General features: G+C 37.7%; 58 protein-coding genes and 1 tRNA gene (2 of these 59 cut by a window edge). 44 read left to right on the top strand and 15 right to left on the bottom strand.

From position 1 onward, the window contains the following. On the top strand, positions 1-463 hold the 3' end of the coding sequence (locus RM541_RS04105) for a S41 family peptidase (RefSeq protein WP_311498946.1). 1,169 nt of this gene lie to the left of the window's left edge; the window shows 463 of its 1,632 coding nt (coding positions 1,170-1,632); its start codon lies off the left edge, out of view; the stop codon is at positions 461-463. Here the strand turns inward: RM541_RS04105 and RM541_RS04100 are convergent. From RM541_RS04100 to RM541_RS04080, 5 genes are all read right to left on the bottom strand, one after another. Further along, the gene (locus tag RM541_RS04100; protein WP_311498945.1) at positions 460-906 is read right to left on the bottom strand and encodes a GNAT family N-acetyltransferase; all 447 of its coding nucleotides are present in this window, start codon (positions 904-906) and stop codon (positions 460-462) included. The two genes, RM541_RS04105 and RM541_RS04100, sit on opposite strands and share 4 nt — an antisense overlap. 12 nt (positions 907-918) lie before the next feature. Next, a complete protein-coding gene (locus tag RM541_RS04095; protein ID WP_311498944.1) occupies positions 919-1,827 on the bottom strand; it encodes a cation diffusion facilitator family transporter in 909 nt (302 codons plus the stop codon). Further along, on the bottom strand, positions 1,828-2,262 hold the full coding sequence (rpiB, locus tag RM541_RS04090; protein WP_311498943.1) for a ribose 5-phosphate isomerase B: 435 nt from the start codon (positions 2,260-2,262) through the stop codon (positions 1,828-1,830). Positions 2,263-2,777: 515 nt separating this feature from the next. Next, positions 2,778-3,020 carry a putative signal transducing protein gene (locus RM541_RS04085; RefSeq protein ID WP_311498942.1) on the bottom strand — a complete coding sequence of 81 codons (243 nt, stop codon included), beginning with the start codon at positions 3,018-3,020 and terminating at the stop codon, positions 2,778-2,780. Positions 3,021-3,052: 32 nt separating this feature from the next. Continuing rightward, complete coding sequence (locus tag RM541_RS04080) at positions 3,053-3,223, bottom strand: hypothetical protein (RefSeq protein WP_311495356.1); 171 nt, start codon at positions 3,221-3,223, stop codon at positions 3,053-3,055. Between the two features lie 229 nt (positions 3,224-3,452). On the opposite strand from RM541_RS04080, the gene rnr reads away from it, so the two are divergent. Genes rnr through RM541_RS04065 form a run of 3 tightly spaced genes read left to right on the top strand, consistent with a single transcriptional unit; the run spans position 3,453 to position 7,084 of the window. Beyond that, positions 3,453-5,654, top strand: coding sequence for a ribonuclease R (gene rnr / locus RM541_RS04075; protein WP_311498941.1), 2,202 nt, complete (start codon positions 3,453-3,455; stop codon positions 5,652-5,654). A gap of 6 nt (positions 5,655-5,660) precedes the next feature. After that, on the top strand, positions 5,661-6,329 hold the full coding sequence (locus RM541_RS04070; RefSeq protein WP_311498940.1) for a head GIN domain-containing protein: 669 nt from the start codon (positions 5,661-5,663) through the stop codon (positions 6,327-6,329). A gap of 29 nt (positions 6,330-6,358) precedes the next feature. Beyond that, positions 6,359-7,084 (top strand): LysE family translocator, encoded by a 726-nt coding sequence (locus RM541_RS04065; RefSeq protein ID WP_311498939.1) that lies wholly within the window; start codon positions 6,359-6,361, stop codon positions 7,082-7,084. A gap of 52 nt (positions 7,085-7,136) precedes the next feature. Here the strand turns inward: RM541_RS04065 and RM541_RS04060 are convergent. Both RM541_RS04060 and folB read right to left on the bottom strand, forming a co-directional pair. Continuing rightward, a tRNA-Cys gene (locus RM541_RS04060) sits at positions 7,137-7,210 on the bottom strand. Between the two features lie 49 nt (positions 7,211-7,259). Further along, complete coding sequence (gene folB, locus RM541_RS04055; RefSeq protein ID WP_311498938.1) at positions 7,260-7,616, bottom strand: dihydroneopterin aldolase; 357 nt, start codon at positions 7,614-7,616, stop codon at positions 7,260-7,262. Positions 7,617-7,773: 157 nt separating this feature from the next. Here folB and RM541_RS04050 point away from each other — a divergent pair, with 157 nt between their 5' ends. The 4 genes from RM541_RS04050 to RM541_RS04035 all read left to right on the top strand — a co-directional run bounded on the left by RM541_RS04050 (position 7,774) and on the right by RM541_RS04035 (position 10,599). Continuing rightward, positions 7,774-9,456, top strand: a complete 1,683-nt coding sequence (locus RM541_RS04050; protein ID WP_311498937.1) for a glutamine--tRNA ligase/YqeY domain fusion protein — start codon at positions 7,774-7,776, stop codon at positions 9,454-9,456. Between the two features lie 131 nt (positions 9,457-9,587). Further along, positions 9,588-10,004, top strand: a complete 417-nt coding sequence (locus RM541_RS04045; RefSeq protein ID WP_311495350.1) for a YtxH domain-containing protein — start codon at positions 9,588-9,590, stop codon at positions 10,002-10,004. A 7-nt stretch (positions 10,005-10,011) separates the two neighbouring features. Continuing rightward, the gene (locus RM541_RS04040; protein ID WP_311498936.1) at positions 10,012-10,356 is read left to right on the top strand and encodes a hypothetical protein; all 345 of its coding nucleotides are present in this window, start codon (positions 10,012-10,014) and stop codon (positions 10,354-10,356) included. 6 nt (positions 10,357-10,362) lie between these two features. Then, positions 10,363-10,599, top strand: coding sequence for a DUF6327 family protein (locus tag RM541_RS04035; protein WP_311498935.1), 237 nt, complete (start codon positions 10,363-10,365; stop codon positions 10,597-10,599). A gap of 97 nt (positions 10,600-10,696) precedes the next feature. On the opposite strand, the gene RM541_RS04030 is transcribed toward RM541_RS04035, so the two are convergent. Both RM541_RS04030 and gltX read right to left on the bottom strand, forming a co-directional pair. Continuing rightward, the gene (locus RM541_RS04030; RefSeq protein WP_311498934.1) at positions 10,697-11,689 is read right to left on the bottom strand and encodes an SPFH domain-containing protein; all 993 of its coding nucleotides are present in this window, start codon (positions 11,687-11,689) and stop codon (positions 10,697-10,699) included. A 149-nt stretch (positions 11,690-11,838) separates the two neighbouring features. Continuing rightward, positions 11,839-13,356 carry a glutamate--tRNA ligase gene (gene gltX / locus RM541_RS04025; RefSeq protein WP_311498933.1) on the bottom strand — a complete coding sequence of 506 codons (1,518 nt, stop codon included), beginning with the start codon at positions 13,354-13,356 and terminating at the stop codon, positions 11,839-11,841. 153 nt (positions 13,357-13,509) lie between these two features. Between gltX and RM541_RS04020 the strand changes: the two genes are divergently transcribed. The 5 genes from RM541_RS04020 (at position 13,510) to RM541_RS04000 (ending at position 20,724) form a co-directional block, all read left to right on the top strand. Further along, a complete protein-coding gene (locus RM541_RS04020; RefSeq protein ID WP_311498932.1) occupies positions 13,510-16,764 on the top strand; it encodes a DUF4175 family protein in 3,255 nt (1,084 codons plus the stop codon). Further along, the gene (gene ybeY / locus RM541_RS04015; RefSeq protein WP_311498971.1) at positions 16,757-17,176 is read left to right on the top strand and encodes an rRNA maturation RNase YbeY; all 420 of its coding nucleotides are present in this window, start codon (positions 16,757-16,759) and stop codon (positions 17,174-17,176) included. The genes RM541_RS04020 and ybeY overlap by 8 nt, the downstream gene beginning before the upstream one ends. A 20-nt stretch (positions 17,177-17,196) precedes the next feature. Next, the gene (mnmG, locus tag RM541_RS04010) at positions 17,197-19,068 is read left to right on the top strand and encodes a tRNA uridine-5-carboxymethylaminomethyl(34) synthesis enzyme MnmG (protein ID WP_311498931.1); all 1,872 of its coding nucleotides are present in this window, start codon (positions 17,197-17,199) and stop codon (positions 19,066-19,068) included. A gap of 62 nt (positions 19,069-19,130) precedes the next feature. Further along, the gene (locus RM541_RS04005; protein WP_311498930.1) at positions 19,131-19,973 is read left to right on the top strand and encodes a class I SAM-dependent methyltransferase; all 843 of its coding nucleotides are present in this window, start codon (positions 19,131-19,133) and stop codon (positions 19,971-19,973) included. 235 nt (positions 19,974-20,208) lie between these two features. Continuing rightward, positions 20,209-20,724, top strand: a complete 516-nt coding sequence (locus tag RM541_RS04000; protein ID WP_311498929.1) for an OmpH/Skp family outer membrane protein — start codon at positions 20,209-20,211, stop codon at positions 20,722-20,724. Between the two features lie 142 nt (positions 20,725-20,866). On the opposite strand, the gene RM541_RS03995 is transcribed toward RM541_RS04000, so the two are convergent. Continuing rightward, positions 20,867-22,021, bottom strand: a complete 1,155-nt coding sequence (locus RM541_RS03995) for a DNA polymerase III subunit (RefSeq protein ID WP_311498928.1) — start codon at positions 22,019-22,021, stop codon at positions 20,867-20,869. Between the two features lie 147 nt (positions 22,022-22,168). Here RM541_RS03995 and RM541_RS03990 point away from each other — a divergent pair, with 147 nt between their 5' ends. The 3 genes from RM541_RS03990 to RM541_RS03980 are packed head-to-tail and all read left to right on the top strand — an operon-like array spanning position 22,169 to position 25,979. Beyond that, positions 22,169-23,353 (top strand): phosphoglycerate kinase, encoded by a 1,185-nt coding sequence (locus RM541_RS03990; protein WP_311495340.1) that lies wholly within the window; start codon positions 22,169-22,171, stop codon positions 23,351-23,353. A 41-nt stretch (positions 23,354-23,394) separates the two neighbouring features. Next, a complete protein-coding gene (locus tag RM541_RS03985; RefSeq protein ID WP_432264658.1) occupies positions 23,395-24,978 on the top strand; it encodes a lytic transglycosylase domain-containing protein in 1,584 nt (527 codons plus the stop codon). A 23-nt stretch (positions 24,979-25,001) separates the two neighbouring features. Beyond that, positions 25,002-25,979, top strand: coding sequence for a DUF4837 family protein (locus tag RM541_RS03980; protein ID WP_311498927.1), 978 nt, complete (start codon positions 25,002-25,004; stop codon positions 25,977-25,979). A gap of 48 nt (positions 25,980-26,027) precedes the next feature. Here RM541_RS03980 and RM541_RS03975 read toward each other — a convergent pair whose 3' ends face one another. After that, on the bottom strand, positions 26,028-26,237 hold the full coding sequence (locus RM541_RS03975) for a twin-arginine translocase TatA/TatE family subunit (RefSeq protein WP_311495338.1): 210 nt from the start codon (positions 26,235-26,237) through the stop codon (positions 26,028-26,030). Positions 26,238-26,455: 218 nt separating this feature from the next. Here RM541_RS03975 and RM541_RS03970 point away from each other — a divergent pair, with 218 nt between their 5' ends. The 6 genes from RM541_RS03970 to RM541_RS03945 are packed head-to-tail and all read left to right on the top strand — an operon-like array spanning position 26,456 to position 32,756. Beyond that, positions 26,456-27,325 (top strand): M23 family metallopeptidase, encoded by an 870-nt coding sequence (locus RM541_RS03970; RefSeq protein ID WP_311498926.1) that lies wholly within the window; start codon positions 26,456-26,458, stop codon positions 27,323-27,325. Between the two features lie 2 nt (positions 27,326-27,327). Continuing rightward, on the top strand, positions 27,328-28,809 hold the full coding sequence (locus RM541_RS03965; RefSeq protein ID WP_311498925.1) for a GH3 auxin-responsive promoter family protein: 1,482 nt from the start codon (positions 27,328-27,330) through the stop codon (positions 28,807-28,809). Positions 28,810-28,834: 25 nt separating this feature from the next. Further along, the gene (locus RM541_RS03960) at positions 28,835-30,523 is read left to right on the top strand and encodes a DUF6909 family protein (protein ID WP_311498924.1); all 1,689 of its coding nucleotides are present in this window, start codon (positions 28,835-28,837) and stop codon (positions 30,521-30,523) included. 9 nt (positions 30,524-30,532) lie between these two features. Beyond that, positions 30,533-31,078, top strand: coding sequence for a dTDP-4-dehydrorhamnose 3,5-epimerase (rfbC, locus tag RM541_RS03955; protein ID WP_311498923.1), 546 nt, complete (start codon positions 30,533-30,535; stop codon positions 31,076-31,078). Further along, positions 31,075-31,941 carry a dTDP-4-dehydrorhamnose reductase gene (gene rfbD, locus RM541_RS03950; RefSeq protein ID WP_311498922.1) on the top strand — a complete coding sequence of 289 codons (867 nt, stop codon included), beginning with the start codon at positions 31,075-31,077 and terminating at the stop codon, positions 31,939-31,941. Before rfbC ends, rfbD begins: the two co-directional genes overlap by 4 nt. Further along, the gene (locus RM541_RS03945; protein ID WP_311498921.1) at positions 31,941-32,756 is read left to right on the top strand and encodes a glycosyltransferase family 2 protein; all 816 of its coding nucleotides are present in this window, start codon (positions 31,941-31,943) and stop codon (positions 32,754-32,756) included. The genes rfbD and RM541_RS03945 overlap by 1 nt, the downstream gene beginning before the upstream one ends. Here RM541_RS03945 and RM541_RS03940 read toward each other — a convergent pair. Continuing rightward, positions 32,749-34,059: a phenylacetate--CoA ligase family protein gene (locus tag RM541_RS03940; protein ID WP_311498920.1), complete on the bottom strand. Its 1,311-nt coding sequence runs from the start codon at positions 34,057-34,059 to the stop codon at positions 32,749-32,751. The two genes, RM541_RS03945 and RM541_RS03940, sit on opposite strands and share 8 nt — an antisense overlap. An 87-nt stretch (positions 34,060-34,146) precedes the next feature. On the opposite strand from RM541_RS03940, the gene purD reads away from it, so the two are divergent. Beyond that, positions 34,147-35,421, top strand: coding sequence for a phosphoribosylamine--glycine ligase (purD, locus tag RM541_RS03935; protein ID WP_311498919.1), 1,275 nt, complete (start codon positions 34,147-34,149; stop codon positions 35,419-35,421). Here the strand turns inward: purD and RM541_RS03930 are convergent. Next, positions 35,413-35,643: a DUF6341 family protein gene (locus RM541_RS03930; protein ID WP_311498918.1), complete on the bottom strand. Its 231-nt coding sequence runs from the start codon at positions 35,641-35,643 to the stop codon at positions 35,413-35,415. The genes purD and RM541_RS03930 overlap by 9 nt on opposite strands. 47 nt (positions 35,644-35,690) lie before the next feature. Here RM541_RS03930 and RM541_RS03925 point away from each other — a divergent pair, with 47 nt between their 5' ends. The 3 genes from RM541_RS03925 (at position 35,691) to RM541_RS03915 (ending at position 38,446) form a co-directional block, all read left to right on the top strand. Next, on the top strand, positions 35,691-36,614 hold the full coding sequence (locus RM541_RS03925) for a DUF6427 family protein (RefSeq protein ID WP_311498917.1): 924 nt from the start codon (positions 35,691-35,693) through the stop codon (positions 36,612-36,614). 134 nt (positions 36,615-36,748) lie between these two features. Continuing rightward, positions 36,749-37,357 carry a DUF4254 domain-containing protein gene (locus tag RM541_RS03920; protein WP_311498916.1) on the top strand — a complete coding sequence of 203 codons (609 nt, stop codon included), beginning with the start codon at positions 36,749-36,751 and terminating at the stop codon, positions 37,355-37,357. A 6-nt stretch (positions 37,358-37,363) separates the two neighbouring features. Beyond that, positions 37,364-38,446 (top strand): glycosyltransferase family 9 protein, encoded by a 1,083-nt coding sequence (locus tag RM541_RS03915; protein WP_311498915.1) that lies wholly within the window; start codon positions 37,364-37,366, stop codon positions 38,444-38,446. Between the two features lie 73 nt (positions 38,447-38,519). Here the strand turns inward: RM541_RS03915 and RM541_RS03910 are convergent, their stop codons facing one another. Beyond that, complete coding sequence (locus tag RM541_RS03910; protein WP_311498914.1) at positions 38,520-39,569, bottom strand: ferredoxin--NADP reductase; 1,050 nt, start codon at positions 39,567-39,569, stop codon at positions 38,520-38,522. A gap of 97 nt (positions 39,570-39,666) precedes the next feature. On the opposite strand from RM541_RS03910, the gene RM541_RS03905 reads away from it, so the two are divergent. The 18 genes from RM541_RS03905 (at position 39,667) to RM541_RS03820 (ending at position 57,319) form a co-directional block, all read left to right on the top strand. Then, positions 39,667-41,148, top strand: a complete 1,482-nt coding sequence (locus RM541_RS03905; protein WP_311498913.1) for a DUF5687 family protein — start codon at positions 39,667-39,669, stop codon at positions 41,146-41,148. A gap of 11 nt (positions 41,149-41,159) precedes the next feature. Continuing rightward, positions 41,160-41,891, top strand: a complete 732-nt coding sequence (locus RM541_RS03900; RefSeq protein ID WP_311498912.1) for an ABC transporter ATP-binding protein — start codon at positions 41,160-41,162, stop codon at positions 41,889-41,891. Positions 41,892-41,983: 92 nt separating this feature from the next. Further along, a complete protein-coding gene (gene porW, locus RM541_RS03895; protein WP_311498911.1) occupies positions 41,984-44,518 on the top strand; it encodes a type IX secretion system periplasmic lipoprotein PorW/SprE in 2,535 nt (844 codons plus the stop codon). Between the two features lie 7 nt (positions 44,519-44,525). Next, positions 44,526-44,753, top strand: coding sequence for an AtpZ/AtpI family protein (locus RM541_RS03890; RefSeq protein ID WP_311498910.1), 228 nt, complete (start codon positions 44,526-44,528; stop codon positions 44,751-44,753). Then, positions 44,753-45,136 carry a hypothetical protein gene (locus RM541_RS03885; RefSeq protein ID WP_311498909.1) on the top strand — a complete coding sequence of 128 codons (384 nt, stop codon included), beginning with the start codon at positions 44,753-44,755 and terminating at the stop codon, positions 45,134-45,136. The genes RM541_RS03890 and RM541_RS03885 overlap by 1 nt, the downstream gene beginning before the upstream one ends. A gap of 136 nt (positions 45,137-45,272) precedes the next feature. Further along, positions 45,273-46,361, top strand: coding sequence for a F0F1 ATP synthase subunit A (gene atpB / locus RM541_RS03880; RefSeq protein WP_311498908.1), 1,089 nt, complete (start codon positions 45,273-45,275; stop codon positions 46,359-46,361). Positions 46,362-46,387: 26 nt separating this feature from the next. After that, positions 46,388-46,609, top strand: coding sequence for an ATP synthase F0 subunit C (gene atpE / locus RM541_RS03875; RefSeq protein ID WP_311483444.1), 222 nt, complete (start codon positions 46,388-46,390; stop codon positions 46,607-46,609). An 84-nt stretch (positions 46,610-46,693) separates the two neighbouring features. Continuing rightward, complete coding sequence (locus RM541_RS03870) at positions 46,694-47,188, top strand: F0F1 ATP synthase subunit B (RefSeq protein ID WP_311498907.1); 495 nt, start codon at positions 46,694-46,696, stop codon at positions 47,186-47,188. 7 nt (positions 47,189-47,195) lie between these two features. After that, on the top strand, positions 47,196-47,750 hold the full coding sequence (atpH, locus tag RM541_RS03865; protein ID WP_311498906.1) for an ATP synthase F1 subunit delta: 555 nt from the start codon (positions 47,196-47,198) through the stop codon (positions 47,748-47,750). A gap of 41 nt (positions 47,751-47,791) precedes the next feature. After that, positions 47,792-49,378, top strand: coding sequence for a F0F1 ATP synthase subunit alpha (gene atpA / locus RM541_RS03860; protein ID WP_311498905.1), 1,587 nt, complete (start codon positions 47,792-47,794; stop codon positions 49,376-49,378). 85 nt (positions 49,379-49,463) lie between these two features. Continuing rightward, positions 49,464-50,324 carry an ATP synthase F1 subunit gamma gene (gene atpG, locus RM541_RS03855; protein ID WP_311498904.1) on the top strand — a complete coding sequence of 287 codons (861 nt, stop codon included), beginning with the start codon at positions 49,464-49,466 and terminating at the stop codon, positions 50,322-50,324. Between the two features lie 119 nt (positions 50,325-50,443). Further along, the gene (locus tag RM541_RS03850) at positions 50,444-50,887 is read left to right on the top strand and encodes a hypothetical protein (RefSeq protein ID WP_311498903.1); all 444 of its coding nucleotides are present in this window, start codon (positions 50,444-50,446) and stop codon (positions 50,885-50,887) included. A gap of 49 nt (positions 50,888-50,936) precedes the next feature. After that, complete coding sequence (locus tag RM541_RS03845; RefSeq protein WP_311498902.1) at positions 50,937-52,379, top strand: lipopolysaccharide biosynthesis protein; 1,443 nt, start codon at positions 50,937-50,939, stop codon at positions 52,377-52,379. After that, on the top strand, positions 52,376-52,810 hold the full coding sequence (gene dut, locus RM541_RS03840; protein WP_311498901.1) for a dUTP diphosphatase: 435 nt from the start codon (positions 52,376-52,378) through the stop codon (positions 52,808-52,810). Before RM541_RS03845 ends, dut begins: the two co-directional genes overlap by 4 nt. Before the next feature lie 72 nt (positions 52,811-52,882). After that, complete coding sequence (locus tag RM541_RS03835; protein WP_311498900.1) at positions 52,883-53,893, top strand: sugar phosphate nucleotidyltransferase; 1,011 nt, start codon at positions 52,883-52,885, stop codon at positions 53,891-53,893. A gap of 64 nt (positions 53,894-53,957) precedes the next feature. Beyond that, positions 53,958-55,328, top strand: a complete 1,371-nt coding sequence (locus tag RM541_RS03830) for a tetratricopeptide repeat protein (RefSeq protein ID WP_311498899.1) — start codon at positions 53,958-53,960, stop codon at positions 55,326-55,328. After that, entirely contained in the window at positions 55,329-56,102 is a 774-nt protein-coding gene (gene lolB1, locus RM541_RS03825; protein ID WP_311498898.1) for a lipoprotein insertase outer membrane protein LolB1, read from the top strand. It abuts the gene before it with no gap. Beyond that, positions 56,099-57,319: a murein hydrolase activator EnvC family protein gene (locus RM541_RS03820; RefSeq protein ID WP_311498897.1), complete on the top strand. Its 1,221-nt coding sequence runs from the start codon at positions 56,099-56,101 to the stop codon at positions 57,317-57,319. The genes lolB1 and RM541_RS03820 overlap by 4 nt, the downstream gene beginning before the upstream one ends. A gap of 76 nt (positions 57,320-57,395) precedes the next feature. On the opposite strand, the gene RM541_RS03815 is transcribed toward RM541_RS03820, so the two are convergent. Continuing rightward, positions 57,396-57,671, bottom strand: the 3' portion of a protein-coding gene (locus RM541_RS03815) for an acyl-CoA thioesterase (RefSeq protein WP_311498896.1). 234 nt of this gene lie beyond the right edge of the window; the window shows 276 of its 510 coding nt (coding positions 235-510); its start codon lies beyond the right edge, outside the window — the gene reads right to left on this strand; the stop codon is at positions 57,396-57,398.

The following is a 57,671-nucleotide window of genomic DNA, read 5'->3' as shown; positions in this document are numbered from 1 at the left end:
TTCAGAATATAGTGGCATTACTCAGGCGCTGTTAATACAGAGTGCCATTTTTGATTTTGCTACGGAATATTATTACAAACATAACCTGGAAAACCTGCAGGATTTCAGATTAACTCAGAGTGATTACGATAATTTCAGGGAATTTTTGAAAACTTCAGGTTTTTATTATCAAACAGATACGGAAAAGGAACTGGAAGAAGTGCTTTTAACAGCTCAAAAAGAGGGTTTTGAAGATAAAATCATCCAGGAGTACAAAAGCATTTCTTCTGAAATAGATCAATATAAAATTAAGGAACTGGAAGAAAAAAAGCCTGAAATTACCAGTTTACTTACGGATGAAATTATTAAAAGGTATTTCTACAAGGAAGGACTTTATGATTACTACGTTGTTCATAATCCGGAAATAATTGAAGCTCAGGATCTATTTAAAAATCAACAACGTTATGCTGAAATTCTGAATTAATCTTTCGAGTTGACCATAGCTATATGCGGAATTCCATCTTCCAGATAACCTTCACCGGTCGTTGAAAATCCGTGGCTTTTATAGAATTCTACTAAATACTGTTGAGCAGAAAGCCTGATATTTGCCGTTTTGAAGTGTTCTCTTATAGCCTCTATTGAAGCCTTCATGATTTGATGACCATAATTGTTTTTTCTATGATTTTGCTTTACCAAAACCCGTCCTATAGAGGCTTCTTCAAAATAAAATCCTTTATCAAAACAGCGGGTATAGGCGACTATGTTTTCATCTTTAACCCCTAAAACATGAAGTGCTTTCTGATCTTTTCCATCGATATCCTGGTATACGCAATCCTGTTCAACAACAAAAATTTCAGAACGTAATTGTAAAATCTGATATAATTCTTCTGTAGTTAATTCCTGAAAACGCTTAATTTCTATCTTCATTCATTTCAATTTTTAATCCTGTACAACAAGATCTTTAACATCACACTTTCCAAATTCCGGTTGTATATTCACATGGTTAATGTTGAAATCGTGGTAAACCAAATCCTCAATTTTATCCAATATAATATCGAATTGAGAGAGTGAAATATCTTCATTAAAATCTATATGAGCTTCCAGATGCGTTTCTTCTTCATTTAACTGCCAAACATGTACATGATGCACATTCTTAACTTCAGGAATTTCATTGATTCTCTTTACAATTTCTTCAAGGGCGAGATCATCTGGTGTAAATAACATTAGTACCCTTACGGAAGATTTTAATAAATCCCATCCAACTATTATTAGGTAAATCGCTATGGCCAGGGTAAGAACGCTGTCTATCCAGTATAACTGAAAATATTTCATTAAAATACCACCAATCAAAACTGCTACAGAAGCCATAAGATCTGTTAGCAGATGAAGATAAGCAGAACGCATATTCATATTGCTGCTGCTATCTTTTTTTAAAAGAAGAACGCTAAAACCGTTGCCAGCTATAGCAAGTAATGAGAGCCATATAACAAGACTGGAATCTATATCTGGCGGCTGCTGAAACCGATGTATCGCTTCATTAATTAACAACACAGCTACAACTATTAGCGTAGCTGCATTTACAAATGCCGCAATTATTTCAGCTCTTTTTAATCCAAAGGTACGGGTTAAAGAGGCTTCCTTTTTTACTAGTTTATTTGCTATATAACTAATTATAAGCGATATAACATCGCTAAAATTGTGCAATGCATCAGAAAGCAGGGCAAGACTGCCACTCACCACTCCACCTATTACTTGAGCAACTGTAATAACTATATTAAGAAGAATAGAAATCAACAGGTTTTTCCCCTGTACCTCATGAGAATGGTTATGGCTATGAGAATGCCCCATTTATTCTTTTGAAGGTATTTTGTTAATTCGCTCCTGGTGCCGTCCTCCTTCAAATTTGGTATTTAAAAAAGTATCAACCATATCTATAGTCTGGTGTACAGAGACAAAGCGGGCAGGGACACTAAGTATATTTGCATTATTGTGACTACGGGCTAATTCTGCAATTTCTGAAGTCCAGCAAAGTGCAGAGCGAATAGCCTGGTGTTTATTGGCAGTCATATTTGCGCCGTTCCCACTACCACATATTATAATCCCAAGATCCACCTTTTTACCACTAACATCTTTAGCTACCGGGTGTACAAAATCTGGATAATCAACGCTTTCTTCAGAATCTGTTCCATAGTTAATAACTTCAATACCTTTATTTTCAAGGTATTGTACTACTTTTTCTTTATACGTAGTACCTGCGTGATCGTTTCCTATTGCTATTTTCATCTTTATTTGATTAGAGAAACAAAGGTAAAAAAAGCCTTATTAACCTCCGCTTTTTCGATTGTTAATTACTTTTTGAAATCCCTTTATTTTCAGCTACTTCTAATTGACAACACTATGTGGATAACCCGGGACCAGAATCTAACAAACTAATTTGGTGGAGCCGGAAATAATTTCAATAGCAAAAATTAAACGGATAAATGAAAAAATAACTTGTCATTTTTTGCGCAACTTATCAGCAGTCAAATTCGTCTTATAAACATCTGTTTATTGGAAAAGAATAAAGAAAAACTATTAACATTTGAATATCGACAACTGTTAAGTAAATCTTAAAGTATTAAGACTATCAGCACTTTATATTTTATTATCCCTGTTGATAAACTGTTATGAAAAAATCACAAGTGAAAAACCAAACAATTACCTATAAAATTGTTCTACAAATTAACACACCATAATAATCTACATTTTTAGATTTTTAAAAAAGAAGAAATAAATAATAATATAATAGGTGTTAACAACTAAACTATTTTCAAATGAGAAGATCTGTCCTGGAAGGAATCAAGAATTTTTTTAGCCTCTTCGACATCTTCAGGATGTACCATGAGTCTAACTCCACCCAGAGCATTTGAGTAATAAGGAAAGATGCCTATAAGAGTCTCATTTTGAAAGAAATGACGAATGTTTTCCTGTTTGAGAACAGACTGGATTACCAAATATTCATAAGGATAAGTGAAAGTTGCAAGGCAGGTAAAATTTTTCATGGCAGGAAAGAATAGCCTTCTAAATATACTACTTAATCCTGAATAGTTAAAGACGTATTTTGCAGATCTTCAGGAGAGAAAAGAGGATCTGCGCTGGAATTTTTATTTAGTGAAATATTGATATATGCAATAAATCCTATCACTCCTAAAATGAAGATGAAAAAGAAAAGAAGTGAAACTTTATTAGATTTACTCAGGCCCATATTCTTATTTTAAAATGTCACAACCTGGGGAGAGATTTAAATACAAATTTAGTATTTATTTAAGATTATTATAACGTTTTCCGGTAATTCTGTAGTTCATTTACTTAGTTACCTTTTGACTGTCTGAGGATTACAATTACGTACTTCCTGTTAAGGGCTTTCATAAAACTTTGCCTTCAAAAATCTTTAATGTTACTTTTAAGCTGTAATTTTATCGTTTAATTATTTTATGAAGAAAAAGAAGAGAAACAACTCCACTAAAGATCTTGGTGACTTATCCAGGAAAATTATAAATATCTTACGTAAAAACGGAGGTAAAACATATAACTACAAGCAGATCGCTTCTATCCTGGGAGTAGATGATCCTGGAAGCAGGAATCAAATAACCAAAAAGCTTGCTCAATTAGCTGCAAAAAAAGAAATTGAACAGGTTGAGCGTGGTAAGTTCAAAATTGAAGGCCGTAAAAATTATTATCAGGGGAAACTTGATATGACTACAAAGGGATATGGATATGTGATGGTTGAAGAATTGGAAGATGACGTTTTTATTCCTCAGAATGATCTCAATACTGCTTTTCATGGAGATGAAGTAGAAATTTATATCTATAACAACAGAAGAAAAAAGAAATCTGAAGGTGAAGTAACCAGGGTTATTAACAGAAAAAGAACAGAATTCGTAGGAATTCTGGATCTTCAAAAAGATTTTGGGTTTGTAAGGATAGATGACGCCAAAATGTATACTGATTTCTTTGTTCAGAAAAACAAAATTCAAGATGCAAAAGATGGTGACAAGGTTGTTGTAGAAATGGAAGATTGGCCCGATAAAGCCGATTCTCCGTTCGGAAAAATAACTAAAGTGCTCGGCACACCTGGAGAACACCAGACAGAAATTCACGGCATTTTAGCTCAGTACGGTCTTCCGCATGATTTTCCAACAGAAGTTGAAGAATTTGCAAATCAAATAGATACTTCTATCCAGGAGTCGGAGATCAAGAAGCGTCGGGATATGCGAGATGTACTTACTTTTACCATAGACCCAAAAGATGCTAAGGATTTTGACGATGCACTCAGCTTTCAGAAGCTCGATAATGGGCAATTTGAGGTGGGTATCCATATTGCAGATGTTTCCCATTATTTAAAACCCGGTACCATTCTGGATGAAGAAGCTTATGAAAGGGCAACTTCAGTATATCTTGTGGACAGGGTAGTGCCTATGTTACCGGAAATTCTTTCCAACAATGCCTGTTCATTAAGACCTAATGAAGAAAAATACACCTTTTCAGCAGTTTTTAAAATGGATAAAAATGCAAAGGTTGTGGATCAATGGTTTGGAAGAACAGTAACCTATTCTGATGCCCGCTTTGCTTACGAAGAAGCACAACATATTATAGAAACTCGTGGCGGTGATATTCCTGCGGGCGTTTCCATTAAAGAAGATGCTTATAAAGCCAATGACAATGTTGTAGAAGCAATTTTAGAGCTCAACGCAATGGCTAAAAAGATGCGCTCACGTAGAATGAGGGAAGGCGCTATATCTTTTGATAAAGTTGAGGTAAAATTTCAGCTTGATGAGCAAAATGAACCTATTGGAGTATTCTTTAAAACTTCAGAAGATGCAAATAAGCTTATAGAAGAATTCATGCTGCTTGCAAACAGGAAAGTAGCAGAATTTATTGGGAAACAGGATCCCAAAAAAACCTTTGTTTACAGGTGCCATGATGAACCCGATGATTCTAAACTTGCCTCACTGCAAACCATAGTTTCCAAATTTGGGCATAAACTTAATCTGAAGGATAAGAATTCCATTGCTTCTTCTTTAAATTCGCTATTGGTGGATGTGCAGGGCACAAAAGAACAGAACATGGTAGACACCCTTACCATCAGGACGATGAGTAAAGCGTACTATGGTACAGAAAATATTGGGCACTATGGATTGGCCTTTGACTATTATACACACTTTACTTCACCCATAAGGCGTTATCCAGATGTGATGGTGCATAGATTACTACAGCGTTATCTTGATAACAATCCTACTGCAAACCAGGATGAATATGAAGAAAAATGTCACCATAGCAGTGATATGGAAGGCTTGGCAACTAGTGCAGAAAGAGATTCCATTAAGTATATGCAGGTAAAATTCATGCAGGACCACCAGGATGAAGATTATGTAGGAGTAATTTCTGGCGTGACAGATTGGGGTATTTTTGTGGAAATTATTGAGAATAAATGTGAAGGAATGATCAGGCTAAGAGATTTAAAAGATGATCATTACGAGTTTGATGAAGAAAATTACGCTGTGGTGGGCAGAAAAACTAAAAAGGTTTACCAGTTGGGAGATGAAGTTTATGTGAACGTTAAAAATGCAGATTTACTTAAGCGCCATCTGGATTTTAATTTACTTGGATTAAAAGAAGAAGTTGAAAATAAATAATGTTGAATGAAGAAGATCACTTTTCTGTTTTTGCTGTTAAGTAATATAATCTCAGCGCAGGAAATTACTCAGGAATTAGAGAATTTTTCCGAAGTTAAAGTTTATAACGGATTAGAAGTTGAACTCATTCGTGCTGATACTAATAAAGCTGTTGTAGACGGGGAGAGTAAGGAAGATGTTTCAATAACTGCTGAAGATGGAGTTCTTAAGGTAAAAATGAGACTGGATAATATTTGGAAACGTGACAATACCAGGATTCAAATTTATTACAGTGACTTAAAAAAACTGAATTCTTTCCAAAGCTCAGTAATACGTGTAGAGGGCAAAATAGAACAACAGGAATTAGAATTACAAGTGCAGGAAGGATCTTTAATTTTTGCTGATGTTGATGTTGAGGATTTGATTTCCAAGGCTTTTACGGGAGGAGAAATAGATGTTGAAGGTAAAGCCAATTCCCAGGAAATCACCGTTAGGGCAGGAGGAAAGTTTTACGGAAGAAATCTCAAATCTGAAAATGTAGAAATTGAAATTAGTGCCGGCGGGGTAGGAGATATTTACGCCTCAAATAAAGTTACGGCCAAGGTGAGGGCAGGAGGAACTGTGAACGTTTACGGTGATCCTCAAGTTATAGATAAGCAAACACTACTTGGTGGAAAAATTATAAGAAAAAACTAAAGCTTTAGTTTGCGGAACATATTGAAATTATGTTACAGGATATATTAGCAGGTTTACCATTAGGTCTTTTTCTGGCTTTTTTGTTTGGACCCGTTTTCTTCGTATTACTGGAAACTGCGGCTTTAAAAGGTTTCCGGGCTGCGCTGGCATTGGATTTCGGAGTTTTATTGGCCGATATAGTCTTTATTTTTATTGCATACTTCAGTACCAGTAAACTGCTCAATAGCATCAAAGATGATCCCGCCCTTTTTGTATTTGGTGGTGCTATTCTTACCACCTATGGCCTGATGAGTTTTATTCGGACAAAAAAAGTTTTTCAAAGGGAGGAAGAAGAAACTCCTGAAATTAGAAAACTCAGTAAAAGTGATTATTTAGGCCTGGCAGCCAAAGGTTTCTTACTAAATTTTATAAATGTGGGGGTTTTAGGCTTCTGGCTGGGCCTGGTCATTGTTTTTACACCAAAAATGAACATGGAAACCAACAGGATTATCATTTTTTTCTCTTCTGTTTTGGGAACATATTTAATTATTGATATCCTGAAAATTCTTCTGGCAAAAAAGCTGAATCACCAGTTAACTCCTAACCGTATTTATTTTATGAAGCGGGGTATTAGTGTCTTACTTGTTTTCTTTGGTGGGATTCTTATTTTCCAGGGAGCTTTTCCAGATCAGGCCGGTGAAATTAAGGATCAGATCGAAACTATTGCCGAAAATGGCAATTTTCGGGATATCATTACAAAGCATTTTGATGTTTAGTATCGGAAATGTCATAAAAGAAAAAAGCTTCCTCGGTTAAAAGGAAGCTTTCTGGAGGCATCGAGCGGATTCGAACCGCTGTACAAGCTTTTGCAGAGCTCTGCCTAGCCACTCGGCCACGATGCCATTTTCTGGATGGCAAATGTAATAAAAAATTAAGTTCTAAAACTAATATCTAACGGGATTTAGTCCTGCTAACTGTTACCATCGCCACATTTCCGCCAATTGGTGGGTTAATTTTAGAAACTTCAACTTTTACCTTTTGCACAGGCAAAATTTCCTTAAGAGTTCGGTTGATAATCCTTTCTGCCACATTTTCAAGTAGTTTGGACCGTATGGCCATTTCTTCTTTTACAATTTTATTTAAGTGCACATAATCTATAGTGTCACCAAGATCATCAGTTTTGGAAGAACGGGATAAATCTCCTTTTACGCTTAAATCTACCCGGTAATCGCTTCCTATTTTCCCTTCTTCGACCAGACAACCGTGATAAGCAAATACTCTAATGTTTTTAAGCTTTATTTTTCCCACCTCTGTTTTTTTACAAATATAACTGCTGAAGATATTTCTGCTATGATTTTGGTTCTTTAATTCTGATAAAATTTAAGAAAATAATATATTCTTATCCTTCCCGAATATTCGTGGACATCTTATTTTTGGTAACTTTGCTCATTATTTATATACAACTATGTCTGAAGCAAAAAGATCCCTCAACTTTATTGAGCAAATTATAGAAGAAGATCTAAAATCTGAATATAAAAAAGAAGATCTGAAATTTCGTTTTCCACCAGAACCCAATGGATATCTGCATATAGGCCATGCCTCGTCCATTTGTCTTAATTTTGGGTTGGGGGAGAAATATAATGCTCCTGTTAATCTACGTTTTGACGATACCAATCCTATTAAGGAAGAACAGGAATTTGTAGATGCCATAAAGCGGGATGTAGAATGGTTAGGCTTTAAATGGGCAAAAGAATGTTATGCTTCAGATTATTTTCAGCAGCTTTATGACTGGGCGGTGGAACTTATCAAAGAAGGTCACGCTTATGTAGACAGTCAGGCTTCAGAAGCTATTGCTGAACAAAAAGGTACACCAACAGAGCCTGGAAAGGAAAGCCCATACCGAAACCGTTCCGTAGAAGAGAATCTCGAGTTGTTTGAACAAATGAAGAATGGCCAAACAGCTGAAGGTGCTCACGTTTTACGGGCTAAAATAGATATGGCTTCTCCAAATATGTTAATGCGAGATCCCGTGATGTATAGGATTTTACATAAGAATCACCATCGTACAAAAGATTCCTGGAAAATCTATCCTATGTACGACTGGGCGCATGGTGAAAGCGATTTCATCGAGCGGGTATCCCATTCATTCTGTACGCTGGAATTTCTTCCGCACAGGGAATTATATAATTGGTTTGTGGAGAAAGTGAGTAAACCAGGAGAACTTAAACCTAAACAAAGAGAATTTGCCCGTAGAAATTTAAGTCATACTGTAGTTAGCAAGAGAAAATTGTTGCAGCTTGTAGAAAAAGGAGTGGTAAAATCCTGGGATGATCCAAGAATGCCGACTATTTCAGGTTTAAGAAGAAGAGGATATACACCTGATTCTATTCGCAATTTTGCTGAATCTATTGGAGTAGGGAAGCGCGAAAATATAATTGATGTTGCCCACCTGGAGTTTTGTGCCAGAGAAGATTTAAATAAAACTGCACCACGTGTGATGGCCGTTTTAGATCCCGTAAAACTTGTGATTACCAATTACGAGGAAGGGAAGGAAGAATGGCTGGAAGCAGAAAATAATCCTGAAGATGAGAGTGCAGGTACACGAAAATTGCCATTTTCGAGGGAGCTTTATATTGAGCAGGAAGATTTTAAGGAAAGCGCTAACCGCAAATTCTTCAGGCTTACATTAGGGAAGGAAGTGAGGCTAAAAAACGCTTATATCATCAAAGGTGAAGAAGTTATTAAAGATGATAATGGTAATATTGTGGAAATTCATTGTACTTATGATCCTAAAAGTAAAAGCGGAAGCGGTAGCCCCGAATCACTTCGGAAGGTAAAGGGAACACTACACTGGGTTTCTGTAAAACACGCTATTGAAGCTGAAGTTAGGCTTTATGATCGTCTTTTTTCTGAAGAAACACCAGATGCTGATAAAGAGAAGGATTTTGTAGATCTCATTAATCCGGAATCGTTACAGGTTATCAAAGGTTACCTGGAACCAAGTTTGCAGGAAGCCGGTGTGGAAGAAAAAGTTCAGTTCCAGCGTATAGGTTATTTTTGTGTGGATAAAGAATCAACAAAGCAAAAGCTTATTTTTAATAGAACCGTCACCCTACGTGATTCCTGGGCTAAGAAGTCGGGTAATTAAACTTATCCTAAGGGCCTGGTTTTAAGAAGACTTTAGCAAAGGAAATATACATATTAACCGGTTATTAACAGGGTAAGGACGGCTTATATCCTATCTTTGTGTTTAGTAATAACTAAATCAACACAAGAACTATGGCAAATACAGGAAGCACTTTACTCGCATTAATTACAGGAGCTGCTATTGGAGCAGGAGTAGGATTGTTGTATGCTCCCGGAAGTGGGGAAGAAACCAGAAAGAAGATTAAAAAAGATGCTGAAAAAGCTCAAAAGGATCTAAATAAACGATATAAAGAGACTTCTTCTAATTTAACAGAAAAAGCAAAAAAAGCTCGCACTGATTTTGAAACCCGACTTGAAGAAACTCTTTCTTCAGCCAGTTATAAGGCAGATGATATCTTATCTGCAATGGAATCAAAACTTGAAGAATTAAGAAAACAAAATGCAAGATTGCAGAAGGATGCTAAAAGTAGTAGTTCAGATACTTCGAGTCATGTTAAAGCCGGAGATTCCGCAGTAGGAGGAGGTACCACTGGAAAAGCCGTAGTATAATTAGCTTATGGCATTTGAAAAATTAAGCGACAGTATAGAGGAACTTAAGAAAGATGCTCGGTCTTTTGCAGATAGCAATGCTGAGTACTATAAACTTAAAGCCTTTAAAGGAGGAGTAAAAGGAGTCACAGCTGTTGTGAATCTTTTACTCATTTTCTTTTTCGGTGTTTTCGCTTTAATTTTTATTTCAATTGCAGGCGCTATTGCTATAAGTGTAGCACTTGGTTCCCCCAGTGCAGGTTACTGGATTGTAGGTGGATTTTACGTTTTGCTGGTAATTCTTATAGTACTTCTAAGAAAGAAGATTGGACGGGTGATTTTAACTAAAGCGTCTGAATCCTTTTTTAAATAACCTATTATGGGAAAGAAATATACTTCTTACGATCAGATAGACAGAGATTTAAAAATATTAAAGCTTCAGACAGATATTGATAAGGAAGAAGTAAGGCTCAGTGTAGATCAGGTGAAATCTAATATTTCTCCTGCCGCACTTGGAAGTGATCTGTTTGGATCTATGATACAAAAAGCTCTTATTTTGAAGGCGCTTTCTAAAATGTTCGGGATTAAGAAATTGGTTGCCAGTTCAAAGAAATAATAAAACAGCTGAACAAAAACTAGAATATAAAAAAGCCTCTGATTTTCTTTTCAGAGGCTTTTCTGGTTTTGAACTTTGCTTTCTATGGTAGCGAGACCTAGGATCGATTGTCCTCCTCATCATCTTCCGTTTCCCGGTAGATGGTATCTGTATCTGTAGATTTCTTTAAATTTTCCTTGTTCTTTTCCTTCATTGCTTCGCCTATCTGATTAGAGGCAGTAAATGATGCAACCATATTGTTCAGCATTTCGCTACCAGCCTGCGGCGAATTCGGTAATAAAATAAGATTACTATTGGTTTGCTCTCCAATGGCTTGTAAGGTGTCGTAATGTTGTGTCACCACGATAAGGGCAGATGCTTCCTGAGAATTTATCCCAACATTGTTCAAGACATCTACGCTTTCTTCGAGTCCTCGGGCAATTTCACGCCTCTGGTCAGCAATTCCCTGTCCCTGCAGGCGCTTGCTCTCTGCTTCTGCACGGGCTTTGGCAACGATTTTTATCCTGTCTGCTTCAGCTACAAATTCCGCTGCTACTTTTTCCCTTTCCGCAGCATTTATACGGTTCATTGCGGCTTTAACCTGAACATCGGGATCTATATCTGTCACCAAAGTTTTAATAATATCATACCCATAATCCTGCATCGCCTGGTTCAATTCCCGGTTTACGGCAACTGCAATGTCGTCTTTACGCTCAAAAACGTCATCCAGCTTCATTTTAGGTACTTCTGCGCGCACAACGTCAAAAACATAAGCTGTTATCTGGTCGTGCGGACTTTCGAGCTTGTAAAACGCGTCATATACGTTTGACTTTACTACCTGAAACTGTACCGAAATCTTCAGCTTAACGAAAACATTATCTTTTGTCTTTGTTTCTACAAGTACGTCCAGTTGTTGCACCTTCAGGTTTATCCTGCCGGCAATACGGTCGATAATTGGAATTTTAAAGTGCAGACCGGAATTTTTTATGCTTAAAAACCTTCCGAAACGTTCCAGAATTGCTGCAGATTGTTGTTTTACGGTAAATACTCCTGAAAAGATGATTACAAGAACAATTAGTCCAAGTAAGGGTAATAAGATGTAGCCTGCCATTATCTGTGAGAATTAGAAATTATCTCTGAAAGATAGCAAATAAAGGCTGACTGTGCAGTGGCAAAAAAAGTGAATAAGAAACCCGGATTATTAGTCCGGGTTTGATATGTCGAGCGGAGTCGAGACGCTTCTTAATTTTTAAAAAATTTTTATTCCAGTGTGGAAATTGCTTTTTGAATTCTGGTAATTGTTTCTTCTTTTCCAATAAATTCAGCGATTACATAAAGGTCTGGTCCCTGCATTGCACCTACCAGGGCAAGACGGAAAGGCTGCATCACTTTTCCAAAACCGACTTCTTTTTGCCCAATCCATTCCTTTACGGTTTCCTGAATATTCCCAGATGTCCAGTCTTCAGTATCTTCCAGTACAGGAATAAGTTCTTCCATTAAAGCGCCGGTATCTTCTTTCCAGGCTTTTTTAGAATTCTTTGGATCGTAGGAGGTAGGGGAAGTAAAAAAGAAATGTCCCTGCTCCCATAAATCCTCAACAAAAACAGCGCGTTCTTTTATAAGATCCACCACATTTTTTACATAATCTTCTTCCGGAGAAAATCCTTTTTTCTTGAGTAACTTCTGAAATTCAGAAGCTAAAAAGGTATTATCTGTTTCCTGAAGGTAATGTTGCTGAAACCATTTTGTTTTTTCAGGATCAAATTTTGCTCCTCCTTTATGTACACGGGAAAGCTCAAAAGCCTCTACCAGTTCATCAATCTTAAAGAACTCCCTTTCGGTACCCGGATTCCAGCCTAAAAAGGCAAGCATATTGGTCACTGCTTCGGGAAAATATCCTTCTTCACGATATCCTGAAGAAATTTCACCAGATTTTGGATCTTTCCATTCCAGTGGAAATACGGGGAATCCCATTTTATCACCGTCACGTTTACTCAGTTTACCTTTTCCCTGTGGCTTTAGAATAAGTGGTAAATGCGCAAAAACAGGAGCCTGCCAGCCAAAGGCGCGATATAACATTATATGTAAAGCCAGGGACGGTAACCATTCTTCACCTCTAATTACATGAGTAATTTCCATTAAATGATCGTCCACAATATTTGCCAGGTGATAAGTGGGCATGCCATCACTCTTGTACAAAACTTTATCATCCAGAATGCTGGTGTCTATCTCCATTGCACCTCGAATCTCATCTTTTATATGCAAAGTCTCATTTTCAGGAGATTTAAAACGTACCACAAAAGGCTCGTCCGCATCCAGTTTTTCCTGAATTTCTTTTTCTGAAAGTGAGATAGAATTTGACAGTTTTTCCCTGTTATGCCAGTTGTAAATAAAGGTTTTTCCTTTGGCTTCATGGTCTTTTCTATGATCATCAAGCGCTTCAGCAGTATCAAAAGCATAGTATGCGTTTCCGGAAGCTATCAGCTTTTCAGCATATTCTTTATACATTTCTTTCCGCTCACTCTGGCGGTAAGGACCAAAATCGCCTTCTTTGCCGGGACCTTCATCAAACGGAATTCCGCACCAGTTTAAGGCTTCAACAATATAATCTTCAGCACCTTCAACATATCGGTTTTGATCTGTATCTTCAATGCGAAGAAGAAAATCACCTTTATGTTTTTTTGCAAATAAATAATTAAATAAAGCTGTTCTCACCCCGCCTATATGTAGAGGTCCTGTTGGACTGGGAGCAAAACGTACACGCACTTTAGTGGCCATAGAATTAGATTTTAACAGCAAAGATACAACCTTAATTATGCAATCCTAAATCATTTGGAATTTCAGTTTTGCTGTAAAATTCATAAGATATTCAGGTTGAATTAATTGATCTAAATTTATTGTAATTTTGTTGTTTAAACAGAAGGAGGGAAGATGGATCATTTTAAGAAGATACAGGAGAAGCTGGAGGGTTTTATACGTAAGTATTATTTCAATTTATTACTGAAGGGTGCTATTCTTTTTGTTACGGTTGGTCTTCTTTATTTTTTGCTTATCCTTGGGATAGAATATTTCTTCTGGCTCAATAGCTTCGGAAGAGCGGTATTATTCTGGCTTTTTATTGCCGTTGAAGCACTTTTGCTTGCCAAGTTTATCCTCATTCCGCTTTTTAAATTACTTAAACTTTCTGAAGGTTTAAATAAAGTAGAGGCATCCAGACTTATAGGCCGGCACTTTCCTGAAGTGAATGATAAACTTCTTAATATCCTTCAGCTTAAAAATAATAGCAGCCAGTCCGATCTTCTTTTGGCGAGTATAGATCAAAAGGCCAAAGATCTTCAGCCTGTTCCGTTTACTTCTGCAGTAAATTATAAGAGCAGTTTGAGGTATGCGAAATTTGCCATTTTTCCGGTTGTAATTGTACTGGCATTACTTTTTACCGGTAATTCTTCATTTTTTTCTGAAAGTTATGCGCGGGTAAGTAATTACAATACCGCCTACGAACCGCCGGCACCATTTCTATTCCATATTCAAAATAAGAATCTAAAGGTGGAAGAGGATAAGGATTTGCGTTTGCTGGTGGAAACTACCGGGAAAGTGATACCCGAAAATGTTTCTATTCATTTTAATGATCAAACCTATTTTCTCAAATCTGAAACTCCCGGATTGTTTGAATTTACTTTTAAGAGATTGAGTGAAAATGTCAATTTTCATATTTCCAGTAATGGAGTTAAATCACCAACTTATGAAGTTGAAGTAATAGAAGTTCCAAAGTTGCTGAATTTTGATATGGCAATGGATTACCCTGCTTATACAGGAAAGAAGGATGAAATTATTTCCGGAACCGGGAATGCTAGTATTCCTGAAGGAACTAAAATCAGTTGGAAATTTAATACGAGAAACACAAAGCAGGTTAACCTGGAATACGCAGATACCGTGGTCTCTGTTTCTTCAACGAAACCAGTCTTTGATTATAATCAGCAGGTTTTTTCTGATTTTCCGTACGAACTGAGTACATCGAATGAACAGATAAATGATTACGAAAAACTTCAGTATAGAATTGAAGTTATTAAAGATGAGTATCCGGAAATTGAGGTAGAGCAGAAAATTGACAGTCTGGACAATACCACCCGTTATATACGCGGAAGGATTTCTGACGATTACGGACTCTCCAGACTAGAATTTGTCTATTACAAAGAGGGAAAAGAAGAGGAGGCCGAAAATTGGCAAATTTCGGCCTCCTCTCAGAATTTTGATGAATTCCTGCTCACTTTTCCTGGAGAGATAGGTCTGGAAAGGGGTTATAACTACGATTATTACTTCAGGGTATATGATAATGATGCTATAAATGGTGCTAAAAGCACTACAAGTGAAGTTTTTTCCTACAGAGAACGCTTTTTGGAGGAAATTGAAGCTGAAAAACTTCAAAATCAGGGAAAGTACATAGAAAATTTATCTCAGGGACTGGAGAAAATGGAAAAGTCTGAGCTGGACTTGGAAGAAATTTCACGGCTTCAGAAGGAGAATGAAAAGTTAGATTATAATCAGCGGAAGAAAATCGAAGACTTCATCAACAGGCAAAAAAGACAATCGGAGTTAATGCAAAACTATTCTGAAAAGCTAAAAAAGAGCCTGGAAAAGACAGATGATAAAAATGACAATTTTCGGCAGGAACTGGAGCGAAGAACAGATAAAAATGAAGAACGGCTTCAAAGAAATGAGGAACTTTTAAAAGAACTTGAGGAAATTGCAGAGAAAATTAATCGTGAAGAGCTGGGACAAAAGCTGGAGCAATTATCGAAGCAAAATCAGAATCAAAAACGAAACCTGGAACAGTTGCTTGAACTTACCAAACAATATTATATAGAGGAAAAGAAGCAAAAGTTGAGCAGGGATTTAGAAAAACTCGCCGAAGAGCAGGAAAGTTTAGCAGAGAGTGAGGAGAACAGTGCTGAGGCGCAGGAAAAAGTTTCCAAGAAATTTGAAGAGTTTCGGAAAGAAATGGATCAATTGGAAAAAGACAATGAAGCCTTAAAATCTCCTAAAGAATTGGAAAGGGAAGAAGTGGATGAAGAAAGTATTGAAAAGGAACAGAAGGAAGCTTCTGAAGAATTAGAACAGGGAAATAAAGAAAACGCAAAGGAAAAGCAGAAAAATGCTGCTAAGAAAATGCAGGAGATGAGCCAAAAGATGCAGATGCAAAGTATGCAGCAGGAAGGCGAACAGTTGGATGCTGATATTAAAACATTAAGGCAGATTCTGGATAACCTGGTCACTTTTTCTTTTGAACAGGAGAACCTTCTTAATAATTTTCAGGAGATAGATCAGGACAATCCTGTTTATGCAGCGAGGCTAAAAAGGCAAAGTGTTTTACGTGAACATTTCAATCATATTGACGATAGCCTCTATACACTGGCTTTAAAAAATCCTATGATTAACGAGGAAATCACCTCAAATTTAACAGATATAGAATATGATATTGACAAGGCTTTAGAGCGTTTATCTGAAAATCAGATTTCTCAGGGTACAGCGAGTCAACAATATGTGGTTACCAGGTCCAACAACCTAGCTTATCTTTTAAGTCAGATTCTTTCGGGAATGCAGCAACAGGCAAATCCGAAAATGGGAAAGGGTAAAGGCGGAGAAGAAATGCAATTGATGGACATTATCAAGAAACAGCAGGATTTGATGGGGGAGATGAAGGAAGGTATGAAAGGGGAACAAAAAGGTCAAAAGGAAGGAGAAGGGCAGCAGAGTAATGGTGAAGGAGGCGAAGGTATGAATGGCAATCTTTTTGAGATTTATAAACAGCAAATGGAGTTACGGGAAAATCTGGAAAGGTTATTGGAAGAAGAAGGGAATAACGGGAATGGAGATAAGTTGAGGAAAGACATGGAAGAACTGGAAGAACAACTTCTGGAAAAAAAGTTTGATCCTCAAAACCTTGAGAGAATGTTGAATTTGGAACATGAATTAATGAAGTTCCAGGATGCCAAACTACAACAGGGGGAGGATAATAAAAGGACTTCAGAAAGTAATATCAGGGAGTTCAATAATGACGCTAAAGATCAAAATCTTAAGGCAAAAGAATATTTTAATTCCACAGAAATTTTAAATCGACAAATCTTACCTTTGCGGCAAATTTACAAGGTAAAAGTAAAGCAATATTTTGATGGAGGGAGTGATTAATTTTTACGGAGAAAATGATTTCGAACTGGAGAATAAGAATGATTTTTCTAGATGGATTGAGAAAGTAATTTATTCTGAAGAAAAGAAGCTTGACGAAATCAGTTTTATTTTTTGTAATGATGAATATCTCCATAAGATCAATTTACAATATTTGAACCACGACACTTTTACTGATATCATTAGTTTTGATAATACAGTAGGTAATTTATTGGGAGGAGATATATTCATTAGCACCGACAGGGTAGCTGAAAATGCCATGGATTATAATGTAGATTTTGATGAAGAATTAAAAAGAGTTATTATACACGGGGTGTTGCATCTTTGTGGATATAAAGATAAATCTGAAAGCGAAAGTGCTTTGATGCGACAAAAAGAAAACGAAAAAATGGAATTGTTCCACGTGGAACAATAACTGTAAAAAGAAGAAATTGAATGTTTGAAAAGGAATATGATGTTATAGTTGTTGGAGCGGGTCACGCAGGGAGTGAGGCTGCGGCTTCTGCTGCTAATTTGGGTTGCAAAACTCTTCTTGTAACAATGAATTTGCAGAATATTGCGCAAATGAGTTGTAATCCTGCAATGGGCGGGATTGCGAAAGGACAAATTTTAAGAGAGATTGATGCTCTTGGCGGCTACAGCGGATTGGTTAGTGACACCAGCGCAATTCAGTTTAAAATGCTTAATAAATCAAAAGGACCTGCGATGTGGAGTCCAAGGGTGCAGAGCGATAGAATGCGTTTTTCTGAAGACTGGAGAATGAGATTAGAACAAACTCCGAATCTGGATTTTTACCAGGAAATGGTTGCTGGTTTAATGATAGAAAATGGAAAAGTAACAGGAGTTAAAACTTCCCTTGGACTTGAAATAAAAGGAAAGTCTGTAGTATGTACTAACGGAACTTTTTTGAATGGGCTTATTCATATAGGGGATAAAAATTTTGGTGGAGGAAGAGCAGGTGAGAGAGCTGCTACCGGTATAACAAAAGATCTTATTGAAGCAGGATTTGAAGCTGGCAGAATGAAAACCGGAACACCTCCTCGTGTAGACGGAAGGTCTTTGGACTATTCAAAAATGGTGGAGCAGCCGGGGGATGAAAATCCTGGTAAGTTCTCTTATTTGGATGAAACAAAGCCGCTGCAAAAACAGAGGTCTTGTCATATGACTTATACTTCTAATGAAGTTCATGAAATTTTAAAAGAAGGTTTTGACAGATCACCTATGTTTAACGGAAGAATTAAAAGCATTGGTCCAAGGTATTGTCCTTCTATAGAAGATAAAATAAATCGTTTTGCAGATAAGGATCGGCATCAGCTTTTTGTGGAACCAGAAGGATGGAATACTGTCGAGGTTTATGTAAATGGCTTCTCTACTTCCTTACCTGAAGATGTACAATTTAAAGCATTAAAATCTGTAGCGGGTTTTGAGAATGTAAAATTCTTTCGTCCAGGTTATGCGATCGAATATGATTATTTTCCGCCTACTCAATTAAAGCATACACTCGAGACAAAATTGGTTGAAGGTTTATACTTTGCCGGACAAATTAATGGTACGACAGGATATGAAGAAGCAGCTTGCCAGGGATTAATGGCAGGAATAAATGCGGCTTTAAAAGTACAGGAAAGAGAGGAATTTATATTACAAAGGAATGAAGCTTACATTGGTGTTTTAATCGACGATTTAATTACAAAGGGAACAGAGGAGCCGTATCGAATGTTTACGTCGAGAGCAGAATACAGAACTTTGTTAAGACAGGATAATGCTGATTTTCGTTTAACAGAACGCTCTTATAATTTAGGTCTTGCTTCTGAAAAGCGAATGTTTCGCATGGAAGAGAAAAAGAAGAAGTCTATGGAGTTTGTTACTTTTTTAAAGGAGCAAAGTGTAACTCCCGAATATTCTAATCCGGTTCTTGAAGATAATAGTTCAGCTTTAATGAAGCAAAGTGATAAGATTTTCAAGATCTTTTCAAGGCCTAATATAGCTATGTCCGATATTCGATATTTTCCCGGGGTCGAGGAGTATATTCGGGAGCATGATCTTAACGAAGAGGAGCTGGAACAAACAGAAATTCAGGTGAAGTACTCAGGATATATAGAAAAGGAAAAGAATAATGCAGATAAGCTCAACCGACTTGAGGATATGAAAATCCCGCAGAATTTTGATTATTCCAAGATAAAATCTATGTCTTTTGAAGCACGGGAAAAACTGAACAAGATTAAGCCTACGTCAGTTTCTCAGGCATCAAGAATAAGCGGAGTAAGTCCAAACGATGTTTCAGTTTTGCTGGTATATATGGGAAGATAATTTGAAATTGTTCCACGTGGAACTATGACTTTAATTTCTATTATTAAATTTTTATTCTCTTTATGGCTGACCAAAAATTTTTTCTTTCCTGTAAAGACTATCTTGTTTCAGGGGAAGAATTCGATCTTTTCTGGAGTGATAAGTATGAAATTCTTGAAACAAAACCTGCTCCACTAGATCTCTCTTTTTATTACTCCAGTGACAATTATATTTCCCATACAGATTCCAAAGAAACGTTTAGAGAAAAACTATATCAGCGGGTAAAAAATTTTATGCTGAACAAAAAGCTGGGATGGATAAAGAAATATAAAATGTCCGGCAAATTATTAGATGTTGGTGCTGGTACTGGTGATTTTTTAATTGAAGCAAAGAAGCAGGGGTTTACAGCTTATGGAGTGGAGCCAAACGAAACAGCTAGGGGAGTGGCTTTTCATAAAGATGTGAATTTGGAAAAAAGCTTTAAGGATCTTGAAGATACTAACTTTGACGTTATTTCTATGTGGCATGTTTTGGAGCATATTCCCGATCAGGAAAAAGAAATTACTTCGCTATACAATTTATTAAATGACGATGGAATTTTAATAGTAGCTGTTCCCAATTTTAAAAGTTATGATGCAACTTTTTATAAAGAATATTGGGCAGGTTATGATGTGCCCCGCCATCTTTATCATTTTTCTCAAAATGGTCTCACCTCGTTTTTTTTTGACAACAACTTTGAGCTGGTAGAAAAGCGTCCGCTTATTTTCGATTCCTATTATGTAAGTTTACTTTCTGAAAAACATAAAACGGGATCATGGAATTATTTCCGGGCATTCTACACCGGGCTCAAGTCAAATATGAAAGCTCGATCCTCTTCTGAATATTCCTCTCTTGTTTATTTCTTTAGAAAAAGACAAAAAGCTTAAATAAAGCTTTATTTAAGCTTTTTGTCTGCAAAAACATATAATGACCTGCTTTCTGGGAGAAAGGCTTTAAAAAAGCTTCCAACGGGATGAATTTTTATAGAATAAGTTTATTTGTGTTCGCATAATAATCATTATTTCTTATTAATACTATTATTATTCTTATATCGGACTTCAGTGGAAATATTTATTTACTTTCTTACATTTGCGCCAAATTAAATTTTAAGAAAATAAGAACATGAAAAAAATTTTAGCAATTCTGGTTTTAGGAATTTTTATGACTTCCTGTAATCAGGAAAAAACAGCATATGTTGATACTTCAAAATTAATTCAGGAGTATAAGGAGATGAAAGATGTGGAGGCGGAATTTACAACTAAATCAGATTCTGTAAGACAACAATTGGATGCCGCTGCCAGCGAATTTCAAAAACAAGTTCAGGAATACCAGGCTAACATGAATACCATGAGCCAGACTGAACGCCAGGAGAAAGAACAGGAATTAATGAGACAGCAGCAAATGTTACAGCAACAGCAACAAAGCCAGGGTGGTCAATTACGCGCCCAAAGTGATGCTGCCGTAGATTCTATTGTAAGTAAAGTTAAAGATTACGTACAGGATTATGGTCAGGAAAACGGTTATACCTACATCTTTGGCTCTAATGATGCTGCTAACAGTATTATGTTTGCGAAGGATGGAAAGGATTTAACTGAAGAAATTCTTGAAAAATTAAATGCAGATTACGAGACTGAATAAATATTATTCTTGGTTACAAAATTTAAGCCTCAGTTTGACTGGGGCTTTTTTGATTTTGAAAAGAATGGATCACTACTCTTCAGCAGCGAAGTTAATCTGTAGTTTCTTCTTAAAGGAATAGAGCCGAAAATTGCCATTTTCCCTATGCCGCCTTTTTGTGTAGAAACCGTGTAAGTTTAATTGAAAGATCGGTAAAAATAATTTTTGCATTCCCGTTTCTCTCTATATGATAAGCTGCTTCCTCTAGGGCCTGAGTAATTGGGATAATATTACCACCATGTATAAATGGTGCAAAATTTTCTAATTTAAAACCTGGTGTCTCAGGTAAAAGATAAACCAAACCTTCGGCTTTATAGTTCATCATTAATGCCTGCCGGAAAAAATCTATACAAAATTCCAAAAAACTCTTCTGAGTTTCTCTTCCCAAAGCGGCAATTTCTTCGCTCCAGCTAATTAATTCCAGAACAGTAGCTTTATTTCCTTTAGCTTTAAAAGCTGTTCGAACCCATTGTATAAACCATTTTTCGAACTGTTCATCACCAGATTTTTTCTCGTAAATGTGAATGGCATTAGTGTAGCTTCCATTGGCCTGATGTGCCGTTTTTAGTGCTTCACTTTTGTCACAATCATATTTATCTATCAAAGCCTGGGCAATGTCTGCTTCAGCTAAAGGAGGAAAGTGGAGGGTTTGGCACCGGGAACGTATCGTTTGTATAATTTGTTCCTCATCTTCGGTTATCAGGATAAAAAGTGTCTTATTCGGCGGTTCTTCAATTAATTTAAGCAGTTTATTGGCCGCCGCAGTATTAATTTTTTCAGCCATCCAAATAAGCATCACCTTAAATCCACCTTCATAAGATTTTAGGGAAAGCGACTTCACGATGTCTTGTGCTTCATCTACTCCAATCTGTCCCTGCTTTTTCTCAATTCCTATTTCCTGATACCAATCGAGTAGATTTGCATAAGGATTGGAGGCAACAAATTTTCTCCATTCTGTAAGAAAATTGGAAGAAACGGGGTGGCTCTTAACCTTATCATTGGTTGCAACAGGAAAAGCAAAATGAAGATCAGGATGCGAAAGATTGTTAAATTTCACGTTGCAAGATGAAACTCCGGAGGAATTTTCACCCTCAGAATTCTGGCAGAGAATATACTGTGCATAAGCAATGGCCATAGGAAGCGTTCCGCTGCCATTTTTTCCTACAAATAACTGCGCATGTGGAATCCTGCTCCTGTCTGCAGTAGTTGTAAGATGTTTCTTTATGTGCGGTAAACCTATTATATTGGAGAAAAGCATAAGCAAATATATAATTTATATGCTCTTTTATATCTTCGGAAAAAATTATATTTGTAATAAGACCGCCCTCAGAAAGGGCAATTATCAATAATTCTATTTAACACAGCTAAACAAACAGCGGTGTAGATTGAAAAAAATAAAAATTAGATGAAAACATTAGACGATTACAACTTCAAAGATAAACAGGCGTTAATAAGGGTAGATTTTAATGTACCTTTAAATGAAGACCTGGAGGTTACAGATAATAACCGTATTGAGGCAGCAAAACCAACTATTCTGAAAATTCTTGAAGATGGAGGAAGTGTGGTACTTATGTCGCACCTGGGAAGACCTAAAGGAAGAGAAGAAAAGTTTTCATTGCGGAATGTTGTAGAGGAAGTAGCCAAGGTTATTGGGGTAAAGCCAAAGTTTGTTGAGGATTGTATTGGGGAGGATGTGAAAAAAGCTGCTTCTGATCTTAAACCGGGAGAAATTCTGCTTCTTGAAAACCTGCGTTTTCATGATGAAGAAACCAAAGGAGATAAAGAATTTGCAAAAAAGCTGTCTGAGTTTGGAGATATATATGTGAATGACGCTTTTGGTACGGCACACCGGGCACATGCTTCTACAACCATTGTAGCTCAGTTTTTCGATAAAAAATGCTTTGGATATTTATTGGCTAAAGAAATAAAAAGTCTTGATAAGGTTTTAAATAGCAAGGAGAAACCTGTAACTGCTGTATTAGGAGGAGCAAAAGTATCTTCAAAAATTACAGTTATTGAAAATATTCTGGACAAGATTGATCATCTTATCATTGGAGGTGGGATGACATATACCTTCATTAAAGCCCAGGGAGGTAAAATTGGTACATCTCTTGTGGAAGATGATAAACAGGAATTAGCTTTGGAAATACTTAAAAAAGCCAAAGAAAAAGGGGTTCAGGTACATTTACCGGTAGATTCGATTATTGCAGATAGTTTTTCTGAACAGGCCAGTACCCAGATTGAACGTGTAGACGAAATTCCTGATGGTTGGATGGGTCTTGATGTAGGACCAGAAACCTTAAGAAATTTTTCAAAAGTAATTTCAGATTCTAAAATTATTCTTTGGAATGGACCACTGGGAGTTTTTGAAATGGATGCTTTTGCAAAAGGAACAATAGAATTAGGTAAAGCCATAGCAGAAGCTACTGAAAAAGGGGCTTTTTCTCTTGTAGGTGGTGGAGATTCTGTCGCGGCAGTTAAGAAATTTGGTCTGGAAGACCGGGTTAGTTATGTATCTACCGGAGGTGGAGCAATGTTGGAAATGCTGGAGGGAAAATCTTTGCCGGGAATAGAAGCAATAGGTAAATAAAATAATGTGTGTAGACTATGGACTATGCAGAATAACTGGAAATGATGATTAGAAGGGGAATGTTGATCATCTTCTCACTTTTAGCGCTTAACACTTATGCGCAAAATGGGAAGAAAAAGCAGGTGGAGAAAACAAATTTTAGAGTTCAGATTTTTCAAAAATCTGTTGACACTGAAATTGAACTGGCTGAACCTGACCCCGAATTTAAAAACAGAATCCCGATCTCTGCTATAGTTCGGGATTCTTCAACTGTGGCATTAAAAGATCTGCCCCGTGCACGTAAAATAGATTCTATTTGGAAACAGGAACTTACAAATTCTGATCTGTTTGAAACAATGCATAAAAGTGTTCTCGAACAGGACTATTCAGAAGTAGTTTATACTGAGCTTCCAACAGATACCCTTAAAGCACGGCTTAAGAACCTTAATGCCAGAACTCCTTTTAATATTGAATATAATCCAAGTCTGGAAAGTGTAATAAAATCTTATCTAAAGCGCAACAAGCATGCTATGGAGCGCCTTATGGCATTGAGTGATTATTATTTTCCGCTTTTCGAGCAGGAACTGGATCGCTATGATATTCCGTTGGAGATAAAATACCTTGCAATAGTAGAATCTGCACTTAATCCAAGAGCAAGATCAAGAGTTGGGGCTACTGGATTGTGGCAGTTTATGTTCCCTACGGGTAAAATGTTCGATCTTGATGTTAGTTCTTATGTAGATGAGCGTATGGATCCGGTAAAATCTACTGAAGCAGCAGCACAATATTTAGCAAGTTTATATAAGACTTTTGGGGATTGGGATCTTGTTCTCGCTTCATACAATTCCGGTCCGGGGAATGTTGCAAAAGCGATACGCAGGAGTGGAGGATCTGTTGATTATTGGGATCTAAGAAGATATCTTCCACGTGAAACAGCAGGTTATGTGCCCGCTTTCCTGGCAACTTTATATCTTTTTGAGTATGCCGAGGAGCACAATTTTCAGCCCAACCGACCCGATGTCGCTTATTTTGAAACTGATACCATAAGGGTAAAAGAAATGCTGAGTTTTGACCACATTTCAAAAATTACCGGAGTTGATAAAAATATGCTGCAATTTTTAAATCCGAGTTATAAGCTTGATGTCATTCCTTTTGTAAAGGATGAAAATTATACGCTAAGGCTTCCCAGGCCTTCAACCGGTGCGTTTGTTTCAAACGAAGCTGCGATATATGAATATGTTGCAAGTGATTTAGAGAAGGAAAAAGAAAACCTTCCGCAGTATGTGAAAACAGAAGAGCGGATTAGATATCGTGTTAGAAGCGGAGATTATTTGGGTCGTATTGCTGAAAAATATGGAGTTGGTGTAAGCGAAATTAGAAAATGGAATAATCTAAGAAGTAATAATTTAAGAATTGGGCAGTATCTTACGGTATTTCCAAGGAAACCTGTTGTAGCACAGCAATCAGAAGAGGCTGAAACACGCAATAGTAATAATCCAAAAGTATATAAAGTCAAGAATGGAGATTCTCTTTGGAGTATATCAAAAAAGTTTCCAGGAGTTACGGTACAGAATTTGAGGAGTTGGAATGATATGAATAGTAACACACTTAGACCTGGAATGACATTAAAGATTTCGAAAGGCTGATATCATAATTCAAAACCATCAAAATGAAAAAAAGTTTTCTTCTTCTCTTCAGTATTATATTCTTAATTTCCTGTAAGAACGATTCCACAGAAAATGAACGTATTCTTTCAGATTCCTCCGGAAATATTAATCAGCTTACTGTAGTAATGGAAAATAACCTTTGGGAGGGTGAAGTAGGTGAAGTGGTAAGAAACCATCTTGCAGCACCTGTAGACGGTTTACCGCAGGAAGAACCTTTATTTTCTTTAAGCCAGATACCACCACAGGCTTTTTCGGGTTTTGTCAGGAAAAATCGCTTGTTTCTGCATGTCGAGAAAGGGGCAGAGCGTGCTTTCGGAATTCTACGGGAGGAATACGCTAAACCCCAGACTGGTGTTGTAGTGAAAGGGCAGACGAATGAAGATTTGATTGATGTAATCAAGAATAACTCCGATAGCATTGTAGAAATTTTTAAGAAAACAGAATTAAAAGAAAAACAGCGTAGGATTGGGAAATCTCTTAAAGATGATGAAATCCTAAAGGAAAAACTTGGAGTGTCCCTGAAGATACCAACAGCTTATCGGTATGCCATGAATGAGGAGGATTTTATATGGATTAGAAAAGAAATTCCAAAAGGATTAATGGAAATTCTCATTTACGAGGTGCCACTTAGAACTATAGAGAATGATACTAATGTAATAGGCAGTATTATCAAAATGCGTGATTCTATTGGAAAGAAATACATACCCGGTCCTGTAGAAGGAACCTATATGCAAACTGAAGAAGCATATGCTCCCTATCTTTTTGAATCAAGTATAGATGGACACTTTGCTTATGAAACCAGAGGAACCTGGGATGTTAAGAATGCTTTTATGGCTGGTCCTTTTGTGAATTATGCAGTAAGAGATGAAGAGAATGACAGATATGTAATTCTGGAAGGTTTTGTTTTTTCCCCGTCTATGGCAAAAAGGGATAATATGTTTGAACTCGATGCGATACTTAGATCAGCTAAAATAGACTAAAATAAAAACCCAACCGGAAGGTTGGGTTTTTTAAAATATCTTTCTTTTTTATTTCCTATCCTCTGGAACATGCTTCGGATCCTGAGTTGCATTTGGATCCTCGTCGTCTTTAGAAGCGTCTTTAAATTCTTTTATACCGCTACCTAAGCCTCTCATTAGTTCTGGTATTTTACGTCCTCCGAAAAGGAGAAGTATCACAACTACAATTAAGATAATCTGGGGCGCTCCTATTACTAAGGGTAATATTAATGCGTTCATATTTTTGAGATTTAGTATTGCAAACTTAACAAGAATTCACTAATATAAACGTTAAGAAGTGACAAAATTGTATAAATTTAACTTAGGCTTTGGTGCTTTTTGGGAAACTTGAAATGATTTTGGACCACTTATAAATACAAATTCAGTCAGGATTAACTACAGGATGTTTTTAATTAGCATTCTTTTTTTACTATATCTTTGTATACTATTGAATTTAAATGGCAGATAAATCAAAAAATAAAAGGAAGTTCTCGAAGAAACTTTTGCATAAGTATCGGCTCGTTATTCTTAATGAAGATACTTTTGAAGAGAGGCTTTCTTTTAAACTTACAAGATTAAATGTTTTTGTAACAATAACCCTTAGTGCAATTATATTAATTGCAGCAACCACTTATATTATTGCATTCACACCTCTAAAAGAATATATTCCCGGTTACTCATCTGCCAAACTTAAGGAGAGGGCGGTGAATCTGGCGTATACTACAGATTCCCTGCAAGGAGTGATTAGAATGAATAATCAATATCTGGGCTCTATAAAAAGCGTACTCACTGGAGATCTTGAAGCTTATGCCTTAAACAGGGATTCTGTTTTGGCAGATTCCGAATATAATCAGGATATGGAAGAGGTTGAACCTTCACGAGCCGATTCTTTACTGAGGGACCAGGTCGCGCAGGAGGATAAATACAATATTTTACCTGGTGCAACAGAAAATATTAATTTTTCCCTTATTGCACCGGTAAAAGGCTCTATTTCAGAAGAATTTGATGCAGATGAAAAGCATTTCGCCGTAGATGTGGTGGTTGCCAGGAATTCGCCAATAAAATCTATTGCAGACGGGCGTGTCATTTTTTCGGAATGGACTACAGAAACAGGTTACGTAATAATCGTAAAGCACGGGTACGACTTGCTTTCGGTATATAAACATAATGCTTCCCTTACAAAAGAGCAGGGGGATGCTGTAAGAGCAGGAGAAGTAATTGCTACGGCAGGTTCTACAGGAGAATTTACTACTGGACCGCATCTTCACTTCGAATTATGGAATGAAGGAACCCCTGTGGATCCTACAGAATATATAGATTTCAACTAACTATGTCTTTAAAATCTTTAGGAGCAAAAATATTTGCCAAACAAGTACAAAGCAATATAAGGAAATGGTCTTCTAAGCCTGAGGATACTCAAATGAAGGTTTTCCAGCAGTTAATAGCTAAAGGAAAATACACGTCCTTTGGTAAGGATCATAATTTTAAGCAAATTAAGACTTATAAGGATTTTGCTGAAAATGTGCCGGTGAGGGACTATGAAGAACTAAAATCATATGTAGACCGCATGGTGGGCGGGGAAGAAAGTGTTCTTTGGCCGGGAAGGCCTCTTTATTACGCCAAGACTTCAGGAACTACAAGTGGTGCAAAGTATATTCCGCTTACAAAAGATTCTATGCCCACGCATATCAACGCTGCCCGGAACGCTATATTAAGTTATATCGCTGAAACCGGAAATTCTTCTTTTGTAGATGGTAAGATGATTTTTTTACAGGGCAGTCCGGAAATGCAGGATAAAAACGGAGTTAAACTCGGAAGACTCTCAGGAATCGTAGCTCATTACGTTCCCGCATACCTTCAAAAAAATCGACTACCGAGCTGGGAAACTAATTCTATCGAGGATTGGGAAACTAAGGTCGACGCAATTGTAGAAGAAACCCAAAAGGAGAATATGACCGTTATTAGCGGGATTCCGTCTTGGGTGCAAATGTATTTTGAACGCCTGCAGAAGAAAACTGGCAAAAAAGTCGGTGATCTTTTTCCAAACTTCAATTTGTTTATTTATGGCGGAGTCAACTTTGAGCCCTATCGTTCGAAATTTGAAAATCTGATTGGCAGGAAAGTAGATAGCATTGAACTTTATCCCGCTTCTGAAGGATTTTTTGCTTTTCAGGATAAACAGGATGAAAAAGGGATGCTGTTACAGCTGGATTCCGGAATGTTCTATGAATTTATAAAAGCTGAAGAATTTTACAGTGATAATCCGGACAGGCTTAGCATTGGAGAGGTCGAAATTGGCCAAAATTACGTGATGATCGTTTCCACTACGGCTGGGTTATGGGCGTATAACGTGGGCGATACCGTTCAGTTCACCTCTACAAAACCATGTAGACTTATAGTGTCTGGAAGAATAAAGCACTTTATTTCCGCTTTTGGGGAGCATGTAATTGCCAAGGAAGTAGAAGAAGCTATGCAGATAGCGACATCTGAAACAGATGCGAGAATAAGTGAGTTTACAGTTGCACCACAAATCACCCCGGCAGGGGAGGAGCTGCCTTATCATGAATGGTTTATAGAATTTGAAAAGGAGCCGGAAGATTTTCAGAAATTCAATTCCATTCTGGATAAATCTATGCAAAATCAAAATTCTTATTATTTCGATTTGATTGAAGGGAAAATTCTTCAACCTTTGAAAATAACAAAAGTTCCGCGTGATGGATTTCAGAAGTACATGAAATCCATTGGAAAATTGGGTGGGCAGAATAAGCTTCCGCGGTTGTCTAACGATAGAAATATTGCTGATAAGCTGTAAATAATTTAGAGAATTAAAAGAATATATGTCGAATTTAAAAATTCAGGGACGCACACGTGCTCAGGAAAGTTCCAGCGCAATAGAAAGAATGTACATTACTATGCGCCACCTGTTTAACAGGGGATTTTATAAACCCATGGGTGTTTCCGGAGAAACCCTTAGAGAAGCTTTATTAACATTACGACCTGAAATCTATGGTTCTGTTGCTGATGATAAAGCCGAATTAAGCGGACTTTTATATGTTATAGACCGCCTTCCAAAGGGAATAGAAGAATGCCGGTTTATTAACCTAACAAGTGATGAAGGTTATGGAAATTCTCACTTTAAACCCATTATTCCACCAAAGAGACGTAGAAACTGTTATCGTATAGACGATGAACAGATGAATATTGAAATTACACGTGGTCGTTCAGAAATTTATGATATTCTCACTCACCTCACTTTTCTGTTTATAGAGTCTCACAAAATCATGCGGCGTGTAGTAATTGATGAGGAGGGAAGTGTAACACGGGATTGGCAAAAACTGGAAAAAGCTGTTTTACAAAACCAGGAGCTTACTCAGGCAGAGCGGGAAGTTGCACTTACACATACCGCTAATATTCTGGGTAGAACGTTTAATGAGGTTACGACAATCTATCCTAAATTTTCTCTTCCAGAGAATCAGGAGCGTTTCCTTAACATCATTTACTGGCTGGGAAAACTGGCAATTTCAGAAATTGTAGAGAATAATAAACGGCTTATCACCTTCAGTCAGGTACTTCGTGAGCGGTTGGGGCAGCATATCCATGGAGAAATATGGGCAGATAAAATAAAGCAATATCTATTAGCTGAAAATCTTACGCACCGTCCAATTCACATTATAAGTGCGAATATGCATAGTGTGATGAATACCCTTTTTACACCAATTGCGCTTAAGGCCGAATTGAAGAAGAAAAAGCCTCTGGGCATTTATGAGGATTTGAGCGATAGCGGAAATGGACCTTTGCGGAATAAAGTCATTAAGGCTGCACTTAGTAAAGGAATGAAGTTTATTGAAGATGAAAGCGGTACCAATATAGATGTTCAGGTTTTCGACACTGCAAAACTTGAAGAAGGTTTTAAAGTTGATAACTTTATTAAAAAACCTGAAGAAGAGAAACCGGTAATCATTGTAATGGATTATGCTTTTGGAGAGCAGGCTTACGAAACGATGGATGAACTTTTGAAACCTTATACTTTTGAGGATAATGAAATCCATATGAATGTGAAATCTATTTCCATTATGGGAAAAGCGGGGATACTGGAAGGTGCAAAAGGGGATATTATGGTTCCTACCGCACATTTGTTTGAAGGAACTGCAGATAATTATCCTTTTAAAAATGAGCTGTCAAAAGAAGATCTGGAAGGACATGATATTCATGTGGTAGACGGCAGCATGATTACGGTCCTGGGAACCTCCCTTCAAAATAAGGATATTTTACGGTTTTTTCACGACTCCACCTGGAATGTGAGCGGTCTGGAAATGGAAGGGGCACATTATCAAAAAGCCATACAGGCAGCGGCAAAGTTACGCGGGAATATAGATGGTGATGTAAAAGTGCGTTACGCTTATTATGCATCAGATAATCCTTTGGAAACCGGAAGTACACTGGCCTCGGGAGGTTTAGGAACCACCGGCGTGAAGCCAACGTATCTTATCACCGAAAAAATCCTAGAGCAAATATTCAATTCTTAAATTAATAATATGCAGGCAGAAGAAACGCCTTTAAAAGACTGTTTTTTAATAAAACCTTCTGTTTTCACAGATAAGCGGGGGATTTTCCTGGAAAGTTACCATCGAAAAAGATTCGCAGAAGTTACCGGAATAGAAGATGAATTTGTTCAGGATAACCAGTCGGTATCGAAATTTGGCGTTTTGCGGGGCCTACACTACCAAACCGGCGAATTTGCGCAGGCAAAATTAGTACGGGTGATTCACGGGAAAGTGCTGGATGTGGTGGTAGATTTGCGGCCAGATTCAAAAACATTTCAAAAGACGTACAAGGTCGTGCTTGATGATAACAATTTGCATCAGTTATATATTCCAAAAGGTTTTGGGCACGGCTTTCTTACCTTATCCGAAACTTCTGTTTTTGCCTACAAATGTGATAAATACTATACACCCGGCGCAGAATCGGGAATAATCTATAACGATCCAACTTTAAATATTCAATGGGATTTTCCTGAAGAAAAAATGATAATATCAGATAAAGATATGCAGCAGCCAACTTTTAAGACGCTATTCAAATGAAGTCAATTTTAGTTACAGGAGCCTCAGGGCAACTAGGGAGATGTTTCCAAAAGTTGTCAGAACAGTATAGTCAGTTCGATTTTGTTTTCATGGATTCTTCAGAATTGGATATCACCAATAAATGTGACCTCACCCAATTATTTGCAGCAAAAGATTTTGATTATTGCATAAACTGTGCGGCTTATACCAATGTTGAAAAAGCAGAATCTGAGAAGGAGAAGGCATTTAAAATCAATGCTGAAGCGGTTAAAGTTTTGGCCGAAATTTGCCGTTCTTCGAGTACCACCTTATTCCATTTTTCTACAGATTATGTTTTCAACGGAACTTCAAAAATTCCCTATTCTGAAGATGATTTAACCGATCCTATTAACGTGTATGGAGCTTCAAAGCTCAAGGGAGAAGAAAATATACGGAAAACCACGAATAAATACTTTATTTTCAGGACTTCCTGGCTGTATTCAGAATTCGGACATAACTTTTTCAACACCATTCTTAGAAAAGCTGAAGAAAAAGCAACTTTAAACATTACCACTGCTCAAAAAGGAACTCCCACCAATGCGAATGACCTTGCGCAGCTGGTTCTCAAAATAATTGCTACTGAAAATGCCAGTTATGGAGTTTATCACTTTAGTAACGACGGGGAAGCGACCTGGTACGACTTTGCAGAAGCTATTTTAGAAATTTCGGGCAATCCTGATATTGTTCTTAATAAAGACGATTCCTATAAAACTATTGCTACCCGACCGGAATTTAGTGTGCTCAGCAAAAAGGAGCTACAACAAAATTTTGATTTCCCTTTAATTCATTGGAGAGAAAGTCTGGAGAAATTATATAAGTCAGAAATTTTAAAGCCAGGCTCCTAATGCCGGAGTCCATTTTAGCACATTCAGAATCTGGAAATACTGAAAAATCAGCTTTAGTTTCAGTTATAATGCCTGCCTATAATTCAGCCGAATTTATTACCGAAGCTATTCTTTCTGTTCAGAAACAAACTTATTCCAACTGGGAACTTCTTGTTATAGATGATGCTTCTAAAGATTTTACGCTTGGAAAAATTAAAAACCTGGCAAAGGAAGAGCCGCGGATTAAAATCTTCGAAAACAAGAAGAACAAAGGAACGGGTTTTAGTCGGAATAAAGGAATTAGAGCCGCTCAGGGCGATTTTATTGCTTTTCTGGATGCAGATGACCTTTGGAAAGCGAATAAGCTGGAAGCACAGCTGGAATTCATGAAGAATAATGAACTCGCTGTTTGCTACTCCAGCTACGAACGCATTACTGAAAATGGCCAAAAACGTAACGAAATTATAGAAGCGCTGCCATACTTAACTTACCAAAAACTACTGAAGGCGAATTATGTGGGAAACCTTACCGGCATGTACGATGTGAGGCAACTGGATAAAATTTATGCTCCCGATGTGCGAAAAAGGCAGGATTGGGCTTTATGGCTGGAGGCAATAAAAAAAGGAGGAACAGCAAAAGGTATAAAGGAGCCGCTGGCACTTTACCGTTTAAGGAAAAACTCTGTTTCAGGAAATAAACTGGAAATGCTTGGGCACAACTTCAACATTTATTATCGTGTGCTGGGTTTCAGTTTCTTAAAAAGTCTTAGATGTATGGGAGTATTTCTAAAAGAGCAATTATTGGTTAAGCAACGACAGTTAAAGCAGATTAAATAAGGGAGGTAAACTGTTTTAGTTTTCCGCTTTTGCTTCGCTCGAGCATGTTTTTTCGTTCAAAATCCACTTTCAAATCTTTTCCAACGTACTTCTGAATGGCCGCGGTGATTTTTTGAACCTGGCCTTCAGCAAAATCCGTGTCACTTACATATTCAATTTTAAATGAATCCATTGCTGTTTGAGTGATCACAAACTCTTTAATACTTCCGGTATCGGTAATTATTGTCTTAGTAACGTAATAAAATGTGAGTCCGGGAACGACTTTCCCATTGGCTAAATGTGCGATATCATTGGTGCGGCCAATCAGTTTTTGCAGTTTTGAATGTTTATGACTACTGTCTTTAGATAAAATTCCTGTGTCACCAATATCATAGCGAATCATAGGATGTGCTTTGTTGTAAAGCGAAGTTATCACCACTCTTCCTTCTTCTCCTAAAGGCAGGATCTTGTCCTGTTCATCAAGGATCTCCACATAAAGATCTTCGGAATTTACAATCCACTCTTCTTCAGTGTTTTCAAAAGCAATTAATCCGACTTCACTTGCGCCGTATTCATTTAAAACCGGAATACCAAAGGATTCCTCCATCAGGATTTTATCATTTTTAAATAGGCGTTCAGAAGTCACGATGCAAACTCGAAGACTGGGACAAACATCTTTTAAAGTTATATTTTTATTCTTTAGAAATCTTGCGAACAACAGGATAGCGCTGGTGTATCCGTTTATATATTCAAATTTGGTTTTTTTAAAGCGTTGCAGAAACGTTTCCATTTTTTCATCGCTCAAGTTGAAGATGTTAAATCTTCGGCGTAAGCTAATTCTATCTTTCACCCGCTCCTGGATATTTCCGTAGAAATCCAACGGAATTCCGTAGAACCGTGCCTGTAAGGATTTATTGAGGTCTATCCCGTGCCAGAGATAGCGGTTACTAAATCCGGCCCAGCTTAAGGCATGGGCAAAACGGTCTTTGGCAAAAATAAACGGTTGTCCGCTGCTTCCGGAAGTTTTTCCAACATAGGTTGTTTTCCGGTTACTGAAACCTTCACTTAACCTATTTTGCAGAGGTTGCTGAAGATCTGACTTTTTCATTACAGGAACATCTTTCCAGTTTTTGCAATTTTTGGTAGGACAAAACTGCCTGTAAAATTCATTGTTTTCGATGTGAAATTTTAGAATAGAATCACGCTGCCTCTCAAGATATTCCCGATACTTTTGCTCAGGAATTTCCTGGATTTGTTGTAACAATTTTTCTGCCCCGTTAATTGGGAAATTGTTAAGCTGTAAAGAAAGCCTGAACCACTCCAAATGCGTTAATTTCGTTTTTTGTAGAAAATAATTGGTGCTTCAATTTACAAACAATTATTTTTGGCACAACAACTAAAACAGTTCCAGATGAAAATATTAATTCTTGGCGCCGGTGGCCGCGAACATACCTTTGCACATATGATCTCTCAAAGCGAGCGATGTAGTAAACTTTTTGTTGCTCCGGGAAATGCGGGAACTTCAAAAATTGCTGAAAATGTAGATTTAAAAGTCACAGATTTTGAAGCAATTAAAAATTTCGTACTGGAAAAAGGAATTGAAATGCTTGTGGTAGGACCCGAAGATCCCCTGGTAGAAGGAATAGCCGATTTCTTTACCCAAAATGAGCAGCTAAAAAACGTAAAACTGATTGGTCCATCCAAAAGAGGCGCCTTGCTGGAAGGAAGCAAGGAACGCGCAAAAGAATTTATGTTAATGCATAAAATCCCTACCGCAGCTTACGAAAGTTTTACTGAAGAAAGCCTGGAAGCGGGAAAATCTTTCCTGGAAATGCTTGATGCGCCTTATGTGCTGAAAGCTGACGGTCTTGCAGCGGGAAAAGGAGTGCTTATTCTTGAAGACCTCGAAGAAGCAAAAGCTGAACTTGAACGGATGTTGGCCGGTAAGAAATTTGGCGCAGCCAGTGCCAAAGTGGTGATTGAGGAATTTTTGGATGGAATCGAACTTAGCGTATTTGTTTTAACTGACGGAAAAAACTACAAAATTCTTCCAACAGCAAAAGATTACAAGCGTATTGGCGAGGGCGATACCGGCCTCAATACAGGCGGGATGGGTGCAATCTCCCCCGTACCTTTTGCAGATAAGGAATTTATGCAGAAAATTGAGGAACGGATTGTAAAACCTACGGTTGATGGATTAAATGAGGAAGATATAAGTTATAAAGGCTTTATTTTTATCGGACTTATAAAAGTTAATAACGATCCTTACGTTATCGAATATAATGTAAGAATGGGAGATCCAGAAACTGAAGTCGTTTTACCAAGAATAAAATCAGATTTAGTTGAGGTTCTGGAGAAAACCTTCGATTCAAAATTAGATGAAGTTAATCTTGAAATAGACGATCGTGCGGCGACTACAGTGATGATGGTTTCCGGGGGATATCCCGAAGCTTACGAGAAAGGAAAGGAAATTTCCGGATTAGATGAGGTGGAGGATTCGCTTCTTTTCCACGCAGGAACAAAATTAGAAAATGGAAAAGTGGTTACCAGTGGCGGCCGTGTTATTGCCATTACCTCACTGGATATGGATTACAAAAAGGCACTAAAAAAATCTTACCAAAATGCAGAAAAACTACATTTCGATAAGATGTATTTTAGAAAGGATTTAGGTTTTGACCTATCCTAAGAAGGAATGTGCTTTTGGATCCCTGTTTTCTTCGTTGTTATCGTTGTAGCTTTTTAACTGCTTCATCCAGTAAAGGAAAGCGAGAAAACCAACAATAACAAATAGAAAATTCAATGCATTAGCCAGGAACCAGGATTCAAGTTCCATTTCGCGTATGTAATCGAACGGAGCAAAAAGGACATTTACAAACAGATCCTCAATTCCTTCAAATAAATCTTTCATTGTATAACTTTGTTATATTAATTGTTACAAAAATATAAAAAACGGCAATGCTAACAAGCTTTTTTGGCAAATCAACTCCTGTAAATGTCATTGCAGTAGGGATTTTTATGACTGCTTTCTTTGTTTTCGCCAATTTCGACGCCTTATTTGTCAATTTTGAGCTGCTGTCATTTTTAGAAAAACTGGCAGTTTTGGTCGTTTTTCTTCTGAGCGTAATGGTACTCAATTTTATAGCAAAGAAGAATGAGCTAACGAAGAGAAGTGCCTACAAAATCCTGCTTTTTGCTGTTTTTGCCACTTCTTTTTCAGCGCTGCTAAAGAATGATCAGGCGATAATTGCCAATTTATTTGTGCTGCTTTCTTTCCGAAGAATTATAAGCCTAAAATCCCGGAAAGTGGTCCAACAGAAGATTTTTGATGCTACTTTCTGGATTTGTATCGCTTCTTTATATTATTTCTGGTCAATTTTGTTCCTTTTAGTAGTGTTTGCGGGGATTCTTTTCTATGCATCTTATTTAAAAAACTTCCTCATCCCGATAATTGCCTTTTTTGCGGTCGCTCTTATTACCGAAGCTGCACATCTTCTTATCTATGACAGTCTGTACAGCTTTGCAGATTGGTTCCAGCCGATGAATTTTCAGTTCGAAAATTATCAGGATCTTTCGCTATTAGTTCCGCTAAGTATTATTCTCGCATTATTGATCTGGACAATGTTTTTCTACCTTTCGGTTATTCAAAAGGCAAGTATAACACGGCGCCCTGTATTAAATCTCGTGATGTTAAGCCTTGCAACTGCAATTTGCGTCGCTGTTCTTTCCCACAACAAGAACGGTAGCGAGTTCATCTTTTTCTTTGTGCCTCTTAGTATTATAGCCTCCAATTACTTCGGAAATAAAAAGGATAGGATCTTCAAAGAAATTCTTCTGATTCTGCTGATTCTGATGCCGTTTTGCATTCCGTTTATTTTTTAAACTGAAGAAAATTATTTCCGTGGTAAATATGCGCTTCAGAAAAGTTATTTCAGCTTTGCGACTTTTAAGAACTATTGTAAATTATAATACATTTGCAACAGCTGAAGTTAAACCACAGGAAAAAAAGAAATACTATGTTTTCAGATAAAGCTAATCACGTTTTTCAGGAAGTTATCGAAAAGTATCACGAAAAAGATACGGTAGATCAGGATTTTAAGAATCCTTATGACCAAAAAGAGGATTTAATTGGTCACCTTCTTTACAGGAAATGTTGGATAGACACAGTGCAGTGGCATTATGAAGATATTATTCGGGATAAAAATATAGATCCTGTAGCTGCTTTAGAGTTAAAAAGAAAAATTGATGCTTCCAACCAGGATCGTACAGATACGGTGGAATATATAGACAGTTATTTCCTTGAAAATTTTAAAGAAGTCAAACCAAAGGAGGACGCAACAATAAATTCTGAGAGCCCTGCCTGGGCAATAGATCGTCTGTCTATCCTTGCGCTTAAAATCTACCATATGGGAGAAGAGGCCAACAGGGACGATGCTTCTCAGGAACATCAAATGGCTTGTAAGGCTAAACTGGATGTTTTGCTGGAACAGCGTGTAGATCTTTCTACGGCAATTAATCAGTTACTGGAAGACATTGCTAACGGGGATAAATATATGAAGGTTTACAAGCAAATGAAGATGTACAACGACGAAGAACTTAACCCTGTTCTTCGCGACAAAAAATAAAATTTAATGAAAAATGAATCTTCTAATACTTCCTCTGCCAGCCGTCGTGCTGTGGAAAAGAAGGTTCATATTCTGGTAATTCGCTTATCTGCCATGGGTGATGTGGCGATGACAGCGCCGGTTATCCGCACCCTAATTAATACTTATCCGCAGTTAAAAATCACAGTTTTAACCCGCGGATTTTTTGCGCCAATGTTTAAAGATATCCCGAATGTTTCTGTTTATGAAGCAGATGTAAATGGCGTGCACAGCGGCGTAATTGGCCTGGGACGACTGGCGAAAGAGCTGCGGGATGAGGAAATAGACATGGTTGCCGATCTTCATGATGTGTTGCGGAGTAATGTGCTAAATTCTGTTTTTTATCTCTTCGGGATCCCGGTAAAGCAAATAGATAAAGGCCGAAGTGAAAAAAAAGCGCTTACCCGTCCTGAAGATAAGGTCTTTAAACAGCTAAAATCTACACACCAGCGCTACGCCGATGTTTTTGAGGAACTAGGATATCCAATTTCGCTGAAGGATCACGATTTCAATAAAAAATTTGCCCTTTCAGAAGAAATAACTGCGATTACCGGTGCTCATGACAAGAAATGGCTGGGAATTGCGCCTTTTGCACAACATTCGTCCAAGTCGTATGCTTCAGATTTAATGCAAAAAGTGCTGAATGAACTTCAGAAGGACGAAAATGTAAAAATCTTCCTGTTTGGTGGTGGCGCTGAAGAACTTCCGAAGCTTAAAGAATGGGAATTGCGATTTTCAGGGGTACATTGTATAGCCGGAAATTTTTCTTTTGAGGAAGAACTGGCGTTAATTGCCAATTTAGATGCCATGCTTTCTATGGATAGCGGGAATGGGCATTTAGCGGCAATGTATAATGTGCCGGTAATCACAATTTGGGGCCTGACACATCCTTATGCCGGCTTTGTACCGTTCAATCAGCCTCTTGAGCACTCAATTTTACCCGATCTGAATAAATACCCGCTAATTCCCACCTCAATCTACGGAAAAACTGTTCCGGAAGGCTATGAAGACGTGATGCGAAGCATTCCACCGGAAACCGTTGTGGAAAAAGTGCTTAAAATCCTGAAGTAATTCTGAAGATTTTATGCGCACTCAAAGTGCAGGCCGAAAATTGGCAATTTTCGACCTATAGTAAACTTCAGCATTAAACATCATCATAATCCACCTTTAAAGTAGGCGTTGTAGGCTGTGCCTGGCATGTTAAGATTAGGCCTTCTTCCAGTTCATCATCAGTAAGGATCTGGTTCTTTCTCATCTCAGCTTTTCCTTCAGTAATTCTCGCAATACAGCTGCTGCAAATTCCGCCCTGGCAGGAGTAAGGAACATCAAGATCATTTTCAAGAGCTGCCTCAAGCACCGTTCCCTTCATATCCATCGTTAGAGTAGTCTCTTCATCGTCTACAAGGATAGTTAATTCTGTTTGTCCTTCAACATCTGCTTTAACTTCTCCCGTATTGTCGCTGGAGAACAATTCGAAAAGGATTTTTTCTTTAGGAATTCCGTTTTCGACTAAAATATTAGTAACCTGGTTGATCATTTCTTCCGGTCCGCAAAGGAAGAACTCTTTAATTAGCTGATCTTTGAACCTGTTTTTTACTACAAAATTCACGGTGCTTTTTTCTATACGACCAAAATGAGCATTTTCTTCACGTGTCCTGCTATAAACGAATTCAATAAAAAGCCGGTCTGGAAATTTAGCCTGAAGCTCCAGAAGTTCCTTGAAAAATATAGTTTCTTCGGGAGATTTATTACCGTAGGTAAGAATAAATCTGCTTTTAGGCTCTTCCTTTAAAACTGTTTTGATGATGGAAAGAACGGGAGTAATACCACTACCTGCAGCAAAGGCGGCATAATTGTTTATTTCACCTTCAGCGGGAGTTAGTACAAATTTCCCTTCGGGAGGATGTACTTCCAACGTATCTCCTGCTTTAAGCTTATTATTGGCAATAACCGAAAATTTACCTCCTTCAACTTCCTTTACAGTGACTTTAAAATCTTCGCTACCGGGAGCTGAACAAATAGAATAGGCTCTTCTCACTTCCTCTTGCCCCACAGCAGTTTTAATGGTAATATACTGGCCTGCTTTAAAGTTAAACTCTTCTATTAAATCCTGCGGAATTTCAAAAGATATACTTACCGCCTGAGGGGTTTCCCGAATAATTTCTTTTATTTTTAACGGATAAAATTGACTCATCAAAAAAAATTTATTTGCAAAAATACAAAGTATACCTGTTTTTAAAGTGTAACAAACAGCTAAAATTCTGTACTAGTAACATAAAGACCTTTAGAATATGTTTAAACTGTTTTTCTCCCTGGAATGGAAGGCTTTTTTTAGGTCGGCTAGTTTTGGAAAAAGTATAGGGCTTAAAATTTTCCTTGTTTTTATGGCGCTTTACTTTGCCGGCGCATTCCTGGTGATTGGAATAGGCTTATATCCAATGCTTCAGGAGTTCTATCCAGATAAGGATCCTTTGGAAATGGTAAACCGCTACGCATTGTTGTGGCTGGTTTGCGAGCTGCTTTTTAGATTTCTATTACAGACTTTACCGGTAATGGATATAAAGCCTTTGCTTAACCTGCCAGTACCAAAACGCAAAGTCGTGAATTTTGTGCTCGCAAAATCCCTGTATTCTTTTTACAATATACTTCCGTTATTTATTATTATACCGTTTGGCATATTCTGTATAATCGAAAGTGATTACGCTACTATTAAGATCCTGGCGTGGATGTTTGGTATGTATTCATTAAGCCTGTGTATAAATTTCACAAATTTTATCGTTAAGAAGCGTTTTACAGACAACCTAAAGGCGCTTCTTCCATTTGTAATTGTGCTGGCTGTTCTTGCTGCACTGGAATACTTCAAAATTTTTCAGATCACTGTATTATTTGGAGAAGCTCTGGATTTTATGGTGGCACAGCCTTACCTGGCGTTTGTTCCTGTTATTCTTCTTATTATCCTTTACAAATGGAACCAGATAAACCTGGAAAAGAAATTTTATCTGGATGCGAACCTTAAGGAAAAGGCGAAAGCTGCAGATACCAGCGATTTTGTCTGGACCAGAAAATTCGGAAGCATCGCTCCTTTTCTTCAGCAGGATTTAAAATTAATCTGGCGAAATAAGAGGCCGAAAACTACTGTCTATTTGGCTCTTTTCTTTGTTTTCTATGGGCTTATGTTCTATACGATCGAAGATCAGGAAATGTCTGCATTTCTTGTTATGATTGGAATTCTAATTACTGGCATGTTTATGATGAATTTCGGGCAATTTATTCCGGGTTGGGATTCTGCGTATTACCCCATGATTATGGCTCAGAATATTCCGCTTAGGCAATACCTGGCGTCAAAGGCAGGTTTGATCACCTTTAGCGTTGTGGTGCTGGCAATTTTATCTACTCCGTATGTTTATTTTGGATGGAATATTTTATTGCTGAATATGGTATGTGCCCTTTATAATATTGGAGTGAACGTGCCGCTTTTACTTTATGCCGGTTCCTTTAATAAAAAAAGAATCGAACTGGACAAAAGTCCGTTTATGAATTATCAGGGTACCGGCGCCGCTCAATGGCTGGTGGCCCTTCCTTTAATGATATTTCCGATGCTTATCTTCTGGATTACCAATAAATTTTTAAATTTTAATGCGGCTATAGGCTTATTAACTTTACTTGGAATTATTGGTTTATTTCTAAGGCCAAAACTTCTAAATTTTCTTGCAGGAGTTTATAAGAAGAGAAAATATGTAATGATAGAAGGTTTTAAACAAAGCGGCGAATAAAAGATTAGATTATGATAACAGCAACAAATCTTTCCAAAGTTTACGGCGGAACAAAAGTTCTGGATATTGCACATCTTGATATTCCTTCCGGACAAAATTTTGGTCTTGTGGGAAACAACGGGGCCGGAAAAACTACATTTTTCAGTCTTCTGCTGGATTTGATTCAGCCGAGTTCTGGAAACATTTTCAATAAAGACATTACGGTAAGCCAGAGTGAAGACTGGAAACCTTTTACTTCTTCTTTTATAGATGAAAGTTTTTTGATTGGATACCTTACTCCGGAAGAATATTTTTATTTTGTAGGGGAACTAAGGAATCGAAATCGTGCAGATATTGATTCTTTTGTAGCACAATTTGAGGATTTCTTCAACGGAGAAATCATCGGAAGAAAAAAATACCTTCGGGACCTTTCCAAAGGAAATCAGAAAAAAGTTGGAATTATTGCCGCGCTTATTGGTAATCCTGAAGTTGTAATCCTGGATGAACCTTTTGCAAATCTGGATCCCACAACGCAATTCCGTTTAAAGAAAATTCTAAAGGATTTATCTGAAGTTTCTGGAACAACTGTTCTTATTTCCAGTCATGATCTTATTCATGTTACTGAAGTTTGTGAACGGATTGTTGTATTGGACAGGGGAGTTATTGTAAAAGATATTCAGACTTCAGAAGCAACACTAAAAGAATTGGAAGCTTATTTTGCAGGAGACCAGAGTGAAGTGGAGGAGCCAAAAGAGGGAATCTAAGTAGCTGCACTTTGAGTTTGTAAAAAGAAGCGTATTTTTGCACACTAAAGTACCTGTATTTGAGTTATTCATGGTACTAAGACAGCGCTGATTTGAACAAATTTATCCGAATTCTTTTTCTTATAATAGTCGTGAGCATCGCCTTTAGCTGTTCCCGAAAAAGGGATACTTTTCTTAGCCGTAACTGGCACGCAGTAACTACAGAATATAATACACTTTACAACGGAAGCCTTGCGCTGCAACAGGGGCGGGAGGAATTAAACCAGAATTACGCAGATAATTACTGGGACATTCTGCCTGTTGAAAGAATGCAGATTGATCAAAATATAACACTTCCGGACAGTATAAGAAATCAGAATTTTGGCAGGGCAGAGGAGAAGGCGGTAAAGGCTATACAGCGTCACTCGATGTTAATTGAAGGTAAGGAGCGAAATCCACAGATAGATGAAGCTTATCTGTTGCTTGGTAAAGCCCGGTACTTTGATCAGCGGTTTGTTCCTGCGCTGGAAGCCTTTAATTATATACTTCACAAATATCCCGCGAGCGACAATATTAATTATGCGCAAATCTGGAGGGAAAAGACCAACATGCGCCTGGAAAATGAAAGATTGGCAATAAAAAACTTAAAGCGGATCATCGAGAATTATAACCTGGAAGAGCAGGATTTGGCAGATGCCAATGCTACGCTCGCCCAGGCCTATATTAACCTGGAGCATCAGGATAGTGCGATTGCCCCGTTACAGACCGCTGCAGAGTTCACTAAAAATAATGAAGAAAAAGGAAGGTATTATTTTATACTGGGGCAGCTGCACAATTTTCTGAATCAACCAGAGCAGGCTAATGTTGCTTTTGATGAAGTCATTGCTCTTAAAAGGAGTTCCCCCAGAATTTACATGATAAACGCACATGTGCAGAAAGCTCGCAACTTCGACTATGATTCAGGAAAAATTGAGGAGCTTCGGGAATTATTGACAGAACTTGAGGAAGATCGGGAAAATCGGCCGTTCCTGGACAAAATTTATTTTCAGATTGGGGAATATTACAGCAGGCTGGATTCTACAGATCTTGCGGTAGAATATTACAATAAATCCTTAAGTTCCCCTCGTAGTGATATTTACCTAAAGTCTATCAACTACGAAATTTTGGCAAATATCAAGTTTGATAATAGTGATTACCGCGAGGCGAGTTTATATTTTGACAGCACGCTCGCTACAATGTCTCCCCAACTCAGGGAATTCAGGACGATCAAGAAAAAAAGGGACAATCTGGAGGACATCATTCAATATGAAAAAATTGCGGAAGAAAATGATAGTATCCTTAGGATTGCCAACCTTTCTGAAGAAGATCAAATCGCCTATTTTACCACTTACACCAATGATCTAAAAGCTGCGTATACAGAAGAAGTACTTGCCGGAAAAAATGACCTGGCATTATCCCAAAATAACTTTGGGCCTTCAGTTCCAATGGCAGCAAATACTGCAGGTCCCGTTAGTAATTTCTACTTTTACAATGAATCCAGAGTGGCCAATGGTGCGCGTGATTTTTTAAGAAATTGGGGAAGAAGGGAACTTTCTGATAACTGGCGGTGGGGAGATAACAATATTACTGCAGGTACAGCCCAGGTCCAAAATGAATTTCTGGAGATAGATATAGCAACAGATCCACGTTTTGACGCCATGTCTTATGTAAGCCAAATTCCCAGTGACCCGTATACATTGGATAGCCTCACGAGGGACAGGGATTTTGCTTATTATCAGCTGGGAATTATCTACATTGAAAAATATGGAGAGTACGATCTGGCTTCGGCAAGGCTGGAGCAGCTTCTGGAAAACACACCGGAAGAACGGCTGGTACTTCCAACAAAATATAATCTATACAAAGCTTACCAGGCATCTAACAGGTTTCAGGAAATGGAAATTATAAAACAGGACATAATTCAGAATTATCCTGACTCCCGCTATGCTGCTTATATTGAAAATCCGCAGAGTCTTGCCGAAAATGGCAATTCTCCCGATGCTGCTTATGATGAGGTTTATATAAGGTTTGAAGAGGAGCAATATGCTGAAGTTATAGCAGAAACCACTGCTTTAGCAACTCAATATACCGGGGATGAAATTGTTCCAAAGTTGGAATTATTAAAGGCTATGGCTATTGGGAGATTGTATGGTTTGGCAGATTATAAAAAAGCTCTTAATCAGCTTGCGTTGACATATCCACAAAGCGAAGAAGGAAAAAAAGCACAGGATATTTATAATCGGGCTATTCCGCAGCTCGGGAATCTTCAGTTTACTGAAGAAAATGCGCAAAATAGCTTTAAACTTTTATATGCTTTTGGTGCCAGCGAAGAAGCAGAAATGGATAAGCTGAAGGAGAAAATAGACCAGGCACTGGAAGATTTGGAATATGATGAACTTTCTACCTCAAAAGATGTTTACGATCCGGATATGAGCTTTATGATGGTGCACGGTCTTAAGAACAGAAATGCTTCTTTGGGTTTTGCAGAATTGCTTCAGATAAACAAAAATTATAAAGTGGAGCGGGCACCTATCCTGATTTCTGAGGGGAATTACAGGGTAATCCAGATTCAGAAAAATTTGGAAGCTTATCTGGATAAATTCAGTGAATAAAGTCTAAATGACAAAAACAATGAAAGACGATCAGCGAAAATACCTGCATCTTATTAATATTGCTTTCCAGATGGGAATTATTATCGCTGCAGGGGTTTTTCTCGGTATTTGGCTGGATGAAAAATTCCCGAATAAATATTCAGCTTTTACGATAGGTGTTTCCCTGCTAGGTGTTTTTATAGCATTATACCAGGTTTATCGCGGGATTAGTGACATGAATAAAGATGAAGAATAATGAAAAGAAAATTAATTTTATTTTTAAAAGTTTTGCTTCCTTTTGCCCTTATTCTGGGGTTTATTCAATTTCTATTCATTCGATATATCGTTGAGGTAGAATTATATTACAGTATACTTTCTATTTACACTTTTCATATCCTGGTTACTTTTCTTATATATTTTGCGCTGGTTTTTATTCATAATAACTTTGAAGAAAAAACAGGTTTTGCTTTTATGGCTCTGAGTCTTTTTAAGATGTTGGCAGCGATTCTCTTTTTACTACCAATGATGCTGGCTGAGGTTGAGGCTCCATTCTCCAGTTTAATCTCCTTTTTTGTTCCTTATTTTGTCTTTTTGATCCTCGAAACGATTTATGTTGTAAAACTTATCAATTCCAAATAATTAACTGATAATCAATATTATCACGAAAAGGTTGATTTGGGTTAAAAAATTGAAGGCCGGACTTTCAGATAAAAATTAAAAGTATACCTTTGCACGGAAATTTAGAGCCCATAATTTTTTAAGTAGAACAGGTAACATGACAGCACACAAATCTTATATGATTAAAGTGTACTTAACACTAGCTTTTGCCGTACTTCCGTTATTTTCTTTTGCACAGGAGCACGAAACTGTTGAAGAGGTTGAAGAAGAATTTAATCCAACGGACATGATTATGCACCACATTGGGGATTCCCATGGGTGGCACTTTTTTGGAGAGGGAGAGGATGCTTTCACTATTCCGCTTCCGATTATTCTTTTTACAGATAATGGGCTTGTAACATTTATGTCCAGTGAATTTCATCACGATACTGAAGGGCAGTATGTTGTTGAGGAAGGCGGGATGCGTTTTGTAAATTACCATGAGAAGATATATCGTCTTGAAGATGGTACCGAAGCCCTGCAGTTAGATGAGGAGCATCACCCTGTTAATGCCAGTAAACCCTGGGATTTTTCAATAACTAAGAATGTGGCGGCAATGTTAATTACCGTTATTTTAATGCTTATCTTGTTCCGAAGCCTGGCCAGCCATCATAAGGAAAACTCACACGCTCCAAAAGGATTTAACAATGCATTGGAAGCACTTGTTCTATTTGTAAGGGATGAGATTGCAAGACCGCAGATAGGTGAGAAAAAATATATGAAGTTTATGCCTTTTTTATTAACGGTGTTTTTCTTTATCTGGATCACTAACCTGTTAGGTTTATTACCAGGAGCGGCAAACGTAACAGGAAATATTGCAGTAACGGTTTCTCTTGGACTTTTTACTCTTGTCTTGATAATATTCAATGGAAGTAAGGATTACTGGAAACACATATTTTGGATGCCGGGTATTCCTACTTTTGTAAAGCCAATTTTGGCGGTTGTCGAAGTAATGGGAGTTATCATTAAGCCACTTGCACTAATGATTCGTTTATTTGCAAACATTACCGCAGGACATATTATTATCCTCAGTTTAATAGGGTTGATATTTTTATTGGAAAACGCAGGGGTTGCAGGAATATCTGTTCCCTTTGCACTATTTATAACAGTACTGGAATTGCTGGTAGCATTCCTTCAAGCGTTTATTTTTACGATTCTGTCGGCCTTGTTTATCGGGATGGCGGTTGAGGAACATGAACATCATTAATTTTTAATTTTTTAAATTTTTCAACTATGGAATTATTGTATGTAGGTCTTGCAGCTTTAGGTGCTGGTTTGGCAGTTGTGGGAGCAGCTATTGGAGTTGGTAGAATCGGTGGCTCTGCCATGGACGCTATCGCCCGTCAGCCGGAAGCTTCTGGTAAAATCCAGACAGCTATGATTATCGCTGCTGCACTTGTAGAAGGTGTTGCTCTTTTTGGAGTGGTTGCCGCTTTACTAGGTGTATTAAGATAATTAAATTTTAAAAGTCTCTTCGTAACGGTTGGTTGCGAAGAGACTTTATTTAAAATGATGTTTTAACTATTTTCTAAATAAACTATGGATTTAATTACTCCTGAATATGGCTTGTTTTTCTGGCAAACCATTGTTTTTTTGATATTGATATTTTTAATGGCCAGGTTTGCCTGGAAACCCGTTTTAAATGGTCTTAGACAAAGAGAAGAAACTATTAACGACTCGCTGGCCTCTGCAGAGAAGGCAAGAAAGGATATGCAGAACCTTAAGGCCGATAATGAAAGACTTATGCAGGAAGCCCGGGCAGAGAGAGATGCTGTTCTAAGGGAAGCGAGGGAGTTAAAAGAAAAGATAGTGGCAGATGCTGCTGAAGAAGCCCAGGAAAAAGCCGACAGTATTGTAGCCCAGGCTAAGACCAGCATAGAAATGGAAAAACGTGCAGCAATGGCTGATATAAAAAATCAGGTTGCCAGTCTTTCTATAGAAATTGCCGAAAAAGTAGTTCGTAAAGAATTGTCAAGTAAAGAAAAACAGCACCAGATGATCGATGATATGCTGGGTGATGTTACTTTAAACTAATTTTGCTATGAAGGGAACAAGGGCAGCACAGCGTTATGCAAAGGCAATAATTTCTTTGGCAGGTGAAAAGAATGTTACCAAAGAGGTTAAGCAGGATATGGATTCTATAATAAAAACCATTGCTGGAAGTAACGATTTAAGAAATCTGCTAAGCAGTCCGGTGGTAAGAGATGGTATTAAAAAAAGTGCTTTAAAAGAAATTTTTAAAGATGCCAATGGAGTCACTTTAGGAGCTTTTGATATTTTAATCGAAAACGGTAGGATTAATAACCTTGATGCTGTAGCAAAGCAATATCTTAAAATTTACCATGGCACAAGTGGTATGCAGGAGGCAATTGTTACTACTGCGGTTCCTATAAATACTAATCTGGAAGCTAAAATTCAGAATAAGATAAAGGAATTAACAGGTGCCGGTGCGCTTCTTAAAAATGTTATTGACGAGAGCGTAATTGGTGGGTTTATATTAAGAGTTGGAGATTTACAATATGATGCAAGTATTGCCCGGAATCTTAATAACCTGAAAAGAGAATTTAAAGATAATACATACGTTTCAAAAATTTAGAAATTAACGCAATTAGGCGTCTTATTATATAATAAATAATTATGGCAGAAGTAAATCCTGCTGAAGTATCAGCAATATTAAAAAAACAATTATCAGGTTTTGAAGCAGAAGCCTCTTTAGACGAAGTTGGAACTGTCCTAACCGTTGGTGATGGTATCGCCAATGTTTATGGGCTCGCTAATGTACAATACGGTGAATTGGTTCAGTTTGAAGGTGGACTTGAAGGGATTGTTCTAAACTTAGAAGAAGATAATGTTGGGGTTGTACTCCTCGGGCCATACAGGCAGGTAAGAGAAGGATCTGTAGTTAAGAGAACACAACGGATTGCATCTATAAAAGTTGGAGAAGGTATTGTGGGCCGTGTTGTGGATACTTTAGGAAATCCTATAGACGGTAAAGGAGCTATAGAAGGTGAAACTTACGAAATGCCATTAGAGAGAAAAGCTCCTGGTGTTATTTATCGCGAGCCGGTTACCGAGCCTTTGCAAACAGGTATTAAATCTATCGATGCGATGGTTCCTGTAGGTAGAGGTCAGCGTGAGCTTGTGATTGGTGACCGCCAGACAGGTAAAACCACCGTATGTATTGATACTATTTTAAATCAGAAGGAATTTTATGATGCCGGTGAGCCGGTATATTGTATATATGTTGCTATTGGGCAAAAAGCTTCTACAGTTGCAGGTATTGCAAAAGTTTTGGAAGATAAAGGTGCTTTAGCTTATACTACTATTGTCGCTGCAAATGCATCAGACCCTGCTCCAATGCAGGTTTATGCTCCGTTTGCCGGTGCTGCAATAGGTGAATTCTTTAGAGATACAGGTCGTCCTGCATTAATTGTATTTGATGATTTATCTAAGCAAGCAGTTGCTTACCGTGAAGTTTCCCTTTTACTTCGTCGTCCACCGGGACGTGAAGCATACCCAGGGGATGTTTTCTTCCTTCACTCGAGATTACTTGAACGTGCTGCGAAAATTATTGATAATGATGATATCGCAAAGGAAATGAATGACCTTCCGGATGTTTTAAAAGATAAAGTAAAAGGTGGAGGATCTTTAACAGCTCTTCCGCTAATTGAAACACAGGCAGGGGATGTTTCAGCATATATTCCAACTAACGTAATTTCGATTACAGATGGACAGATTTTCCTGACATCGGATTTGTTTAACTCTGGTGTTCGACCTGCAATTAACGTAGGTATTTCGGTATCACGTGTTGGTGGTAACGCTCAGATCAAGTCCATGAAGAAAGTTGCAGGTACTTTAAAACTTGACCAGGCGCAGTTTCGTGAACTGGAAGCTTTTGCTAAATTTGGTTCAGATCTTGACCCGGCAACACTAAGTGTTATTGAGAAAGGTAAGAGAAACGTGGAGATCCTTAAACAAGGACAGAACGATCCTTATCCTGTAGAAAATCAGATAGCGATCATTTTTGCAGGTTCTAAAAACCTTTTAAGAGATGTTCCTGTAGATAAGATCAGAGAGTTTGAAAAGGATTATCTTGAATATCTGGATGCCAAGCACAGAGATACTTTAGATACTTTAAAGTCTGGTAAATTAACAGATGAGGTTACAGATACATTAACTTCTGTAGCTAAAGAGCTTTCTGCGAAATACAAAAATAAAGAATAATAAATTTCCCTCCCATCCTCCCCGAGGGGGAGGGGCTATTTATAAATTATTAATTTTCTTCCCTTTGGGAGAGTAAGTGGGGATTATGGCAAACTTAAAAGATTTACGTAACAGGATAACTTCGGTATCATCAACGATGCAGATCACCAGTGCCATGAAGATGGTTTCTGCTGCAAAATTGAGTAAGGCACAGGATGCCATCACCGCAATGCGTCCCTATTCTGAAAAGTTAACCCAGTTATTACAGGATTTAAGTGCAACCCTGGATGATGATGCGAGCAGCAAATTTGCTGAAGAAAGAGAAGTAGAAAATATTTTGATTGTCGCTATATCTTCCAATAGAGGTTTGGCAGGTGCTTTTAATACAAACATCATAAAGGCGGTAAGGAACAAAGCCAAGAGTGACTATCCTGGGAAAAACGTAGAAATCTATACAATCGGAAAAAAGGCAAATGATATTTTATCCAGAAGTTTTAATGTTTACAAGAACAACAATGAAATTTATGATGAGCTGACCTTCGATAATGTTGCAGAAATTGCTGAAGAACTAATGCAGTTATTCCTGGATGAACGATACGATAAGATCAAAATTGTTTATAACCAGTTTAAGAATGCTGCAACACAAATAGTAACTGAAGAGCAGTTTTTGCCTATTGAGAAATTTGATACTGAAGAAACCAAGCAGCTGGATTATATCTTTGAACCTTCAAAAATAGAAATTGTAAAAGAGCTTATTCCCAAATCTCTTAAGATGCAGCTGTACAAAGCGCTTCGTGATTCCTTTGCTTCAGAGCATGGTGCGCGTATGACTGCGATGCATAAAGCAACCGAAAATGCCACTGAGCTTAGGGATGATCTTAAACTCTCCTATAACAAAGCACGTCAGGCTTCCATCACCAACGAAATTTTAGAAATTGTTGGTGGAGCTGAAGCTTTGAATAATTAGCGATCTTAGTCCCAGTTAACAACTAAAGAAGAGCAAAACAATTTATATAAACCCGTAGCAGAACGCTACGGGTTTTTGTTTGGCACCTATTTTGTTTTGTTATCTTTAAAATGTCCATTATGAAACATATATACCTCTTTTTTAGTACGATAATATTTCTTGGTTTTTTCACCAATTGTGGTAGTAAAAAAGATCTGCAGGAATATGCCCCGGCACAGTTTCTGGATGCTTATACGACAACAGGAAGCACAGGATTAGAACTGCATATACCTTTTACAGTCATTCAGGAAAATCAAATTTCTCTCGATAGCGTTTACTTTCGTGGAATGAAATCTCCACTGCTGCAGAATGAAGAAATAATAAGTGAATATGTTGCAAAATTTCACATTAAAGATCCGCAAATGGTGATGAGCGGAGATGCGAGGGAAGAATATGGAAATAAAGCTCCACAACGAGCAGAAAAAAGCCCGTATGAGATTGAAAGAGATGAAGCTATTTTGGTATTTAGTGAGAATAATAAAACAAAATACTATAAAATAACAGGTATAACAGAAGGTAAATAGGAGTGAATGTTCTTATTTATTAGGATATTTGCAAAAACTAATCCGCCTGTTGAGTACGTTAAAACGTTTTTTTCAAGATACTATAATTTACGGTTTTGCTACGGTTTTGCCAAGGCTGATGAATTTTATTCTTGTGCCACTCCACACGGAGTATCTGGGACCGGCTGGTTATTCTATTAATACTACTTTTTATGTTTGGGCCACATTTTTTAATGTAGTGCTCACCTTTGGAATGGAGACAGCGTTCTTTAGGTTTTTCAGCCATTCCGAAGAAAAATCTAAGGTTTTTTCTACCTCATTTATTACGCTCACGCTTACCACGATTTTATTTTTTATTCTGGTATTTACATTTCGGGAAGAGATTACCATCCTGGTAGATCTACGGCCGGAATATTTCAATTATCTTCTCGGAATTTTAGCATTGGATACTTTGGTGGTAATTCCGTTCGCCTATTTAAGAGCTACAAATCGGCCGGTAAAATTTGCATTGGTTAAAATTTTAAATATTGGGGTTGTAGTAATTCTTAACTTCTATTTTTTCTGGTTTATATCAGAATTTCCGAAGCATTCGCCAGATATTGTGTTGTCAAACTATTCAGAGGCAGATAAAGTGGGATATATCTTTATAGCCAATCTGGTTGCAAGTGCAGTAACATTTTTAGTTCTACTTCCTTACTTCTTCAGGACGAGGATCAATTTTAGCTTTAGTATTTTAAAGCAAATGTGGAAATACGCCTGGCCTGTTATGGTTGCAGGACTTGCCTTTGTGATCAACGAAAATCTCGACAAGCTTTTGTTAAAAGAAATGATTTCAGAAGAAGTTATGGGAGCTTATGCAGGCTGTTATAAATTGGCTGTTTTTATGATGATCTTTATTCAGGCTTTTAGAATGGGAGCAGAACCTTTTTTCTTCAATCATTCAAAGCAGGATAATGCTAAAGAGACCTACGCAACCATTCTGGAATATTTCGTCATTGCCGGCAGTCTTATTCTGGTGATATTGGTAGTCTATATAGATTTTTTCAAAAGACTAGTTATTAGGGATGAGGATTACTGGTTTACACTTGCGATTGTCCCGATAATCCTCCTCGCCAATCTCTTTATGGGGATTTATCACAATCTCGCAGTTTGGTACAAGCTCACAGATAAAACGAGCATGGGGATGTATATCTCTCTCTTTGGTGCGGTAGTGACTATTCTTCTAAATGTTGTCCTAATTCCGGTTATAGGATTTATGGCTTCGGCCTGGGCCACATTAGCAGCCTACGGAAGTATGATGCTTATTTCGTATTTTTTGGGCAGGAAATACTATCCGGTGCCTTATAACCTAAAAAAAATAGGAATGTACTTGCTTTTATCTGTAGTACTTTCTTTAATTTCCTTTAAATTTTTCAGGGAAAACTATTTGGCAGGATCGTCTTTTGTAATTTTGTTCCTGCTCATCACTTTTTTTAATGAACGGAAAGATTTAAAACAAATATTGAATCAATGAAAGTTAAGATAATTAATAAATCTGCACATCATTTACCACATTACGAGACCGAAGCTTCGGCAGGAATGGATTTGCGGGCCAGTATTTCTGAAAAAGTTTTATTAAAACCTTTGGAGAGGGCTATAATTAAAACCGGACTTTTTATTGAGCTACCGGAAGGTTACGAAGCCCAGGTCCGGCCAAGAAGCGGTCTTGCTGCAAAGAAGGGGGTAACTGTCCTCAATGCTCCCGGAACCATAGATGCAGATTATCGTGGAGAAATAGGTGTGATTCTTGTGAATTTATCCAATGAGGATTTTACCGTAGAAAACGGGGAGAGAATTGCGCAAATGGTGATTTCCAAACATGAACATATTTCCTGGGAAGAGGTAGATATTCTTGGAGAAACTTCCCGTGGCGCAGGAGGCTTTGGAAGTACCGGAAATAATTAAAAATAATAAAATTAAAAATTAATTCTTTCAATTCTCAGATTTCAGAGGGATAGAAAGACCAAAACTTAAGAAATGAAGATTATTGTACCAATGGCAGGTCGTGGATCAAGATTACGTCCTCATACTTTAACAGTTCCCAAACCATTAATTCCTATTGCAGGCAAACCTATAGTTCATCGCCTGGTGGAAGATATAGCAAAAGTTCTGGATGAAAAAATTGATGAAGTTGCCTTTATTATTGGGGAAGATTTTGGGGAAAAAGTAGAGACGGATCTTAAAAAGATTGCCGAAAGCCTTGGCGCGAAATGCAGTATTTACTATCAGGATAAACCTTTGGGTACAGGCCACGCCATTATGTGCGCCAAGGAATCACTTAGCGGACCTGCAGTTATCGCATATGCCGATACACTTTTTAAAGCCGATTTTACGTTAGATAAAGATGCCGACAGTGTGATTTGGGTGAAACAGGTAGATAATCCCAGCGCCTATGGTGTCGTTCAACTTAATGACAAGCGGGAGATTACAGATCTTGTGGAAAAGCCGGAAGATTATGTCTCAGATTTGGCAATTATCGGCATTTATTATTTTAAAGATGTTGCTGTGCTCAAAAAAGAATTGCAGGGAGTACTTGATAAAAATATTATCAGAGGCGGTGAGTACCAAATTAACGATGGTATTGAAGCCATGAAGCAAAGCGGACTTAGATTTGTACCTGGTAAAGTTGACGAATGGATGGATTGTGGAAATAAGAACGTGACCGTGGAAACTAATGGAAGAATGTTGAATTTTCTTCATCAGGATGGCGAAAAGCTGATATCTGATTCTGTAAAAATTAAAGATTCTGAAATAACGGAGCCTTGTTATATTGGTGAAAATGTGGAATTAGTGAATGCGAAAATAGGACCTAATGTTTCCATTGGAAACGGGACTAAAATCACCGATTCTACAATAAAAAATAGTTTAATCCAGACCTTTGCTGAAGTAAAGAACGCAAAACTGGATAATGCTATGATCGGAAATTTTGCAAGGTTTGACGCCAATTTTTCTGAAATAAGCATTGGCGATTATTCGGTTTTAGAATAATTCAGAAGTAAACCTCACAGGTTTTTAAAGAACAAGGTCTTCAGGGGCCTCAAAGGTGTTACAAATGAGAAGAACCATCCTGATATTTGCCATTTTAGGGACTGTACTCTTTCAGGAGGTACAGGCCCAGGAGGGGCAGCAAATAATCCAGGAGGTGAATAGTGACGATCTGGGAAATGTTTCAGATCAGTTTCAGGAGAACTTTTTCGAAGCGCTTAAACAAAAAGGTATCGAAAACTACGAAAAAGCGATAAGTGCACTCGAAGTCTGTAAAAAGCTACAACCAGACAATGCTGTTGTTTTCTTCGAAATAGGAAAGAACTATAAAGCGATGGAGCAGTATGAAAAAGCTGCAGAAAACTTTAATATTGCCCACGAGCTCGAGCCGGGGAGGGAAGCAGTCCTCGCTGAACTTTATAGTACACATATGGAGGTGCAGGAATATGCTGCTGCCATTAATGTGATTAAGAAGCTTGTGGAAATTGATAATTCTTATATAGAAGATCTGGCAAATATTTATATGCTTAATCAGCAATACGATGAAGCCTTAGCAGTTCTTGACAATCTTGATGAAAAGCTGGGCAACAGCAGTTATCGGGAAAGGATGCGGAGACAGATTTATGCTTTAACAGACAACACGGTAGCTCAAATTGACAATTTAGAAGAAGGAATTGCTGCCGATCCCGAAAATGAGCAGAATTATCTTAACCTGATTTATGTTTACAGTCAGGATGGTAATCAAGAGGAAGCTTATAAAACTGCACAGGAACTTCTTACTGCCCATCCCGGCTCTACTCTGGTTCACCTTGCGCTTTATAAATTTTATCTGAATAGAGGAGAACCAAAGGAAGCTGTTAATTCCATGAAAATTGTTTTTAGAAGTGAAGAAGTAGATCCTGATTCTAAATATAAGGTGCTGAACGATTTCTTACTCTTTGTACGGGAAAATCCTGAATATGATGAGGAGCTAATGGAAGTAGCCGGTTTACTTTCACAACTTGAAGAAAAACCGGAGCTATACCAGGAACTGGGGCTATATTTTTTGAAGAATAACAGGAAGAAAGAAGCACTTGAGTTTTTCCAGAAAGGATTGGAAAAAGATTCTAATAATTTCAACCTTACTAAAAATACCCTTCTGCTTCAGTTAGAATTCAGGGAGATGGAAGCAGCAAATGAATTAAGTGAAGGTGCTCTCGAGATTTTTCCGGCTCAACCTATATTTTATCTGCTCCGGGGGTTAACTTTAAATGCTCTCGAGAGTTATCAGGAAGCAGAGGAAATTCTTACTTTTGGCCTGGATTATGTAATAGATGACAGGCGAATGGAAGCCGACATTTATGAGCAGCTCGCCATAGCCAATGCTGGATTAAATAAAGCTGGAAAGGCAGAAGAATTCAGCCGGAAAGCCGAAATGTTAATGAAAGAAATTAATTAAATGTACAGTAGAATAATAGTATTAGTAGTTCTAACAACGATAATGGCTTCCTGTGGAGGTGGGCGTGGAGCCAAAAGGATAGCGACTAAAGATGCCGAAGCAGCCAATGTTATATCAAAGCACTACGATAATGAAATCCAGTATAACACAGTATCGGGAAAATTGAGAGCAGTTTATCAGGATGAAGAGAAAACGCAGTCTGTAAACCTTAGCTTCAGGATGGAGAAGGATAAAGCGATCTGGATGAGCGCCACTGTTCTTGGCTTTCCGGTTGCCAAAGTTTATATTACTCCCAATTCCGTCAGCTATTATGAAAAAATCAGCAAAAGCTACTTTGACGGGGATTTCAGGTTAATCAGTGACTGGCTGGGAACTCCTTTGGATTTTAATAAGCTTCAGAATCTATTAATTGGGCAGGCTATTTATGATCTTCGGGAAGAAGCCTATGAAATGGTGCAGAGCCCGCGTGGTTATCAGTTTTTACCTGAAGATACCAACAGCAGTATAAAAAAAATGTTTTTACTGAACCCTGCTAATTTAAAAGCGTCTGCTCAACAACTTGCGCAGGAGGCTGAGAGCAGAAGCGTAACCGTAACTTATTCTGATTACCAAACGGTAGATGGTAAGTTATTTCCTGAAAGTATTAAAATTATAGCGAATGAAGGTGGTCAACCTACTAACATTGAAATCACGTATCGCTCGGTAACATTTAATGAAGAAGTAAGCTTTCCATTCGATATACCTTCAGGTTATGATGAAATAAGCGTGAAATGAGACGGTATAAGATCTTAAATATTGTTCTGTTTCTGATTCTGCTATGTGCTGGTGTTAATGGTTTTTCCCAGACTAACCGGGAAGCACTGGAGAAAAAGAGGCTGGAGTTAAGAAATGAAATCAGGCGCATCAATGAACTCCGATCTACGAATAAACAGAAAGAAAAATCTGTTTTAACACAGGTTGAGGATCTTAGTCAGCAAATTAAAAGCACAGAAAATCTTATAAAAGTCACCAATCAGCAGGCGAATCTGCTCACACAGGAAATCAATTCCAATATGGGAAAAATTTCCTCATTGCGTAAAGAGCTTGAGCAACTAAAAGAGGATTACGCAAGAATGATTGAAAAATCATATAAAAGTAAATCTCAGCAGAGCAGGGTAATGTTTCTATTGTCTTCTCAAAGCTTTTTGCAGGCCTATAAGCGCCTTCAGTATATGAAACAATACACCAACTACCGGAAGCAGCAGGGAGAGCAAATAAAGGCTCGTTCTGAAGATTTACAGCGCCTTAATTCCAGCCTGGCAAGCCAGAAAGAAGAAAAGGAGAAGCTAATTGCTGAAAACCGAAAGACGAGGCAGCAACTGGAAGAAAACCGTAAGTCACAACAGTCATTAATGGCCACGATTAATAAAAAAGAAGGGCAGTTTGCAACTCAAATAAGACAGCGGCAACAGGAAATTAATAAAATCGACCAGCAAATTGAGGAAATGATACGTGCATCGATTGCAAAAGCAAACGAAGGAAGCGGCTCTACTTCCCGGGACGTGTATGAACTTACACCTGCTGCAAAAGCACTGGCTGCAGATTTTGCGAAGAACAAAGGGCAACTGCCATGGCCGGTGAAATCTGGAGTGGTAACTATGCAATTTGGGGAACATGCACACCCTATTGTCAAGACGGCGAGAATAAACAATAATGGTGTAAACATAGATACAGATACCGGTGGAAAAGCAAGAGCGGTTTTTAACGGTACAGTGAGCGAAGTGCAGCTTCTAAAAGGGGCAAATAAAGCGGTGATGGTGAGACATGGAGATTATATTACCATTTACGACAATCTTGATAAAGTATATGTGAAAAAGGGAGATGTCGTTAGCACCGAGCAGGAGATAGGGGAAATCGCCACAAATCGTAGTACAGGCAAGACAACCTTACATTTCCTGATCTTCAAAAACACTCAGAAAATGAATCCGGCAGATTGGGTTTATCAGATGTAAAATGAATCTTCTATCTCTATAGAAGCAATTTTTTTGCCTATAGAGAATGCACAGCATTCTTTCTAATTAGAATAACTTATTCAAACAAAGCTTTTAATTCTGTCGCTTCATTCGGTTTTAATTTACCAGCAAGTACCAGGCTTAGCTGTTTGCGCCTAAGGGCAGCAGCAAAACGATCTTTTTCAAGGTCTGTTTCTGGTTGGAGTGGCGGTACCTGGATTGGAGCGCCCGTTTCATCTACCGCCACAAAGGTGTAGATAGCTTCATTAGCCTTGGATCTTTGCCCACTTTCCCTGTCTTCAACCCACACATCTATAAAAATTTCCATAGAAGATTTAAAAGCGCGGGAAAC

The sequence above is a fragment of the Autumnicola psychrophila genome (assembly GCF_031846645.1).
GTDB lineage: Bacteria > Bacteroidota > Bacteroidia > Flavobacteriales > Flavobacteriaceae > Autumnicola > Autumnicola psychrophila.
The sequence above is the reverse complement of the archived record's forward strand: the minus strand, read 5'-3'. Positions and strand labels throughout refer to the sequence as shown.

Coding starts and splice junctions, on each gene's coding strand:
- RM541_RS04100 (WP_311498945.1), bottom strand. CDS start 906: ATGAAGATAGAAATTAAGCGTTTTCAGGAATTAACTACAGAAGAATTA.
- RM541_RS04095 (WP_311498944.1), bottom strand. CDS start 1,827: ATGGGGCATTCTCATAGCCATAACCATTCTCATGAGGTACAGGGGAAA.
- rpiB (WP_311498943.1), bottom strand. CDS start 2,262: ATGAAAATAGCAATAGGAAACGATCACGCAGGTACTACGTATAAAGAA.
- RM541_RS04085 (WP_311498942.1), bottom strand. CDS start 3,020: ATGAAAAATTTTACCTGCCTTGCAACTTTCACTTATCCTTATGAATAT.
- RM541_RS04080 (WP_311495356.1), bottom strand. CDS start 3,223: ATGGGCCTGAGTAAATCTAATAAAGTTTCACTTCTTTTCTTTTTCATC.
- rnr (WP_311498941.1), top strand. CDS start 3,453: ATGAAGAAAAAGAAGAGAAACAACTCCACTAAAGATCTTGGTGACTTA.
- RM541_RS04070 (WP_311498940.1), top strand. CDS start 5,661: ATGAAGAAGATCACTTTTCTGTTTTTGCTGTTAAGTAATATAATCTCA.
- RM541_RS04065 (WP_311498939.1), top strand. CDS start 6,359: ATGTTACAGGATATATTAGCAGGTTTACCATTAGGTCTTTTTCTGGCT.
- RM541_RS04050 (WP_311498937.1), top strand. CDS start 7,774: ATGTCTGAAGCAAAAAGATCCCTCAACTTTATTGAGCAAATTATAGAA.
- RM541_RS04045 (WP_311495350.1), top strand. CDS start 9,588: ATGGCAAATACAGGAAGCACTTTACTCGCATTAATTACAGGAGCTGCT.
- RM541_RS04040 (WP_311498936.1), top strand. CDS start 10,012: ATGGCATTTGAAAAATTAAGCGACAGTATAGAGGAACTTAAGAAAGAT.
- RM541_RS04035 (WP_311498935.1), top strand. CDS start 10,363: ATGGGAAAGAAATATACTTCTTACGATCAGATAGACAGAGATTTAAAA.
- RM541_RS04030 (WP_311498934.1), bottom strand. CDS start 11,689: ATGGCAGGCTACATCTTATTACCCTTACTTGGACTAATTGTTCTTGTA.
- gltX (WP_311498933.1), bottom strand. CDS start 13,356: ATGGCCACTAAAGTGCGTGTACGTTTTGCTCCCAGTCCAACAGGACCT.
- RM541_RS04020 (WP_311498932.1), top strand. CDS start 13,510: ATGGATCATTTTAAGAAGATACAGGAGAAGCTGGAGGGTTTTATACGT.
- mnmG (WP_311498931.1), top strand. CDS start 17,197: ATGTTTGAAAAGGAATATGATGTTATAGTTGTTGGAGCGGGTCACGCA.
- RM541_RS04005 (WP_311498930.1), top strand. CDS start 19,131: ATGGCTGACCAAAAATTTTTTCTTTCCTGTAAAGACTATCTTGTTTCA.
- RM541_RS04000 (WP_311498929.1), top strand. CDS start 20,209: ATGAAAAAAATTTTAGCAATTCTGGTTTTAGGAATTTTTATGACTTCC.
- RM541_RS03995 (WP_311498928.1), bottom strand. CDS start 22,021: ATGCTTTTCTCCAATATAATAGGTTTACCGCACATAAAGAAACATCTT.
- RM541_RS03990 (WP_311495340.1), top strand. CDS start 22,169: ATGAAAACATTAGACGATTACAACTTCAAAGATAAACAGGCGTTAATA.
- RM541_RS03985 (WP_432264658.1), top strand. CDS start 23,395: ATGATGATTAGAAGGGGAATGTTGATCATCTTCTCACTTTTAGCGCTT.
- RM541_RS03980 (WP_311498927.1), top strand. CDS start 25,002: ATGAAAAAAAGTTTTCTTCTTCTCTTCAGTATTATATTCTTAATTTCC.
- RM541_RS03975 (WP_311495338.1), bottom strand. CDS start 26,237: ATGAACGCATTAATATTACCCTTAGTAATAGGAGCGCCCCAGATTATC.
- RM541_RS03970 (WP_311498926.1), top strand. CDS start 26,456: ATGGCAGATAAATCAAAAAATAAAAGGAAGTTCTCGAAGAAACTTTTG.
- RM541_RS03965 (WP_311498925.1), top strand. CDS start 27,328: ATGTCTTTAAAATCTTTAGGAGCAAAAATATTTGCCAAACAAGTACAA.
- RM541_RS03960 (WP_311498924.1), top strand. CDS start 28,835: ATGTCGAATTTAAAAATTCAGGGACGCACACGTGCTCAGGAAAGTTCC.
- rfbC (WP_311498923.1), top strand. CDS start 30,533: ATGCAGGCAGAAGAAACGCCTTTAAAAGACTGTTTTTTAATAAAACCT.
- rfbD (WP_311498922.1), top strand. CDS start 31,075: ATGAAGTCAATTTTAGTTACAGGAGCCTCAGGGCAACTAGGGAGATGT.
- RM541_RS03945 (WP_311498921.1), top strand. CDS start 31,941: ATGCCGGAGTCCATTTTAGCACATTCAGAATCTGGAAATACTGAAAAA.
- purD (WP_311498919.1), top strand. CDS start 34,147: ATGAAAATATTAATTCTTGGCGCCGGTGGCCGCGAACATACCTTTGCA.
- RM541_RS03930 (WP_311498918.1), bottom strand. CDS start 35,643: ATGAAAGATTTATTTGAAGGAATTGAGGATCTGTTTGTAAATGTCCTT.
- RM541_RS03925 (WP_311498917.1), top strand. CDS start 35,691: ATGCTAACAAGCTTTTTTGGCAAATCAACTCCTGTAAATGTCATTGCA.
- RM541_RS03920 (WP_311498916.1), top strand. CDS start 36,749: ATGTTTTCAGATAAAGCTAATCACGTTTTTCAGGAAGTTATCGAAAAG.
- RM541_RS03915 (WP_311498915.1), top strand. CDS start 37,364: ATGAAAAATGAATCTTCTAATACTTCCTCTGCCAGCCGTCGTGCTGTG.
- RM541_RS03910 (WP_311498914.1), bottom strand. CDS start 39,569: ATGAGTCAATTTTATCCGTTAAAAATAAAAGAAATTATTCGGGAAACC.
- RM541_RS03905 (WP_311498913.1), top strand. CDS start 39,667: ATGTTTAAACTGTTTTTCTCCCTGGAATGGAAGGCTTTTTTTAGGTCG.
- RM541_RS03900 (WP_311498912.1), top strand. CDS start 41,160: ATGATAACAGCAACAAATCTTTCCAAAGTTTACGGCGGAACAAAAGTT.
- RM541_RS03890 (WP_311498910.1), top strand. CDS start 44,526: ATGACAAAAACAATGAAAGACGATCAGCGAAAATACCTGCATCTTATT.
- RM541_RS03885 (WP_311498909.1), top strand. CDS start 44,753: ATGAAAAGAAAATTAATTTTATTTTTAAAAGTTTTGCTTCCTTTTGCC.
- atpB (WP_311498908.1), top strand. CDS start 45,273: ATGACAGCACACAAATCTTATATGATTAAAGTGTACTTAACACTAGCT.
- atpE (WP_311483444.1), top strand. CDS start 46,388: ATGGAATTATTGTATGTAGGTCTTGCAGCTTTAGGTGCTGGTTTGGCA.
- RM541_RS03870 (WP_311498907.1), top strand. CDS start 46,694: ATGGATTTAATTACTCCTGAATATGGCTTGTTTTTCTGGCAAACCATT.
- atpH (WP_311498906.1), top strand. CDS start 47,196: ATGAAGGGAACAAGGGCAGCACAGCGTTATGCAAAGGCAATAATTTCT.
- atpA (WP_311498905.1), top strand. CDS start 47,792: ATGGCAGAAGTAAATCCTGCTGAAGTATCAGCAATATTAAAAAAACAA.
- atpG (WP_311498904.1), top strand. CDS start 49,464: ATGGCAAACTTAAAAGATTTACGTAACAGGATAACTTCGGTATCATCA.
- RM541_RS03850 (WP_311498903.1), top strand. CDS start 50,444: ATGAAACATATATACCTCTTTTTTAGTACGATAATATTTCTTGGTTTT.
- dut (WP_311498901.1), top strand. CDS start 52,376: ATGAAAGTTAAGATAATTAATAAATCTGCACATCATTTACCACATTAC.
- RM541_RS03835 (WP_311498900.1), top strand. CDS start 52,883: ATGAAGATTATTGTACCAATGGCAGGTCGTGGATCAAGATTACGTCCT.
- RM541_RS03830 (WP_311498899.1), top strand. CDS start 53,958: ATGAGAAGAACCATCCTGATATTTGCCATTTTAGGGACTGTACTCTTT.
- lolB1 (WP_311498898.1), top strand. CDS start 55,329: ATGTACAGTAGAATAATAGTATTAGTAGTTCTAACAACGATAATGGCT.
- RM541_RS03820 (WP_311498897.1), top strand. CDS start 56,099: ATGAGACGGTATAAGATCTTAAATATTGTTCTGTTTCTGATTCTGCTA.